Origin of the sequence: Dyadobacter frigoris, from assembly GCF_005280585.1 — a bacterium.
GTDB lineage: Bacteria > Bacteroidota > Bacteroidia > Cytophagales > Spirosomataceae > Dyadobacter > Dyadobacter frigoris.
In genome coordinates this window covers 115344-173014 of record NZ_SZVO01000014.1, presented here as the reverse complement: position 1 = coordinate 173014, position 57671 = coordinate 115344, and the positions used below count along the sequence as shown (strand labels likewise).

The following is a 57671-nucleotide window of genomic DNA, read 5'->3' as shown; positions in this document are numbered from 1 at the left end:
GCGTAGAAATTCAATCAGAAAATGACCTGACCGTATAAGTTATGCCTATTATCGTAAATCCGGATGTAATGATGGCCAAGCGAAAAATGTCATTAAATGAGCTTTCCGAGAAAGTTGGATTAACGCTTGCAAATCTTTCTGTACTTAAAACGGGTAAGGCAAAAGCGATTCGGTTTACTACGCTGGATGCTATTTGTAAAGTCCTGCACTGCCGCCCGGGAATATATTGGAATATGTTGAAAGTGATGTGGAAGTGGGAGTTGGAGAAGGTTAAGTAGCTGTCAAAGTGTGGTCAGGAATTGTCATTTATTGTCAGGGCGTGGTCAGGTTTTGTCAAGTGTGATTATTGGTTGAAAAAAGAAATGGTTGCAAGTGCTCTAACCAAGCACTTGCAACCATTTCTTTTTTAATACTATCTTGGAAATAAATCTGCTAAATAACTTTTAGCATTTTATTACCTCCATCCACCTCCCAACGCGCGGTAGATACTTACCGTGGCATTCATCTGGTTCATTTTTGTTTCAACAAGATCGAATCTGGATTCCAGCGCGTCACGTTGTGTCAAAAGTACTTCCATATAATCCGCTCTTGCCGAGGCAAAAAGACGATTTGAAATATTGATTGACTCTGTAAGTGCTTCCACTTCGCTCTTTTTCAAGTCGTAACTTTTTTCAAGGTTACCGATTCTCGAAATCTGATTGGCAACTTCAATGTAAGCATTCAAAACTGTACGTTCGTAATTGTAAACGGCTTGTATTTGCTTGGAATTAGCACTGTAATAAGTCGCCTTAATCAAATTCTTATTAATTAAAGGACCTGCCATATCGGCTGCCAAAGAAGTAATGATCGACTTAGGCATTTTTGCCAGATAAAGTGGATTGAATGACTGTAAACCAAGCACCGCCGAAAGACCCAGGCGAGGATAAAAATTCGCTTTTGCAACCTGAACATCAAGTTTTGCAGCCGCAAGATCATTCTCAGCTTGTTTTACATCCGGACGGTTTTCCAATAACTGTGTTGGAATACCTGCCTGAATGATCGTGGGCATCAGCGTTTCGAAATTCTGATGACTTCTGTTAACAGGCTGCGGGTACCGGCCTACAAGGAAGTTGATCCGGTTCTCAGCTTCTACAATCTTTTGTTTGATATCATATTGCAGATTTTGGGTATTAAGCACCTGTGCCTGAAACCGGCGCACAGCCAGTTCAGTAACCCGTGTCGCTTCTTTTTCCATTCTTACGATTCTCAACGCATTGCTCTGAATTTCAATATTTCTTTGCAAAATGTCCAGCTGAGCATCAAGGGCCAGTAATTCGTAATAATTACTTGCTATTTCTGATACCAGATTCGTCATCATGAAATTTTTACCTTCCACAGAAGACAGATACCTTGAAACGGCAGCCTTCTTTGCATTGCGTAATTTATGCCAGATATCTATTTCCCAGGTAGCAGTTGCACCGAAACCGAAATTGGACAAAGGATCCGGAGTTTTCTTGCCCGGTTTTATTTCCGTAATTTCCTCCGTTGCACCAGGAAGCGTATACCTGGATGCTTTTTCCACACCAGCTGCGCCGCCAAGATTCACGAATGGCATATACTCCCCTTTTCTTGCCATGATCTCGTTATTGGCAATCTGGATCTCCTGCATCGTAATATTCAACTCCTGATTGTTCTGTAACCCCAGATCAATCAGGGCTGTCAGCGAGCTATCCGTAAAATAGGTCTTCCAGGAAAGCTTTCCAGCGTTCGTTGAATCCTGTGAGCCGGTATAGCTCACAGGTACTCCTTTATTTTCAGTTTTCGTTACCAAAGTCGGCACCTTACAACCGGTGTAGGCGAGGGACATAAGTGCTATCCCAACCCAACTTACTATTCTTTTATTGTGCATCGCTATGAGGTTCATTAGTTTGGGGAAAAGCGTCGATTGCGTGAACAAATTGCTCAGACAACGAGCCGTCCTCTTCATCTTTGATCATTTTTCTACCGTCGGCCAAAGTGCCAAATATAAAGTACAATCCAGGAATGATGATTACCCCGAAAATCGTTCCGAATAACATACCACCCATTGCCGAAGCACCGATCGTACGGTTACCAATGGCTCCTGCACCCGTCGCACTGATCAACGGTATCAACCCGGCAACAAAAGCGAACGATGTCATTAAGATAGGACGGAAACGAACCTTGGCTCCCTCAATGGCTGCGTTCAGGATCGTATCTCCCTGGTGCCGCTTCTGGACAGCAAACTCAACGATCAGTACGGCATTTTTACCTAACAAACCTACCAACATGATCAGACCGATCTGGGCATAAATGTTGTTTTCCAGACCCATCATTTTAAGAAGCAGGAACGAGCCAAATACCCCAACCGGAAGCGATAACACTACTGCAAAAGGAATAATGAAACTTTCATACTGCGCTGCCAATACAAAATATACGAACGCTAATACGATCATGAACACGACAAGTGACTCGTTCCCCCGGATCGATTCATCATAAGAAAGACCTTCAAAAGCGATATCGTATCCTTTTGGTAATGTCTTGGCTGCCACTTCACGAATCGCCTGGATCGCATCAGCCGTCGTGTAACCCTTGGCCGGAAGACCCTGGATCGCTGCTGAATTGTATAAGTTGAAACGTGTAATCTCATTAGGGCCCTGGCCTTTTTTAAGCGTCATGAATGACGAGTAAGGTACCATTTCGCCTGTATCGTTTTTAACAAAAAGCTTTAACAAATCGGATGGCAGTCTTCTGAAACTAGGATCAGACTGCACGTACACTTTAAAGAACTGGTTAAACCTTGTAAAACCTTGTTCGTATGTACTACCGATCATGATGTTCAGGTTATCCATCGCTTTTCCGATTGATACACCTTTTTGCATGGCTAGCTGATTGTCTATCTGCAATTCGTACTGAGGATAATTCGCGGCAAAGAAAGTAAACAAACCAGTAAGCTCAGGACGTTTTGCCAAATCTCCCATGAATTTTTTGTTGATAACATCAAACTCACGATAATCTGTATCAGTTGTTTTATCAAGTAAACGCATAGAGAAACCACCGGATGTACCAAAACCCGGAATTGCAGGTGGTTCAAAGAATTCAACCACGGCACCAAGACCTCTTGTCTTTGTTTCCAATTCTTCCATGATTTCCTTCACGTTTTTATCACGGTCATGCCAAGATTTCAAGTTGATCAAACAAGTACCGGCGTTAGAACCCCGTCCCTCAGTCATGATCTCGTAACCTGCAAGAGAAGATACCGATTCAATTCCACCAACTTCTTCGCAAATTTTTTGAAGGCGTCTGGAAACCTCGTTGGTTTTTTCAAGCGTAGAACCCGGAGGTGTCTGGATAATTGCATAAATCGTACTCTGATCTTCATTTGGAATAAAACCTGCTGGCAGCACTTTATTCACGTATACTATTCCAGCACAGAAAATCAATAATACTCCCCAGGTAACAACTCTCCGGCTAACGATCATTTTAAGCAAAGCAACGTATCTGCCGGTAAGTTTATCAAATACGCGGTTGAAGCTGTCAAGTACTTTGGTAAGTATGTTTTTCTTCCTCTCATGTCCATGATGATTTTGAAGCAGTATGGCGCACAATACCGGTGTAAGTGTCAAGGCGATCAAGGCCGAAATTACGATAGAACTAGCCATCGTAATCGAGAATTGCCGGTAAAACGTACCAACCGGACCAGACATAAACGAAATCGGAAGGAATACAGACACCATTACGGCTGTGATCGCGATAATAGCTCCACTGATCTCGGAAAGCACTTTTTTCACCGCATTGTAAGGTGTTATACCGGGCTCTTCTTCAAATTTCGCATGGACGGCCTCGACGACGACAATCGCATCATCAACCACAATACCAATCGCAAGTACAAGGGCAAAAAGCGTGATCAAGTTGATGGAAAGTCCAAAAGCCTGTATCACAAAGAACGCCCCGATGAGGGATACCGGAACCGCAAGGATCGGAATCAAAGTTGAACGCCAGTCGCCAAGGAATATAAATACAACCAGGGCAACCAGGATAAACGCATCCCGCAAAGTATCAATCACCTGCTCGATAGACGCATCCAAAAATTTAGAAACGTCATAACTGATTTTGTAATCCACCCCCGGAGGGAAAGATTCCTTCATCACTTCAAGCTTCTTTTTTACTTCCTCAATTACATCACTGGCATTACTACCATAGTTTTGTCTTAACACGATAGCCGCCGAAGGATGGCCATCAAGGTTGGAATAAATATCAAAGAATTCACTGCCTAACTCCACTTTGGCGATATCTCTAAGATGTATACTTTCCCCTTTTGAGTTCGCACGAATGATAATTCCTTCATATTCTTCCGGTTTATCATACCGTCCTTTATAAGTAAGTACGTATTCCAGCGACTGGGCAGCGATACCGGAACTTTGACCGATACGACCCGGGCGACCAACAATACTTTGTTCCCCTACCGCCTTCATTACTTCTTCTGTCGAGATATTATAAGCACGCATACGCGCAGGGTTTAACCAAAGACGCATCGCATATCTCCGACTACCTAATATTTGTGCTCTGGCAATCCCTTTGGTCCGTTGGATTTCAGGAATCATTTTAACCGTAGCGTAGTTGAACAGGAATTTTTCGTCAATGCTTTTTTCCTTGGAATAAAGGTTGACGTACATCAACATACTTGGCTGTACGGGTGAAATAATAACCCCTTCACGCTGAACAAGTTCTGGTAAAAGCGGCATAACCTGATCCACCCTTGTTTTTACCCGGATTACCGCGACATTGGGGTCCGTCCCGGGTTCAAAAATAATCCTTAAAGTAGCCTCACCAGCACTGGTTGCATCGGTTGCGATATAACGCATGTCCTGAACCCCGTTGATTGCCTGTTCCAGGGTAATCAGCGTGGATTTTACCAGCACGTCAGCACTCGCTCCCGGATAGGCTATAAAGATGTTTACTGTCGTTGGGGCAATGTCCGGGAACTGAGAAATGGGTAATTTCTCAATCGCCAGGATGCCTATAAAGACTATCATGATCGAGATCACAATAGCGAATACAGGTCTTCGTATGAATTGATTGAACATGTCTTTTACTTTTTTAAATACCTAACTATTCGGCATATAGACTTAAATGAGAGATAACAGAATCAGGCTTCACGAATTTTGTATGAATTTTCTCATTTTCGTGTACCTGGCGTAAACCTTCCAAAAGGATTTTGTCACTCTTATTCAAACCGGATTTAACGACAAAAATGTGCGGCAGTTCAGCTGCTATCGTTATCTCTCTTGATTTAATCACATTGTCTTTATCCAACACATAAACATATTTCTTTTCAAGAACCTCGAAAGTGGCTTTCTGAGGGATGATAAGCGCATCTTTAAAGGGTAGCTTAACCTGAATGTTACCCGTTTCGCCATGTCTCAACAAGCCTTTTGGATTAGGGAATGTAGCTCTAAAAGCAATATTTCCAGTTTCATTGTTAAAATCGGCTTCAATCGTTTCAACAAAACCCGGATAATCAAATAACTTATTGTTAGCCATTAACAATTCAACTTTCAAAGGACCTTCTTTGCTTATCTTCGTTTTGTAATCCAGATATTCAGCTTCCGGTACATTATAATAGACCCACATCTTACTGTTGTCTGATAATGTTGTAAGCAAATCCCCTTCATTAACAAGACTTCCAAGTCTTCCCTGGAAATGATCCATCATACCATTAAATGGAGCTCTGATCTCAGTAAATCCTAAATGAACGTTAGCTAATCCAAGTTCTGCTTTTGCCTTATCAAATTTGGCTTTACCTAAAGCAAGTTCATTTTTTGAAACGACATTGCTATCAGCAAGGGATTTTGTGTTTTTATATTCAATTTCAGCGAAATTGGCCTCTGCCTGAGCTTTTTGTGCTTCTGCCTGGTAGATCATCGGCATGATCTGAAACATAAGCTGGCCTTTCTTCACCGACTGTCCCTCGTCCACATAGATTTTCTGAAGATAACCCTTTTCCAAAGCTCTCAGCTCAATGTGGCTAATGGCATGAATTTGAGCGACATACTCTTTGGTAACCAATGTATCTTTTTGCAAAGGACTAGTAACCAGGTAATCCACTTCTTCTTCCTTTTCTTCCTTTTTTGATTCACAGCTTGTATGTAGCAACAACGCACACAAGCTCATGACCATGAGAATTCTCTTCATGATGATTTTGCTATTTAATACTATATGAGTTTTGGTAATTCTTGTTAAAAATATGTTTGTCTTAACATATTTGTATTCTCTTTCTGCTGTACGTTCTAGTAAACTATACGATAAAAAATAGCAGAATTGGCAATTTCAACTTGCCTGATTGGTTTCTAATATCAAATTCTGAAAACCTTTAACAAAAGATAGAGGGCTTTGTGAGATTGAAAATAAGAAAAATTCTTCGGGAAAAATAACCGATGTTTGACAAAATATCGAAAGCCTCCCGGCGTGTGCGTATATGAAGCAGTGTAAAGTTCGTTACTGAACGCTAAATATCTTTTGAAAGCAACCAGTTCTTCATCTTTTTCCTCAATAGCCGTGGCATGATTCTTAAAATTTCCACTTTCTGTATCAGACGGTAAAGACTGGATAAAAAAAACCTGATTGGTTTGCAGGCTAACACAATTGTTAAATACCGATCCTTCAAAATCTTTTAATGCAGAAAGTAAAACAGACTCACTATTTCCATAACTGCCGTGTTGAATGTATCCACTCAACAAAACAATAAATAATGGTAAAATGAATCTAAGTTTCTTTATCATGCGCCGCAAAACTTTAAACTGATAAGAGGTGATCGTTCGATAATGGTTGTGTTCTGGTTACAAATAGCGTCAACATTGATTAGCGTGGTATTAAAGCCAAATTAAAATGAAATTAAAATATTCACACATATTAGCGTTCGTTGTAATAAAACAATATTTAATATAAACATAAAAACAATGTCAATCACTAGAACTGACGGTCATTATTTAAATCTAAAAACATCAGTTACTCCGGAAGCAATTTCTGATTTCTACAAAAAATCATATTCCACTTTTCTCCAAAATTATCCGGTACCGCTGACCTCATAACTAAGGATAATCAAATGCCTCTTATTTGTAAATATTGATTCAAAAAACAGATGATTTACAATGCAAAGTTTTAGATTAATCATATTGCTAAATGGTAATATACCTATCTAACGGTGTAAACCTACGCTATACAAGGATCATGTTCTTTTGCTCCATCCCGACCCGTTGTCAATGTTTCATTTCAATTTTTTTTACAAAATATCTTCTTCAAATTTGAAAAGTTATAAAACAAGATTAGCGGTTAAACAAAAGACCTTCAAAATCAATGATTCCGAAGGTCTTTTGTTTAACTATCCACGTCAATTCTAAACTGGCTTTCCCATGATTTTTATAACTTTTTCTATAGCTGCAAAGTATGTTAATTAAAAGATTGCCGGAATTCCAAAGGAGAGAAATTGGTTTTATTTTTGAATAATTTGCTGAACGACTGAGAATGTTCAAACCCCAAAGCAAATGCAATTTCACTTACCGATAAATCCGAGGTCGATAATTTTTCCTTTGCTTTTTCAATCAATTTATCATGAATATGATGCTGGGTACTCTGCCCCGTTAGCGTTTTGAGCAAACCGCTTAAATAATTTGGCGATGCGTTTAATGCACCCGCTACGTACTGAACAGTGGGCAATCCGTTTTTCTCCAAAGAATCGCTGTTAAAATACACTGTTAGGATTTCTTCCAGTCGATTTAGAATTTTATGATTAGTTATTTTTCGGGTTATAAACTGGCGGTTATAAAACCTGTCAGCGTAAGTCAGCAATAATTCCAGCTGGGCAATGATAACATCCTGGCTGAAATTATCAATATTGGAATGATACTCATGTTCAATATTCTGCATAATAGCCGCAATCATGGCCTCTTCTTTTTCAGCAAGATGAAGAGCTTCATGAACTGCATAGCTGAAATATTCGTATTTCTTTATTTTCTGAGCCAGGGAAGTATTCCAGAGAAAATCCGGGTGAACTAGTAATGACCACCCGGAATGTTTTATTTCCCTTGACGCTTCAATGGAAAAGACCTGGCCAGGAGAAATGAAAAACATGACACCTTCATCAAAGTCATATTCCTGCTGGCCATATTTCATCTTCGCTTTGAAACTCCTTTTGAGTGCAATCGTATAAAATTCGTTAATAATACTTTTGGGCTCTTCCTCACGAAGCCGCGTCACATTCCCGAAGTTAATCACACTGATCAAAGGATGCTCAGGTTTAGGTAAATACCTCAACTGATGCCACTCAGCAATCGTTTTAACTCTGAAAGGTTCCATATTTGCCATATTACAATGTAATCATTTATTAAATGCAGCAGCAAATTCTTTTGCAAAATCCGTCAGTTTCACATTGCCCATAGCTGCCGGTTTATTACGGTAATAGTCTTCCGCAAGTAAGCCACTATGCAGACTGCCGTACATTTCAACCATACCAGCGGCAATTTCCGGATTCATTCCAATTCCTTCAAGACTACTTTGTACCTGTTCGTCAGGAACGATAATCCATTTCAGGTCGGGTTTCCCAATCGCGGCACCCAAAATGGCGGCAGTTTCACTTCCCGTAAGCTCCTCACTCGCTATATACCGGGCTTTTCTGCCAGTTGAAGGTACCAATAATTCTTCAGCTACGACAACCGCAATATCAAATGGAGAAACCCAGGGAATCACATCATCAGCTCCATAATTTGCTGCGATCAGCCCTACCTCTTTTATCATATTCGTGTAAGCATACAGGTTGTAAAAGAAAGAAGTCGGACGAACGTGCGTAATAGCGATATCTTCTGGTAACTTATTCAAAATTTCTTCGACATCATGCGCACCGCGTAAAATACCATTGCCCTTTTCCAGATCACCACCAAAAGTACTGAGATTCACCAGTCTTTTTACGCCTGAATGACTAATAGCCTGCGCATAATTGTTACCAAGATTATGATAATACGCAAGCAGATCAAGGTTATGATCGAGGTAATTGGCAGGCGGAACCATACTATACACAGCGTCTGCGCCGTTAAAAATCTTAATCAGAAAGTCAACGTCTTCCAATGAGCCAATAGCCGCAGTGGCACCGAGCTCTTCAATTTCCTTTTCTTTTTCAGACTTACTGCTGATTACCGTAACCGCATGTCCCTTTTGTACCAATTCTTCCGTCAGTGGTTTGCTGATGTGTCCTAATGAACCTGTTATTATGATTTTCATTTTCTTCCGTTTGTTTGATGCAACAAAGTTCGGCAGCGATTAACGTTTGGATGTAGTTGAATCTACTTTTGTTGTAGCCGGAATTGAGGGGATTGGGAGTTAGCGTCAGTTCGGATTGCCAAAAAAGATTTATGCCACCACTTCGTGGTTAAAAAATCATGCGAGAATTTGAATCTTCTATAATACTGTCAGTCCTTCGGACTTGAAAGCAGGAGTTTTGGAATTATAATGCTGAAACAGTACCTGCTGATACAAGAGCTTTCAAATTTGAAAGATATCTGGCAGATCCAGTATATTTATAGAAATAATAACACACTGTGACAATGAGAACCATCAAAAACCTAAAAGCAACAGATGGATATTCTCTGGAATGTTATTTCGATGATGGCGGTAAACGAAATGCAGATATCAAGCCTTATTTGAAATCCGAGGCTTTTCAATGGTTGCAGGATATTAATAATTTTAAACAAGTTAGAAATAATCAATATTTTGTTTCCTGGAAAAACGAGGAAATAGATCTTAGTGCGGATACCTTATGGCATATTCGTAAGGTTGTAAATTGATATTTTCCAGATAGTTTGATAAAAAACGCAATCACAAACTCTCCCCAAAAGTCAACAAATTACTATCCGGATCAAGTATTGCAAATTCCTTTTGACGCCACGGCTTTATTTGCAGATGCCCTGCTGTTGGTATACTTACTTTTTGGTCAAGAGCCAACTGATACCACTTTTCTATATCATTCGTCCTGATATAAACCATCCCGTAGTTTTCTTTTGGGTCAATTTCTTTAAACTCGAAAAAGTGAATCTGAATATTATCTTTTTTTACCATTAAATAATCCTCGTAGATATCACTGCCAAATTGTTCGAAACCTAACTTATTTAAATAAAAGTCTTTGGTGACGGCTTTATCACGCATGGGCAATTTTGGATTGATGTCGGTAAGCACGGTGGTATTTGTTAAATGTGATGAATGTGACCTACTACAAAAATGTCATTTTTTCGTCGTTAAACCAACTTAATCAGAAAGCCAGATAAATAAGTTGTGATATCGGTTTTATTTGTACATTCGAAGATTCATTTTTATAAAAATAATCTACATGGCCAGCATAAAAAAATCTTCATCTACCGTCAAAATTCTATTTATTGGGCTTCTTGGAGTTTTCGTAACGGGAAGCTCTTTTGCACAAACCGGCACTGCTATCACATTGGGAGGAAATACGATCCATACGGTTGGAAAGCTTCCCGTTGTCGGAACCGAGATTAAAAATTTAACTTTAACAGGGGTTGATCTTAAAGACAAATCGTTATCAGAATACAAAGGGAAATATATTATCATGAACATTTTCCCGAGCGTCAATACAGGTGTTTGCTCCAAATCGGTAAGAAAATTTAACGAAGACGCTGCCAGCCTGAAAAACACAACTGTGCTTTGTATTTCCAAAGACCTGCCTTTTGCTCAAAAAGCTTTTTGCGGAGCCGAAGGAATCAACAATGTTGTGATGCTTTCTGATTTCAGAACTGATTTTGGAACTTCGTATGGTGTTCAAATCGCGGATGGACCAATGAAAGGTTTGCTAAGTCGTGCAGTGATTGTTGTTAATCCGGAAGGAAAAATCGTCTATGAACAGCAAGTGCCGGAAATTGGACAGGAGCCGGATTACTCAGCTGCCATTGCTGCAATCAAGTAATTCAGACCGGGCTAATTACGTTATTATAAACATTGCGCTGCTAGTGACTTTTTGGTCAAAACAGCGCAATGTTTTATTTTAAAAGCAGATTTTTTTTAAAACCTTTTATTATCAGGATTTAAAAAAATCCAAAAGATCTTTATTGATCGTAGCTGCTTCTGTTGCAGGCATACCGTGAGGAAAACCAGGGTATGAAATAAGCTTTCCGTTTTTTAAAAGTTTCACAGCCTTTGCTCCCGAAATCGGAAATGGAACGATCTGGTCATCTTCACCGTGCAAAACAAGAACAGGAAAGTCTACACTTTTAAGATCTTCTGTAAAATCTGTTTCTGAAAACGCTTTGATTCCGTCATAATGCGCCTTTATTCCGCCCATCATCGCCTGTCGCCACCAGTTATCCCGGATACCCTGGGATATTGTTGCTCCTTCACGGTTATATCCATAAAACGGGATTGTAAAATCCTGAAAATATTGTGCCCGTTTTGTGGCAGTTCCTTCCCGTATTTCATCAAATACAGATATTGGAATACCCTCGGGATTGTCAGCCGTTTGTACCATTAATGGCGTAACGGCACTGATAAGTACAACTTTCGCTACGCGGCCTTCTCCAAACTTTGCTGCATAGTGAATAGCTTCACCTCCACCCGTTGAGTGACCAACGTGAATTGCATCTTTCAAGTCAAGCGCTTTTGTAAGTTCTGCTACATCGGATGCATAGGTATCCATATTATGTCCCTCGGAAGTCTGCGAAGATCTTCCATGCCCTCTGCGATCATGTGCAATAACCCTATATCCCAGGTTCAGGAAAAACATCATTTGTCCATCCCAATCGTCGCCGGATAACGGCCAGCCGTGATGAAAAACTATCGGCTGCCCTGTTCCCCAATCTTTGTAATAAATCTCGGCACCGTCTTTTACAGTGATCTTAGCCATGTTTTTGGGTTTAATTATGGTTGATAATAAACTGTTTCAAGATAGGATTTTGTATTAAATGGAAAAAATTATCTGGGTTAAATCTGTGTAAATTGTGATAAAATACCAATTCTACGTAAGCCAAATGAAGTTGCTGCAATATTTAATTTAGGGAAAATGCGATGATCATGGGGCTTAGTGATTCGAAATTCCCTATTTATGAATCACTAATAATTTCAGTTATTTTTAGATCTATCTGACATTTAAATAATTCTTTTAGGTATCTACAAAATCGCTTTTTTTAACCATACTTGTATTTTCACATAATCTATCACAAAAATGGGATCTCTCAAACTTAATAATTAAACAGTTTAAACTTTTAATGCTAAGTCCGAAATAGTTTTCATTTACTGCGAATCTTCCCAAACCTCCCCCAAGCCACAAATCCCGCCAAAACAATACAAAACAATACAAAACAAATTCACCCCAATCACCGATTCCTCCCCTCTCGAAACATGAAAAACAATTGCACAAATCATCATCAAAATAATACCGATAGCAGCCCAGGGCGTTAATTTTGGTTTAATATGAAGCAACAACGGAAATATTAAACCAAGAGCGCCTAATAAATCGATCACTCCGAGAATTCTTACAACCAAGGCCGGGACCTGTCCTGTCCACGGCATCTTAGCGGATATTTTTTCAATTGGCATAAATTTCATTACTGCACCCATGATAAAAAAGGCTGCCAGCAGTACTTGTGCTATCCAAAGCATGATATTCATTGTTTTTGAGGATTTTTGCGGGTCTGTCATCTTTTGATAAGGTTTTTATTTGTGTTACAAACCTACTTATATTTGCTTTCCATTTGATAGCGCTTCCACTTTGGATAGCACTATCAAAAGTGATAGTATCGTGAAATTTAAAACCAGAAAATAAAATGCTCACCACAGGCGGATGTCCCAAAACTGCCCTTTCTATCAAAGACGCTTTGGAAGCTCTGGAAGGCAGATGGAAGCTCTTGATTTTGTTTGCTTTGTCGACGGGGCCTAAGCGATTTAAACAAATATCAAAAGAGGTTACCGGAATTACAGACAAAACGCTGTCCAAAGAACTAAAAAATCTGGAAGCAAATAAATTGCTTAAAAGAAATGTCTATGACACCTTTCCACCAACGGTCGAATACAGCATTACGGAGCACGGAAAGTCACTCGAAAAGGTAATGGAAGAACTGCATTTTTGGGGACTGGCACATCGCAAGGAAATCATTGGAAATTAATTTCTACGCAAACTTTGATCAGGTATTCAATGAAAACGAATTTCGAAAATCGTTCCAAATAATTCGATTGCAATGGAACGTAGTATGTTAAACGTTTTCATACAAACAATAAGGCAGGTAAACATAGAAGTCAATTTTGAATTTTTTCTAAATCTAAAATCTGACCTTAAATTGATTATAAAAAATTTGATAAAAAAAACTTCAAAAAACAAGGAGATTTTCACCCTGTTTTTTGAAGTCGTATATAATCGGATATCAAATTTTATTTCTTTTTATGAAATCTTGGGGGCTGAATATAAAAATCAACCGTTACAGCCAGGCCGGATGTTTTAATAGGAATCCCACCCTCAACCATTCTCGTACTTAAATTTTTTCTATAACCTGCCATGATATCAACACCACCAAAATTGCCGAGTTTTTTGTTATAGCTTATGCCCATATCAACATCCACACGGCGGTATACACCTGGCAAATCATTGTTTGCAGGATTCACATAATAGGTTCTGCTTACAGTTTCTGCCTTAAGATAAATGATATCATTGGGTGATAAATTTCTTCTCCAAGCTATTCTTTTGGGCAGCATCATTTCAATACCGGCATTCTCAGCGTAGTTGTAATTAAATACAAAAACGGGGAGCACCGTCAGTTTATAACTTTTATTGATCATCGCCCCAAATCCAATCTCCTTGTTGACAGATTTTTTGCGAAGAAAGGTTGCTGAAACCGTATAATTGATTGGTATTTGTTTTAAAGTTAAATCGGCCAGATTACCGCTTTTATTGATATTTGTAGTCGTAACAAGCCAGGAAGTACTGTCAAGTTTTATCAGCGCATTTACGTCCATCGCATACGAACGAAGGTTCCAGCCAGCCATTTTTGGGATTGGATTGTCTCCCGGAGTTTTCAATTCAAATTGCTCAGTCCGGTAATTTGGACCCATAAGAATGGTCACTTTTTTACTGTGAACAACGGGAAGCCAGGCTCTGAAATAATACTCTTCATGTGTAAATTTTTTGGCGCCTGCGTTTGGAAAATCATACACTTTTCCTGGCGAATGTGTATATCGCATCGTCAGCCATTTGGATGGCGCCATGCCAGTCAGGCCTGGTTTAAGGGTTTGAGAAAATGCATTTGCACCGATAGTACACAGAAAAACAAGCAAAGCTTTCCGGTTGCCTGACAGCATAGATTTATTAATGAAAATAGTATAAAAAAATATTCTATAAATGACGTTCTGAAAAACTCAGACTTAAATCAATACCTGATTTAAATTCAAACTGACTATGCGGCATCATCGGTTTGTAAAATTTCTGATATGTTTTGCTAACACCGACAGCGATTAAATAAGTTCCGGATTGTAAATAACTACAATTTAGAAAGTTGTAATTGATTAAATATAAAAATCCCCCGAATGCATTTATTTTTGATAAAACCTGCAACCGCCAACATTAATTTTAGGTTTATTTCGATTACAAAGTTGAGCTTCCCGGTTTTGGAAAAGCATTTACCTTTTCTGGCTTTGTCTCAAAAAGGACCGTTGCAATACAGGTTTCTTATGTAATGATTTTACAATTCCCTCGAAAGTTATCAACTTAACGGTCAGGTCACCACGAGCAGTGGAATTTTGGAAATACATCAGTAAAGAGTTAATTCAATGAAATTAAAGATTATAAGTGCTCTGTCATATTTCCTTTTAAATATCGCCCTCCAGCCTGTCTCGGCTCAGTTAACTGCAAGTTCCAAAATCAGTCTTCTCTCCATCGGTCCCGGAAAAGATGTTTATTCCGCCTTTGGACACAGCGCGATGCGGATTTCCGATACGGCAGCTGGAATTGATAACGTATACAATTATGGGACATTCACTTTTGATAACAATTTCTATATAAAATTCGCCAAAGGAGAAAATGACTATTGGCTCTCGATTGTGCCTTTTCAAAAGGAATATTATATCTGGGCAGTGTTGGAAAACCGGAATGTGATACAGCAAACGCTCAATCTGACTGTAAAGCAATATATTACCTCAGCAGCTTAATTTTGCTTATTTGCCTGTTTGTTTGGCGTTGGCTTTGAGGTGTTTTTCAAACTTATTACTGTCCAAAAAATATAAAAGGAATTTAGGTTACACGGAGGGCCACGGAGACAAAAAGAGGAGCACAGAGTTTTTTCTATGCTCCTCTTTTTATGTATTTATTTGGCTTCTTTCTTTCTCTTTTATGATAATTTTAAATAGTAATATGCTCAGTTTAAAAACATTTCGTCGATCAGTAGAAGTGCTTTTTTATCTTTATCGCGGTGCCATTTTGGCATTTTTTTTAACGGTTTGGCTACTATTTTTAAATACGTGACCGTTTCGGTTTTAAATTTCCCTTCTACCGATTTTAGTGATGGTTTATCCCATTTAGATGGAAGTGCGGCTGTGATTTTGGTGAGCAATTTCAATTGTTTTGGATTGGATCCACCCCAGATTTCAACAAGTTCAGGAGGGAAAATGCCAGTGTCTTCTTCGATCATATAATGCAAACCCACAGACGAAATCGGCACTGGTTTTTTAAATTCACAAACCAGCGTCATATCATTTTCTTTAACAGCTGCCCAGTTGTTGGCCCAGGCCGGGTTATTTGCACCGATAACGCCTAGTTTACTATTAAAAAATGTCTTGGCACCTTCTGCCTGATGTACACGGTCCAGCGGAAATAACAGATTGACGCTGTCGGGTTTGTAAGCGCTCCTGAAAAAATCAAAAGTAACAACGTCGCTTGACAGCCACCCGGTTTTAAAAGCTTTTGCTTTGATTGTTGTGTTTTGGCTCAATATGGTTTTGCCATCAAAAACAGGAGAATTTATACTGTCTGGTTCCAATCCGTTTGTTGTAAATCTGATATCCACACCTTTGATAGGATGTTTCAGTTGTAATGGTATGGTTTGCGAAAATATGGTTGAACTGTTTTTAATTTGCGGAATATTAAGTTTTAAGGGCTTCTTGCCATCGTCCTTAAAACCTCCGATAAAGTTTATTTTAGCATTTGCTTTTTGTAACTTTTCAAGTTCCGATGATGAAAGTCCGGTATCCCAAACTGATATTGTTTTCAGGTTTTTAAAAGCCGGAATCACGGCCTCTAGGTCTTTGAAATTTATTTTTGTTCCCGATAAAGCCAGGCTATAGAGATATTTTAAAGAGGTAAGTTCTTTCAAACCCTTGGCAGTAATATCAGTAAAATTCAGATCAAGTTTTCTTAGATTCTCAAATTTGCTAATGCGGTTAAGCTCTGAATCTTTTACCGGCATTTTGTTAAGATTGAGCGATACAATTTGTTTTTTGACTTCTTCAAGTTCATCCAGCTGACTGGCATTGAACGCACTTCTATTATAAATATTGACCGATAATGCAGGTGATTCCCGCGCCACCTCAGAAACCGTTCTGTAATCATTATTGAGTTTTTTTATCGTCTCTTCGTCAGCGGCGGCAAAATCAAAGACTTCTTCTTGTTTTATAACAGGTTTTAACCTGGCCACAGCGAATATCCTCAATGAATCCGTAGCAGGCAGCGCTATTACTTTCTTGCTAAAACCTGCATTTTCCTTTACCCATAAAGCCAGCAACGTAATTTCCTCAGCTGTTAACTGCGTTTTGCCAATCGGCGGCATATGTTTTTTATCATCTACTGATAAATGTATGCGCTTCAGCAAAAGGCTTAATGAGGGGTTTCCCGGCACAAATAATTTACCTGTTTTACCTCCTTTAAGAATTGATTTTGAATCCGTTAGCACCAATTCCCCTTTCATTTTATCAGGATTATGGCAACTCACACATTTCTGTTCAAAAATTGGTTTGATCACATCTTTGAATACCTCTGCTTTTTCAAGCGGCATTGCTGCCATTTCTTTCTGGCTGGAAACAGGTTCAAAAATGAAGTTTTCACCATGTGTTATAGCCGCACCATAATGTCCTGTGAGCACAAGTGCCACGACCGTCATTAGCGCCGCAGCTTTCGCCGTAGCAGCTTTATACCAGCTTTTATTTCTAAGAAGATATATCAAAGAAGCAATAAAAAACAGTGCTGCACCCGTCCATTTATGCCAGATCAAAGTCTCTCCTGAATAACCTTCTTCTCTTGAAAGAAAAAGCCCCATTGTTACGGTTACCGCTGCGAACAAAGAACCTACGAGAAGCAGGTTTTGCGAATAATTCCTGTAAAAAGTATTGCCCGAGTTTTCAGTTCTAAACCTGAAAAATTCCATGATCATCGCCAAAAGCAAAATTACAATTGGAAAATGCAGAATAAGCGGATGCATGCGACCGATCGTTTGCAGCCACGGCGGGATAACCAGTTTGTTTTCAAAAAGAAGCAAAAAAGCTATAAAAATATTGGACGCAAATAGTATCTGCTCGGCAAACCTTTTTAATCTTATATGTATCACAAAACCGGTTCGTTAATTAATTTTCAAGGTTTAGGAAACGGATATTTTCTGAAAAACTATCCGCCAAATGCTAATCGTCATTTTTAAAAATTGAATGCTGTCTGGCAAATAATTAACCGACAACATGATTTTTTCAACTGATAATATCATTCACAACTTTCCCAGAAACATCGGTAAGCCGGTATCTTCGACCAAGGTGTTTAAAAATAAGTTTTTCATGATTAAGCCCAAGCTGATGTAAAACCGTTGCCTGAAAATCGTGCACATGGACAGGGTTACTGGCAATATTGTATCCCAGTTCATCAGTTTCGCCATATACAATGCCGGGTTTGATACCACCACCAGCCATCCAGATCGTGAAACAGCGCGGATGGTGATCACGGCCGTAATTGTCGGTCGTTAGTTTTCCCTGCGTATAGCTGGTCCTGCCAAACTCTCCGCCCCAGATCACTAACGTTTCGTCCAGTAAACCTCTTTGTTTCAAATCCGTTATCAGAGCCGCGGAAGCCTGATCTACATCTTTTGCCTGTTTTGCAATTTCAAAAGGAAGATTTCCGTGCTGGTCCCAACCCTGATGATAAAGCTGAACAAAACGCACGCCGTTTTCCGATAATTTCCTTGCCAGAAGGCAGTTAGCCGCGAAAGTTCCGGGCACCAGGCAATCAGGCCCGTACAATTTTATGATATCATCTGATTCCTTTGACAAATCCATTACTTCCGGAACAGCCGTTTGCATCCGGTAAGCCATTTCATATTGTTTTACTTTGGCTGTGATTTCCGGATCGCCAAATTCCTGATATGATAAATCATTTAACTGAGAAATATTGTCCAGCATATCCCTGCGGTCCGTTCTGTTCATTCCTTCGGGGTCACGCAGATAAAGTACCGGATCTTCGCCCTTACTAAACTGTACACCCTGATGGACAGAATCAAGAAATCCGTTGGACCACAATTTTGAATATACACCTTGTCCGTTTCCTACGCCTCTGGAAAGTAAAACCGTAAAACTCGGAAGGTTTTTATTTTCATTTCCTAATCCGTAACTAAGCCATGAACCCATACTCGGACGGTTTCCCTGCTGCGAACCGGTTTGCAAAAATGTCAGTGCCGGATCATGATTAATCGCCTCCGTATACATGGATTTGATGATGCAAATATCATCCACAATTTTGGAAGTGTAGGGCATCAGATCGCTGATCCACGCCCGGGATTCTCCGTATTGTTTGAAATCAACAAACGAACCTACCAATGGAAAAGAAGCCTGATTTGCAGTCATGCCTGTTAATCTTTGAGTTCCCCTGACAGAAGGCGGTATTTCCTGGCCAAATAAATCTCTCAGTTTCGGTTTGTAATCAAACAATTCCTGTTGTGAAGGTGCTCCGTTTTGAAATAAATAGATAACCCGTTTCGCCTTTGGAGCAAAATGCGGGATGCCAGGTGCAAGTCCTTCCTCCGCTCCTGTTCCGTCAAAAAGATTTGGCATCAGAAGCGAACCCAGCGCCACGCCGCCTATTCCCAAACTCATTGAAGACAAAAAACGTCTCCTGTTAAAATTCAGGCCATGTTCCAGGATTTCCTTTTCCATAATTAAAAATCTTTATTGCGCTTGATTATTAGCGATTAATAATTCCCCCCACCCATTAACAATTAACCCTCAACAATTAATCATTATCAGGTTTTTGTTATCGTTTCTTCCAGATTATAAATGGCCGACACCACGCGCATTAAAGCGGCGAGCGATTTTCTATCCACATTTTTAGTAATCGGATATTCTCCAACGGATATCATTTTTTCAGCCACGTCCGGTTTCATAATTTTCAGCTCTTTGCTATAATATGCTGTCAAAACTTCAATTTCTTTTTCACTTGGTTTACGACAAACAATCAGTCGGAACGCTTTGATGATCTTATCCTGCGATGCTGTTTTTTCTTGTAAAAGTTTCGCTGCTAAAACACGGGAAGCTTCCAGAACGGCGGGATCATTCATCATCACCAGTGCCTGCAAAGGCGTGTTTGTTTTCAGTCTTTTCACTTCACACAAATCCCGGTTACTCGCATCAAATATGCCCATCGTTGGAGGCGGAACGGTTCGCTTGATCAGCGTATACATCCCTCTTCGGTACAAGCTCCCTCCATGATCCTGATTATAAACCGACAATAATCCCCGGCCCGATGTAGCGCCTTCCCATAATCCAGCCGGCTGGTACGGTTTTACACTTGGCCCTCCTATCGTTTTGTTTAACAAACCGCTACTTGACAAAACCAGGTCTTTGATGAATTCTGCATGAATACGATAGCGGGAACCTCTGGCCAGATAAACATTATCAGGATCCATCGCTAACTTTTCTTTTGTAAAAACAGCTGATTGACAGTAAGTAGCAGAAGTTACCATTTGTTTTACAAGTCTTTTTATATCCCAATCGTGCTCCATAAAGTCGGACGCAAGCCAATCAAGTAAGGCAGGATGCGAAGGAAGTTCCCCCTGCATACCGAAGTCTCCGGAAGTTTTGACAATACCTCTCCCAAAAAATTCCTGCCATAAGATGTTTACATAAACCCTTGCAGTCAATGGATTTTTCTTATCAAAAAGCCACTGGGATAACCCCAACCTGTTTTTGGGATATTTATCGTTAAATGGCAGAATAGATTTTGGCGTACCTGGCTGCACTTCATCTCCCGGAGCATCATACACGCCCCGTTTCAGGATATATGTTTTTCTTGTAGTATCGAGGTCGCCCATAACTGAAACGATCAGCCTGCTGGTATCCTGTTTATTTACAAATTTCAAAATACTTTTTGCATCATCATTACTGATTTCCATCAATGGCTTTTTCGCATACGTCTCCGGTCCGCCGATAACTGACTCAATACCAACCTCCTTCACATTATTAAAAAACGCGAACATCTGGTAATATTCCTTCTGGGAAAAAGGATCATATTTATGATCGTGACAATGTGCACATTCCAGCGTAACACCCAGTAGGCCCTTTCCAAACATATCGTTACGATCTGTAACATACATCATCCGGTACTCTTCCGGAATCACACCTCCTTCTTCCGTAATTTTATGGTTTCTATTAAATCCGGTTGCCAAAAGTTGTTCTTTTGTTGATTTTGGCATAAGATCTCCTGCCAGCTGCCAGGTCACAAAATCATCATAATGCATGTTTTCATTGAAGGCGTGAATTACCCAGTCGCGCCAGGGCCATTGCGTACGATACCCGTCATCCTGATAGCCGTGGGAATCTGCATAACGTGCGAGATCAAGCCAGTGAAGTGCCATTTTTTCACCATATGCAGGATTTTGCATTAGTTTATCAACCATTTTATCATAAGCCCCGGCGCTATTGTCGGCCAGGAAACTATCCATCATTTGCAGTGTCGGCGGCAAACCGGTAATGTCCAGACTTAACCTTTTTAATAATCTTTCCTTATCCGCTTCCGGATTTGGCGCAAGTCCTTTTTGTTCCTGTTTTTGCAAAATAAAATAGTCAATTTCATTTCTTGGCCATTCTTTCATAGCTACCTTCGGAATTGCAGGTTTTACAGGCGCCACAAAAGCCCAGTGTTTTTCATATTTCCCCCCCTGCTTAATCCATTTTTCGATCAGGCTGATCTCATGGTTGGAAAGTTTCAGGTTTGAAGACGGCGGAGGCATTAATAAGGCCGTATCTTTGGAAGTAATCCTCAGATATGCTTGTGAAAATTCTGGTTTCCCAGCAACCAGCGCATGTGCTGTCGGATTTTCTTTCAGTGCCCGAAAAGCACTTTCTTCCACATCCATCCTTAAACCTGCCGCTCTTTTGTTGGCATCAGGACCATGGCAGGCCAGACATTTATCGGACAGAATTGGTCTTATATCAAAATTATAACTGATTTTCTCCGGTATTTTTTCTTCTTTTGCCTCATTTGAGGAACCCTGGTTACAGCATTGCAGCGTTAATACAAGGCTAACGATAAGGGGCAGAAATATTGAAATTCTAAGCATACAGGAAATTACAAATAATCGCAACTAAATATAACTAATTATCTAAAAAATGAAAATTTACCATGTAGTGGCAATTAGTAAATTTTCCCCAAACTAACTATCCTGTTCTGTCCGTGTACTCGTTTGGGCTAAGTATTTTTAAGGCTGCCAATCATTTCAAAAACAAAACCACTTGTTATGTATTAAGGAAAAATAATTTATAAGTTACTGATTATTAATCTATAAAAATTATAGATCAGAAACGAAAAATAATCTCCCGGCATTATTTTCTGTTTTGTATTTTAATAAAAAATTAACTTCAAAAGATAAAAACGCCGGTCATGACAAACAGCCGGCGTTTTTGGTTTCAGATTGTTTTACCAATAACTATTTATCCCACCAGACTCTTATTTTATAATTATCAGCACCCTGGCGTGCCACTGCCTCATTATAGCTGTCTGCGTTAAGTACAGGCTCATCATCCGGGTAGCGCAAACGGCGGGGAATTGTTCCTCCCGTTTCATTATCAGGATAATTTACCGGAATTAATTTAGGGTATCCAGAGCGACGGAAATTCGCAAATGCCTCATAACCGTTCATGAAAGTGGCTGCCCAGTATTGCGTATTAATCTGTTCAAAAGCTTTCTCCTGATCAGCTATTCCCACAAAAGGATTTGCAGTTAAATACGTAGCAATTTCTGCGTCCGAAATGGTAGCAGAAGCATCATATTTTGCCAGATTTTTCATCGCCCCCGAAACTCCGTTTTTATAAAATTGCTGCGCATCCCCTGTAATCCAGCCACGAACGGCAGCCTCAGACAACATAAACTGCACTTCTCCATACGTAAGAAACATTCTCGGGCCATCCAGTTTGGCATAAACGTCACGGTTAACTCCGGAATATTGATGTTCCTGGCCCGATGCATTGGGATCATAACTTGGATCTTTTACCAAAGTAATCCGGTCAAGCCCGTTTGGAAGACCTTTTTGCACTGCAGGATCCGTATTTTTAGTAGCCACGTTGGTTGGATCGGTATAGACTGCAACCGTATATTTCAGTCGTGGATCATTATGGCTTTTTAGAAAATCGAAAAACGTTTTGGCAATTTTCCCCGGACTTCTGGATGTTACACTCAGCGTGTAGCTCATACCATTAGTCAAAGCTTCCAGCGTTCCAAGTTTGTCTGTTCCTTTGATAAATAAATTATCATCAACCGATGTAAAAACGCCACCGGCGTACGCTTTTTTAACCCAGGCCTGAGCGGACGCCGGATCTACTTTTGACAAACGCATACCCAGTCGAAGCATCATCGAATAACCGAATTTTTTCCATTTGGTTATGTCTCCATTGTAAGCAATATCAGCCGAAGCAAAAAGGGTTTGACTGGCATCCAGTTTGCTTGTTGCATCTTCAAGTTCGGTTAGCATATTGGTATAAACATCCTGCTGCTTATCGTATTTGGGTTTATAGATCTGCTGATAATAGCCCAAACTGGCTTCTGAATAGGGAATATCACCATACATATCAGTAAGGCGATGGTAAATTACCGTTTTCCAAATCCTCGCCATATGATAAAGATTGGCATACTGAGCTTTATCCTTTGACAACTGAATTACATCCTGAATCAATTTGGAAGGTCCTGCCGTGGCGTTAAAAGTAGATTTCCAAAGCAATTCATTATTAGGTTTATAGTATACATATTTGTCGCCGTGAAAATCAAAAATCCCCACATTACTAAGCGATGCAAATTGCTGGATGAACGGCTGGGCATAATACAGATCGGTATTTTCGTCTCCCTTAGCCGTACCAAGTTGTGTTGTTGTAAAAAGAAAAGCAGGATTAAATCGGTCCGCCGTAACGGTGTTCGGATCCTTATTTAGTGCCTCAAAGCCATTATCACAAGCTGTCGCCAAAAACAGACTGCATCCAAATATCAGAGTATTTATTTTTTTAATATCCATTTGATTAAATCTGTTTTCGGTTAGAATTTAAGGTTCACGTTGAAGCCATAACTCCTTGTCGGTGGCAAAGCGGTTGTTTCAATTCCCTGATCATTACCTGCGGAAATATTCGTCTCAGGATCAATACCCGGCGTATGTTTCATCAGGATTTGAAGATTTCTGCCAACAAGCGATACACTTGCTCCCTGTATAAATCCTGCCTTTTGAAATAGATATTTTGGTAAATTGTAGGTCAGTGATACGTTGCGAAGTTTGATAAAACTCGCGTCATAAATGTAATCATCCAACGCATCGCGTCTTCTTACAATAATGGCGCGGTTGTTAACCCGATCAGCCGTTACTAGCACTTTATTCACTTCTCCACTTTCATTTACGCCGGGCAGAACTGCTCCGTCTTTTCTTCCAAGCAATGAATGGATAGACATACCGCGGTGATCCAGATTGTAGCCCGTTTCAGAATAAATTTTTCCACCGAATTTCCCGTCAACCAGAACCGACAATGTGAAAGCCTTATAACTAAAATTGTTGGTGATCCCGCTGGTGAATTTATGAATTCCAGAACCAAACGAAACGACACCAGCCGGAACAATCGGCAAACCTGTTGCATCAATAACATCTTGTCCCTGTGCATTTTTCAATATAGTCCGGCCGACAATCTGGGAATATTCTTTTCCTTGAATATGTTTGATGAAAGCCTTGGTTGATGTTGCCAATATCAGCTCCGTAGAACGATCCGATATTTTGATCACCTTGCTTTTGTTGTAAGCCGTGTTCAAAGAAATATCCCAGTTGAAGTTTTTACTTGAAAATGGTTTTGCAGTGATCAGCAACTCAACTCCCCGGTTTCGGATAGAACCCACGTTCACAGAAACGCCGGAATAACCGCTGGTACTTGAAATACTTTCGACGGCTATATCATTGGTAGTCATTTTATTATAAGCAGCGATATCAAATCCTAACTTATTTTTAAACAACCGCAGATCCAGACCAACCTCAAATTCATTCACGCTAAGCGGGCGTAAACTGCTGTTGGGAACGGTTGTCTGGTTTATATTTCCTAGCGATCTTCCATCATAATTATATGGAAGCAAGCCGTAAGTCAGATTAAGAAGATAAGGGTTTGTATCACCTCCAACAGAAGCGTAAGCAACCCTGAATTTACCAAAACTAATAGCCTCAGGCATATTCCACGCCTGCGAAAACACATAACTGATCCCGGCAGACGGATAAAAGAAATTATTTGATTTAGGATTTAAGGTTGAAAACCAGTCATTTCGCCCTGTTACGTTAAAGAACAGATAGTTTTTATAACTAAGCTCTGCGGTAGCAAAAACAGAGTTTATTTTTTTATCATAAATACCCGTAGAAACCGTTCGGGTGGAAGTATTATTGATCACTTCAAGACGCGGAATTACGATACCCGAACCAGATAGTGCAGTAGTATATCGGTGTTGCGACATCAGGTTACCACCCAGATTGATCGAAAGTGCAAAATCCTTGTTGAGATCTTTATTAAAACCGATCAAGCCCTCAAAATTTCTTTCCCAAAAATTCATTCCCGACAAATCAATCTGCCCGTTTGGCCTGTACCCGGTACCTTCCGGGACGATTTTGCTGGTATTGAACGTGTAAAAATCCTGACCTGCTTTTCCTTGAATAAACAGCCAATCGAATAAATTCCAACGTAAGTTAACGGTGGAAATAAACCTGTCTTTGGTAGAATTATTCTTAATTTGGTTTACAACGTAATATGGATTGGTGGCATTAAGATCCGTACCAAGCACTTTTTCTTTAAAAGTATTGACATCATAACCCGGCGACAACGCGCTGGTTGGCATATTGCTGTTCACATACAAAATAGTTGCCGCGCTATTGCTGTTACTTCCCCCGAAAACATAACGGTTATCGACGCGTTCGTTAATATAATCGACATTTCCTGTGACCACAAGATTTTTGGCAATGTTCTGGCTTAAACCCAAATGAATATTATCTCTTCTCATCGTGGCATTCGGGATTATCCCCTGGTTTCTCATGTCGGTAACTCCTACCCGAAAAGAACCTTTTTCACCGCCTCCGGAAAATGAAATATTATTTGAACGGGTATGACCTGTCGCATAAAAATCTTTCAGTACCTGATCTTTTACGTAAGAATAAGGTCGCTTAACACCGTCAAACTGAACTGTTTCTGAACCGTCGTAAAGTTGTCCCCAGTGATTTTGCGAATGATTGGCCGCGTCCTGCTGACTTGCGGGTTTTACTCCTCCGTATCCCTGTCCATATTCCTTTTGCAGCTGCCATAAATAATACGGTACCTCAAAAGTATTGTTGCTATTGACTTCAACACCGATTCCTTTTTTACCCTTACCCGATTTGGTTGTGATAACAATGGCACCATTTTTTGCACGTGAACCGTAAAGTGCCGCGGCGGTAGCTCCTTTTAATACTGTAATTTCCTCAACATCGTCCGGGTTGATACTTGAAATGTTATCACCATAATCCGGGCTATCGCCGCTAACACCTCCAAATCGCGTGTTGTCCATCGGTAAACCGTTGATGATGTACAATGGCGAATTATCACCTGAAATTGACGTATTCCCACGAATAGTTACCCGGCTCGCTCCGGCTGGCCCCGTAGCAACTCCGCTAACATTTACACCGGCAACCCGTCCGGCAAGTGCGTTTCCAAAGTTGGTTTCCCTTGTTTTGGTAAAAACTTCTCCATTTACTTTCGTAACAGAATAACCAAGTGACTTGGCCTCTTTCTTGATACCAAGTGCTGTAACGACCACTTCATCGAGCGCTTTGCTATCGGATTCCAGGGTAACGCTGAGATTTGTAAGATTTCCCACTTTCATTTCCTGGGCTTTATACCCGACAAACGAAAAGACCAACACGGCGCCGGATTCCGGAATATTAACCGAAAAACCTCCGCTGCCGTCGGTTATTGTTCCTTGCTGCGTCCCTTTTACCAAAACGCTGACACCCGGTAATGCCTCACCTTTTTCGTCGGTTACTTTCCCTTTAATCTCAGCAGGCAGATCGGGCTGACCAGTCAGAACCAGGCTGCTTTTTACCATTCCACTATCCCTAAATTCTTTGTTAATGGTCTCAGCTGCATGACCGGGAACCGTCAAAACGGCAGCTGCAACCAGTAGGTAACATCTCTTGCAAAAAAATGCCAAGAATGTACCATAATACGGTAAAATTTTCTGTTTCATGCAATATACCTGGGTTTTATGGTTGGAATATTTCTTTCTCACCCCCGTTTTGATATCAATCTGAAAAGTGAAAAATGAATAATTATATATACGCGGCAGACTATGTGTTAGGCCTTCGATTAGTTCTATTTTTTTTTCAAAAAAGACTAAATATTAGAAAATCATCTTGACAAGAGTATATTAAATATCCGAATACAACTATTTACAACCAGCTGATTGCAAGTGTATCCGGAACGGGATAAGAAGTGCCCTCTTAAAAAAATAATTTCAATGAAGCATGACCAGAAGTAACGTTTTTGAGTACTTGTTTTAGAATGGGTACTAATTCAATCTTCATGTGAAATGGAAATAACCAGCAACTTATCCCGCAGAGAATTTTTAGAAAAAATGGCACCGGCAGCTTTGGGAATTACTTTGGCACCCGGAATAATTCAGGCTTTACAAGCCCAAGGCACACCCTTTTTCTTACAAAAGCCCACTGAAAGCACTGTTAAGGATATTCGGAAATTTGTTCCGGTTATGATCACTCCTTATGATGACTATTCAAAAATTGACTTTAACAAGGTTTCAAGATTGATAGACTTTTATTTAGCCGCGGGAGCAAAAGGATTTTTTGCCAATTGTTTGAGTAGTGAAATGTTTTATATGACTGACGAAGAACGCATCGCCCTGACGAAACATGTGGTCAAATATGTAAATGGAAAAGTCCCGGTAGTTTCTACGGGGTCATTTGGAGAAACGGTTAAGAAAAAGGCTGCTTTTGCTGCAAAAATCCATGATACGGGTGTAGATGCGGTGATCCTTATTTCCGGTCATCTGGCAAGAAAAGATCAGAGTGATGATGTTTTGATCGAAAATTTCGAAAAAATGTTTGAGCGTACCGGCAGCATGAGACTGGGTACCTACGAATGTCCGCTACCGTATAAACGCATCATTTCACCAAAGGTTTTCAGTTTTTTGGTTTCCAATAAGCGCATGATCTATCACAAAGATACCTCCGAAGATATAACACAAATAAAAGCCAAACTTGAAATATGCCGCGGCACGCAGATGGAATTTTATGACGCACACTCGGCTACTGCACTGGAAGCCTTACAAAACGGAGCAAAGGGTTTGTCTCCAATATCCGGAAATTTCTATCCTGAAATTCACAGCTGGCTTTGTGAAAATGCGAATAACCTGTCAAGATCTGCGGAAGCATCCTGGATACAGGATGAAATTGCAAAAATGGAACCGGTCATTTCAAAATTCTATCCGATCGGCTCCAAATATTTTTTACAAAAACGAGGCTTGCCAATCCCACTTACCTGCCGTTCCAATAGCGCACAGCTTCCTGCCGAACAGCGGAAAATTCTGGACGGAGCCTATACAATCTTTCTGGGCTGGTGTGAGCGGCTTGAGATAAGGGCAGTTTCAGTTTAATTTATTACAGGACAAAACTTTACCGTTTTATTGGTGCTGGCTTTCGTGTAAAGATTCGTCCATGATTTTCTTCATGGACGAATGTATTAATGCAATATTTTACCAAAAGCAGAAAACCCTACCAGCCAATTCCGTAATCTTCACCATGGTTACTCGAACCTCCCCACATACTTCCATGAATCCAGTCAAAATAAATGGCATTGATAGGACCACTTGTGCGTGGCTGATATGAATTTTTGTATCCCATCCGCGACAATTCTTTTCTTGTCCAATCCGGCATCCCTTCATTCAAAATTAATCCACCCGGATCTTTTTCATGTTCCCCAAAACTGGCATACATCTGCAAGGTTTTAAAGCTTGGCGCTTCGGTTGCTTCCTGAACCGTCATGCCAAATTCTACGATATTCAGGAAAAATTGAAGCAGTAACTGATCCTGCTCATCGCCTGCCTGTTTGGCAAAAGAAAGAAATGGTTTTCCATCTTTCAAAGCCAGACTTGGCGTCAGCGTCACCCGTGGACGTTTACCGGGCTCAACAACGTTAAACGGATTTTCTTTTGCATCAAGCACGAAGCTCTGCATACGCTGACTTAGTCCTACGCCTGTCGTTCCAGCGATGGTAGCCGGAACCCAACCGCCACTTGGCGTGATCGAAACCACCCACCCTTCCTCATCTGCCGCTTCCACAGAAGTAGTTCCGGCAGTGAATTCTTCCATAAACTTTTCATCCAATCCATGATCATTTCTCATGGAAAGCTGTTTTGTTCCCCAGGTTTTTATCTGGTCGGTGTAAGGATTTGTCTTGCCTTCAAAAGGATAAGGGTCACCTGGCAATATTTTAGGATCATTCTTTTCCCAGTTAATTTGCTTGATTCTCTCTTTGGCATATTCCTTTGACAGTAAACCTTTGATAGGCCCGGCCGGTGCAAATGCCGGATCACCATAATAAAAATCACGGTCGGCGAATGCAAGGTTCATCGTTTGATACAACGTATGTACATAACGTGAGGAATTGTAACCCATACTTTTCAGGTCAAAATTTTCGAGCATGTTCAAAGCCTGCAGCATCACCGGGCCTTGTGTCCATTGCTGCATTTTGTAAACATCAATTCCCTTATAATTCGTCATCAAAGGTTCTTCAATTTTTACTTTCCAGTTGGCAAGATCCTGCTCAGTGATCAGTCCGCCTTGTTCCTGGCAGCTTCTTGCGATTTCTTTGGCAATGTCACCTTTGTAAAAACGATCGTAAGCAGCATAAATAGCCTCTTTTCTTGTCTTGCCCTTTTTTAAAGCCAACTCTTCGGTATCAACAAGTTTTTGCAATGTCGCCAGAAGATCTTTTTGAACAAAAATTTCACCTGCATCCGGTGCCTCTCTTTTTTCACCCAAATGGGTCAGGAAAACCTTTTTTGAATAAGGCCATTCTTTGATTTTAGCTTTTCCTCTTTCAATTGAATTTGCCGTTTGGGCTTCAATCGGATAACCTGCTGCCAATTGCATGGCCGGAGCTAAAACCTGTTTCAGGCTCATCGTTCCATATTCTGCAAGCATTGTCATTAACCCGCCGGCTGTTCCTGGTGTTGTGGCAGCAAGCGGCCCATATTCCGGAGGATATTTCATTCCTTTTCCCTTAAAGAAATCGGCGGTAGCACCTGTTGGCGCAACGCCCATCGCATTAAGTGCAATTACTTTTTTGGTTTTGGGATTATAAATCAAAGCCTGCGTTTCACCTCCCCAGCTTAGTACATCCCACATTGTGCAGGTCGAAGCGAGCATAGCGCAGGAAGCGTCAATTGCATTTCCACCTTTACTGAAAATCATGGCACCGGCCGTAGCAGCCAATGGTTTTCCGGTAATGCCCATCCAGTGTTTGGCATGAAGCGGAGGTTTTTGTGTGGTAACCGGAAAATTATTAAATGCCTGACTAAATGACTCAGCGTGAATACCGACAAATGCTAATGAATAAACGAGCAGTTTTAATTTCATAATGTTGCTATATTTTGACAATATTTTAAGAATAGAAGTGAATACAATTTAAACTTTGGCAAGAGTAATTTTAATCCTAATAAAAGTAATCAAAAATAGAGAAATGCAGAGGTCAGATTGGGAATAAGTAAATACCAATACTTTTAGATTTATTTTGGGATCGACAGGTAGCCATTTTTCTTCAAATCAGCTTCTGACATATTAATTACATTAACGTCCAGTGTTATCGGTGTGAGCGGTGTATTCATTGTATCTGTTTTCACGTTTACAATTTTATCGGCAAGGTCCATTCCTTTGAAAACCTGCCCGAAAATGGTGTATTTATCATCCAGTCTTGCTAAACCTTTTTTGTTTTGAACAATATAAAACTGACATCCGGCCGAAAGCATTTCAGGATTATTGTCTCGCCCGGACGCCACGGCCCCATAAATATGACGGATATTTTTATTAAATTCAGGTTTCAGCAAATATGGAGAATCTGAGAATCCGGCCGGCGTATCAGGACAGCCACCTTGTGCCACGAAATCCTTGATCACCCGGTTAAAAGTTAAAGAATCCCAATAACCTTCATTCGCCAATTTTACAAAACTCGCTTTGTGGTTCGGGGTTTCATCATACAACCAGAAAAGAATTTCGCCAAAACTGGTTTTGATCTGCCCAACCTGGTATGTTTTCCTTTTTTGGGCTGAAACAGAAAAACAAGTGAAAAAAAGTAAGAATAATAGAAGTTTGGCTCTCATATTTGGATCAGTTTTGGTTTAAGAATTGAATATAAACAAGCTTTGACCTACAATCAGATATTAAACCAAAAAATTCGGTAAAAGACTATTTTTATTCTTTAACATCACCTGAATTGATTAGTACAAAGCAGAAAAAGGCGACTAAATAACTTAATTATTTTGACAATAAATTACTCAGTCGTCCTTCACATTTATTCTATCAAATCTTCTAAAAAATGTACGATTCTCTCCTTATCAAATCCGCCCTTCAAAGTTTTCACGAAAGCTGAACCCACAATAGCTCCATCAGCAAACTGGTTTGCAAACTTAATATCAGCCTTTGTTTTGATATTAAAACCAAGAACAACCGGATTGATAAATTTATGATTTAATAACTTTTTCAGATAGTCTGAGCTTTTCCCGATTTCACTTGAACCTCCCGTAGTGGAGTTGCCCGAAAGTGCATATAGAAAACCTTCTCCCAGCATATCAATCCGCTTTATCCGTTCGTCATTCGTCTGAGGTGAAATCATAAAAATTGGCGCAAGATCGTTTTGTTGATACCAAACACGGTAATAATTTTCATAATCATCCAACGGCAGATCGGGCAATAGCAATCCGTTCACTCCCACCTCATTACAACGCCGACAGAATTTCTCAAAACCATATTGATAAACCGGATTCATAGAACCCATTAAGACAATAGGGATGGAAACTTGCTCACGTATTTTTTCTAGCTGATCAAATAAAATCTCAATCGTCATCCCATTTTCCAATGCCACTTTATGACTATCCAGAATCACTTCCCCATCCATAACAGAATCAGAAAACGGAATACCAATTTCTACAAAATCAACTTTTGACTCAGCTAACAATTTCAATATCTGTACCGTATCAATTAAGGCCGGATAACCTGCGGTAAAATAAATACTAACTTTTTTTTCCGGGCTGTGAAAAATCGTTTTTAGCCTATTTTCTTCAAATATTTTCATGAGAAGTTTTCTTAAAATTTGAATATTGAATATATGTTTCCAGATCTTTATCACCTCTGCCGGAAAGACAAACCACAACAACATCGTCAGGTTTAAAATCCAAATGTGAAAGTGCAGCCAACGCATGGGCAGATTCAATAGCCGGAATTATTCCTTCCATTTCACTTAGCGCAAGTCCTGCATCCAAAGCTTCATCGTCCGTTACAGCTATGAATTGTGCCCGGCCGGTATCATGCAGCCAGGCATGCAAAGGCCCTATTCCGGGATAATCCAGACCAGCTGAAATTGAATGCGCTTCCAGAACCTGGCCTTCCTTTGTCTGCATAAATTTCGTTTTGCTTCCGTGCAAGATCCCTTCTTTTCCCCGGAAAGTCGCGGCGGCCGTAAAACCTGAATCCAGACCTTTTCCGGCGGCTTCCGCAGCAATTAGCTTCACCTCGGGACTATTCAAAAAATGATAAAATGAACCCGCTGCATTACTTCCGCCACCAACACAGGCGACGACATGGTCAGGCATTACCTTGCCGGTAAGATCCGGGACCTGACGTAATATTTCTCTGCTAATTACCGATTGAAGCTGAGCCACCATATCCGGATAAGGATGCGGACCAACGACCGAACCAATGACGTAAAATGTATCAACCGGATTATTGATCCAATCCCGAAAGGCCTCGTTGGTTGCATCCTTAAGCGTTTTACTACCTGAAAGAGCCGGGACAACCGTTGCTCCAAGTAATCGCATCCGCTCAACATTTGGAAATTGTCTCTTTATATCAACTTCTCCCATGTAAATAAAACAAGGCAATTTCAGAAGCGCACAGGCCATAGCTGTAGCAACGCCGTGTGATCCGGCACCGGTTTCAGCAACGATCCGTGTTTTCCCCAACCTTTTTGCAATTAAAACCTGCCCGAGTGTATTGTTAATTTTATGCGAACCTGAATGACACAGATCTTCTCTTTTAAGAAATACATTGGTCTGATACAATCCGGACAAATACGGAGAAGGATAAAGCGGCGTTTCCCGGCCAACATAAAGCTTCAACAAACGCGATAACTCTTTCTGAAACCCCGGATCGTTAAGAACCGCCTGATAACTTTCGCCGAGATTTTCAATATTGGAAAACAAAACTTCGGGCACGTAGGCTCCTCCATAAGGACCGTAAAACCCGTTTTCATCAATTTGATAGTTCATTGTAATTTGGTTTAAAATAAAAAAAGACTCTCTGTGAACAGAGAGTCTCGCGTATAAATCAGAAGAATTTTCTAACAGGCAAGCCAGCGTTCACAATACCGAAGTTGGGTATTGCGCCACCAGAAGTTTAAAGAAAGAGCAGATTGATATTTCATGCTGCAAATATAAGTTGAAAGGTATTTAAGAAGCAAGAAAATCGATCAAAAATAATCAACAAAAATCCAATTAGATCAAATATCAATTTAATCTAACGGCATGTGCATTTAAAAAAAATAATTTGGATCGAAGTATTCCTCCTAATTGCAAATCTTCAACCAGTTACAATTTTGCGAAATTTCATTTCCCACAACTAACGGTTGTGGGAAATATCTTCATTGTAAAAACGAAAACTTCATTAAATATGCCTCAGAATATCTTCAACGCTGATTCTAAAAAAAGTTAAATAAATTATATCTCAAATTACATCTAAACAATAATCTTACTCGTATGTCTGATCAGGTTAGTTTCTTGTTTTATCAGACGGTATTTTAATTAAAATCCAGAACCCCCGATGTGTCGCTTGTATCATGTGAGATATGAAGCTCTAACGTTTTTAAAAGTTGTTCCATCCGTTAATTCTAAATCAATTTTTCATATCTAAAAATTCTACTTTATGCATGTTTCTTCGTTGCAACGGCAGCTCAGGATTGGATTCCTCGGCTGCGCGGCACTACTGCTATCGGTCAGCAGTTTCGCATCAAGCCACAGGGAGGCTCCGTTAATTTCTAACGACCCGCTGGCAGACAATACCGACGTATACGCATTCAAAAGTCCTGACGATCCTAACAGTATCACGATCATCGCGAACTACATTCCCTTCGAATCTCCCGAAGGAGGACCAAATTACTACAACTTTGGCACGAACGTTCGTTACGAAATTCACATCAAAAACAAAACTTCATCGGCTGGCGACGACATTACTTATCGGTTCACTTTTTCAAGCACAAATGAAGATCCCACTACTTTCTTCAATATCCGTTTAGGAAAGCAAAATCTGAAAACGACTTACATATGTGAAAAAAGTACGAATGGCGGACAATCTTTTACAACCATCGTAATGGGTGGAATTGTACCTCCGGCTAATATCGGCCCACGTTCGATTGAAGGAAAAACAGTAGGATTGGAAACAGATTATAATACTCTTGTTGAAGGCGCTATTTCAACGGCTAACAGCGGAGAAAAAATATTCTGCGGGCCGGTAGACGATCCTTTCTTTGTGGATTTGGCAGGTGCTTTTGACGTTGGCAATTTCCGTCCTGAAGGAAATACAACCAATGCGCCAAAAGACGGACTGAACCGCTTCAACGTTCATACCATAGCAATCAAGGTTCCTGTAAACCTGCTTCAAAAAGATGGTAAGGGAATTTCGCAGGCTGCCAATATCCTTGATCCCGATTTTGTGATCGGTGTCTGGGCATCGGCCAGCCGTAAAATGATTAAAACATTGTATGGTGGCGGTGACGTAGGATACGATGGAAAATTTGTTCAGGTTTCGCGTCTTGGAATGCCTTTGACAAACGAAGCGATTATTCCAATCGGAATGAAGGATAAATGGAATTCAGAAACTCCTTACGCCGGAAATGATCTGCAATTTGCAAAATATTTCACTAACCCGGAACTCGCATTGTATATGGATGATTCGCAGTTTGGTACTGCCGTCCCTTCCCTGAATGCATTGCGTATCCAAACAAAATCACTTGGCTCATATGATTTCCGTAATGGAAAATCAGGATTGTACGGCCTAAAAGGAAATCCTGCACTTGATGGGACAGCGCTTGCAGAAGCCGCTTTTGGAGGCATTTTACTTCCGGATAATGCAAGCCCTCGCGCGGTGGATCTTCTGCCAATTTTCTACACCGGTGTTCCGAATCTTTCGCCATACCAATTGGCAACAGGAAAAAACAACAATCCGCTTGCAAAAGGAAAACCTTTCATCCATAACTTCCTGCCAACTTTGGGAGATATGTTAAGATTAAATATGGCTGTACCTGCAACACCACGCAACGATCCAAGATTCAGCTCGTTAGGCTTGATAAAGGCTGCGGTTTTGGGTATTACAGACCCTGAATTTAATGGTTCTACTGCCCTGCAATTTATCCCGAACATGGATGGTTTTCCAAATGGAAGACGATTGGAAGACGATGTAACGACTATCGAATTACAGGCCGTTTCAGGTGTTGTATTAGCAGCCGTGGGTCTGTTTTATGACGACGCTACTAAGGAAGCTCCGGTTTCTCCTGCCCTTTTGAGTGTTCTTGGTTTCAATTCGGGACCTACAAAAAATGACACGGAACTAAAAAGCAAATTCCCGTACGTACAAAATCCGTGGAGAGGATTCGACTATCCGGAAAAAGCCAGATTCTGATCCATCAACAATATAAAAAAGATTCAAATGAAAAATATTCTATATCTGATCGGGTTCATGGCGGCTTTGTGCCTCCAGCCCTACCAATCGGAAGCATCTTCTCACCGCGAAGCTCCGCTTATTTCCACCGATCCACTGGCCGACAATACGGACGTTTATGCTTTCAAAAGTCCGGTTGACAAGGAAAATATTGTACTTGTAGCCAATTACATTCCTTTTGAACATCCTGCGGGTGGGCCAAACTGGTATTCATTCGGTGAAAACATCCGCTATGAAGTCCATGTTGATAACAACGCGTCCACACCTGGTGCCGATATCGTTTACCGTTTTACGTTTTCAAAAAAGAATGAAGATCCTACAACGTTCTTTTTGATCCGTCTTGGAAAAGAAAACCTGAAAACCACGTACATGTGCGAACGCAGTATGGATGGAGGAAAATCTTTTGAAACAATTATTTCGGAAGGAACGGTACCTCCGCCACATATCGGCCCACGTTCTATTGATAACAAGACTGTTGGACTTGGTGCCGGATATGACGCTTTGGTAAAAAAATCGATCATGACGGCAAGTACAGGTGAAAAAATATTCTGCGGGCCTGTTGATGATCCATTTTTCGTAGATCTGGGCGGAATTTTTGACCTTGGAAATATTCGTGCAGGAAGTGGAAAAGATGCAGTGGCTAAATTTAACTGTCATTCTATTGTTATTGAAGTTCCGGTTGCGACGCTTCAAAAAAGCCATAAAGCCGTTGCGATGGCTTCCAACATTCTTGATCCTGATTATGTTATCGGCGTTTACGCTTCATCAAGCCGCAAAAAAATCACAACACTTTACGGTGGAAGTGACGTGGGATATGATGGAAGCTGGGTACAAGTTTCGCGCCTTGGAATGCCGCTTACTAATGAAGCTGTAATTCCTGTTGGGATGAAAGACAAATGGAATGCAACTACGCCGGATAATGATTTACAATTTGCCAAATATTTCACAAATCCGGAATTGGCTCTTTATATGGATGATTCTGCGTTTGGTACTGCGGTTCCCGGCCTGGCTCCTTTGCGTATTCAAACCAAATCACTGGGCGCTTTCGATTTCCGTAATGGAAAAGCTGGTTTGTATAGTTTGAAAGGAACGGCTGCACTGGATGGCACTGCATTGGCAGAAGCTGCTTTTGGAGGCGTTTTACTTCCAGATGCAACCAGTCCGCGTGCCGTTGATATCCTGCCAATTTTCTACACCGGGGTTCCTAATTTACCCCCATATCAATTGGCAACAGGAAAAAACGGAAATCCACTTGCTCCCGGAAAACCATTTATCAACAACTTTCTTCCTACTTTGGGCGACTGGCTTCGCCTGAACATGGCTGTGCCTGCAACGCCTCGCAACGATCCTAAATTCAGTTCATTGGGACTTGTTCAGGCAGCTGCGCTGGGATTAACTGATGCGACATATAACAAAACGACTGACTTGCAATTCATTCCAAATATGGATGGTTTCCCAAATGGCCGCCGTTTGGAAGATGATGTAACTACGATTGAATTACAGGCTGTTGGCGGTGTTGTTCTTGCAGCAATCGGACTTTGGTATGATGATTACACACCAAATGTTACGGCAAGTCCTGTTACACCTAACCTTGCAAGTGTTTTAGGTTTCAATGCTGGTGTTACAAAAAATGACACTACGCTGAAAACAACTTTCCCTTACCTGCAAAACCCATGGCCAGGTTTCCGTGGCAACAGCTACGAAGGACAGGATGCCGAAATGCCTGCACCGCTTGCTCTGACGATTTCGAATCTGAACTGTCTGACCGGTGGTTTTACCTTCGGACGCACAGGTGGAGATAATTCTAAAACTGTCGAATATACTGCTGCAGGCGTTATAAATGGCGGATGGGGAACTTCGGTTGACAGAGTGATTGAAGCTGAGCTTTTCAAAGACGCTAACAGCAGAAGCAAACTTTATGCGAAAGCACGTTATGTGAACGAGCCAGCCTCAGAGGTTTCGCTGGAATTTGAATTCCGCGCTCCATGTAAAGCTGCCCGTATGGGAGTTCCTGAAAACGGCGAGAAAGTTGTTCCATTATCTGCCGTGATTATGGGTAATCCAACCACAAACGAAGAAGTAGTTATTGAAGTGAAAGGCGCTCTCGGAAAAAGAGTACAACTGGATCTTGCAAATAATTCAGGTGTGGTTGTTGGTCAGCAGGTGATTGGAAAAGCTAATACGACGGAACGTCGTACAGTAAAACTGGGCAACCAACCCGGTATTTATTACCTGCGTGTATCCACACCAGATGATAAATACACGATTAAAATATTACGTAAGTAAAATGTATTCATAGTAAATTATTGGCCGGGGATTAAAAAGATAATCGATTTGTCCCATGATCTCCGGCCATTAAAATCCCACAACAATCCTTCAACATTCATAACCTTACCTAATATCATGAAAGCTCTTTTTACATTATTCTTATCCGCATTTTTACTGGTTCAGCTTGGCTGCACAGAAAAAAAGAAAGCTGAAAGCACCGAAAGCAATCAGGTCAGTATGGAAATCCCTCCTTTGTACGAACGTCATGGCGAACTATCCAACGCCGTTGAATGGCCAAAGACAAAAGAAAAAGTAGATGAATTGAAGAAAAAAATAAAGGACAATCCAAGCGACATCAAATCACGTTTGCAGATTGTTGTTATATATCTGGCAGAAGCCAGAATTACCGGCGAACATCCTTATTACTACCCGGCTGTTCTTAAAATATTAGACGGCGTACTTTCCATGGATCCGAAAAACTTTGAAGCACTTACCTTCAAATCTTCTGTAAAAATGTCGCAGCATCAGTTTTCCGAAGCAAGAGAATTGGCAGAAAAAGCACGTCAGATCAATCCTAGCAATGCCTACGTTTACGGTGTTCTGGTAGATGCGAACGTTGAACTTGGAAATTATAAAGAAGCAGTCGTGATGTCTGATAAAATGCAGGAATTGAAACCTTCTCTGGAATCCTACTCCCGTGCTTCTTATTTGCGTGAAATTTATGGCAACTATCCGGGCTCAATCGCTGCCATGCAGTTGGCCGTACAAGCAGGCTTGCCGGGATCTGAGCCACAATGCTGGAGTAAAAATACACTTGGACATTTGTATGAAACAACTGGTCAATTAAAAGAAGCCGAAATTCAGTATCAGCAAATTCTGGCTATGCGCCCTAGTTATGCTTTTGCGTTGCGCGGACAAGCTCAGATCTATAAAGCCAGAAAGGAATACGACAAGGCCTTAACAGAACTTGAAAAAGCTGCCAAAATAATGCCGGAATTCTCCTTCCATGAAGAAATGGCCGATATTTATGCAGTTCAGGGAAATGCTGATAAAGCAAAACAAAAATACGCTGACGTTGTGAAAATGCTGGATGAAGATGCACGCTCAGGACACGCTGTGGACCTTGAACTTTGTAAACTTTATACCAAAACAGCTCAGCTTGATTCAGCACTTGTTTACGGTTTAAAAGAATATTCACGACGTCCGCAAAATATTGATGTAAACCACGCATTGGCCCAGGTCTATTTCCTTGAAAAAAATACTCCCAAAGCAAAGCAACACATTGACATTGCGATGAGTACTGGTAGCAAAGATCCTGAAATACTACAAATAGCAAGCAATATTGAACTGGCTATGGGAAATAAAGAATCAGGCAATAAACTGATTGCTCAGGCAAAGAAAGTCAATCCAAAGTTTGTTTTCTAAGTCTGGATTAAAGAATATTTGTCCCTCGCCCGGAATTGCGCTGACTCAAAATTTATGAAAAAATATCTACTTTCTTTACTCTTTTTGCTGGTTAGTCTAAGTGTTTTCGCGCACCTTGGAAATATTTCCGGGGTCGTGTATGACCAGTCGACCAACCTTCCTTTGAAAGGAGTAAATGTTCAGCTTACAAATCAAGGTAAGGCTACGGTTAGTAATGATCTGGGTCAATACAGGTTTGAAGATCTGGTTGCATCAAAATACAAAATCGAACTTTCTCACGTAAGTTTCAGTGCGGAAATTATTGAGATTACGGTAGTTGATAACCAAACCTCTTTCGTCAAAACTTCGCTGTCAAATGCAAATATTGAATTAAGTGAAGTTGTCATTTCTTCCGGGCGTGCGCATGATCAGCAACTGATAAGCAGCATGGATATTAAACTGAGACCGATCACAAATTCACAGGAAATCCTGCGAATGGTACCGGGGCTTTTTATCGGTCAACATGCGGGTGGCGGGAAAGCGGAACAAATTTTCCTGCGCGGTTTTGATCTGGATCATGGCACGGATATTCGTTTGACTGTGGACGGAATGCCCGTGAACATGGTTTCTCATGCACACGGACAAGGTTATGCGGATCTGCATTTTGTGATACCGGAACTGGTTAAAGGCGTAGATTTCAAAAAAGGACCTTACAACGCCGAAAAAGGAAATTTCACAACCGCCGGCTGGGTGGATTTCAGAACGAAGGACGCTTTGGATCATTCATTTGTTAAACTGGAAGCAGGACAATATGATTCTTACCGGGCAGTTGCCGGTATTGATTTATTGGGACAAAGAGGAAGAGATAAAAACCAGTCAGCTTACATCGCTTCTGAATATTCGTTTACCAATTCCTATTTCGATAATCCCCAGCACTTTAACCGTCTGAATATTGTCGGGAAATATCATGGACATATCGGAGCAAATACAAATCTGACGCTGACCGGCTCCACTTTTTATAGCAAATGGAATCATTCCGGCCAAATTCCTGATCGCGCCTATGAGTCAGGTCAAATTGGATTTTTTGGTTCAATTGATCCATCGGAAGGCGGGGAAACCAGCCGTACCAATTTTAATGCCCAGTTCGTTACGGTGACTTCCAACAATTTCGTCATCAAAAATCAGGCTTTTTACAGCAATTATAATTTTGAACTGTATTCCAACTTTACATTTTTCTTAAAGGATTCTATCAACGGTGACCAGATCCGTCAGAAAGAAAAACGCAACTTATATGGCTACAACGGTAGTATTTCCAAAGAAACATATCTTGGAAAAACACGCTGGACTACAACATTAGGGGCACAATTTCGCCACGATCTGACAAATGGAACGGAATTATCCCATACAAAAGACAGATCCCTAACGCTTGAAAGATATCAGCTTGGCGATGTTAATGAATTAAACGCAGGCCTTTATGCTGATGAATTAGTTCAGGTGACAGATCAATTTACGGTCAATGCCGGCGTAAGAATCGATTATTTTCACAATCAATATAAAGACTTACTGGCACAGCCTGTCAATACAAAACATGCCAGCGATGCTATTGTTTCTCCAAAACTGAATTTCTATTATACCTTCAATCCACGTCTGCAATTATATCTCAATTCCGGAAAGGGATTTCACTCAAATGATACACGTGTGGTTGTTCCCCAAGGCGGAAAACAGATTTTGCCCGGTGCATATGGCTCTGATCTGGGGATAATTTTAAAGCCATTTCCAAAAATGCTGATCAACGCTGCCGCCTGGTATTTATGGCTTCAACAGGAGTTTGTATACGTTGGTGACGCAGGCGTGATTGAACCCAGCGGAAAATCCAAAAGACAAGGAATTGATGTATCCGTAAGATATCAGCTGACGAATATTCTGTACGCCGACGTTGATATCAGCTCCGCAAAACCTCGGGCAATTGGTGAGGCAGCGGGAATGAATTATTTGCCACTTGCCCCTCTTTTCTCTTCAACCGGAGGATTGTCATTACAAATGAAAAATGGAATTAACGGTTCTTTAAGATACCGTTATATGGCAAACCGACCCGCTAATGAAGATAATTCCATCGTAGCCAAAGGATATGTTGTGAACGACTTGCAGTTGAATTATACCAAAACAAAATATAACCTGGGACTATCCGTTCAGAATATTTTAAATACAAAATGGAAAGAAACGCAATTTGCAACGGAAAGCAGATTGAAAAATGAAACGGCGCCTGTTGAAGAAATACATTTTACACCCGGCACTCCATTTTTCGCCAGACTTAGCTGGACTTTGTTTTTCTAGATTCTGGTAGTGTTTGTGTAATCTTTTAGCAGAAAAAATTGATGAGATTTTGTTTGTTCAGGAATTCTGTCGAAACCCCATCCCGTAAAGCCAATTGAGATTATAAGCCAAAATTATAATTCTACTTCTTAGTTTCTGGATACCGGCAAAACAATGTGAAACCTGGTGCCCTTGCCCGGTTCAGATTGTGAAGTGATTATTCCGTTGTGATTCCGAATTATTTTACGACAATAAGACAAACCAATTCCTCTGCCTTTTGGTGTTTTGTCATAGGGCAATTGTGAAAACATATCAAAAATATTTTCCAACTGCGATTTCTCTATTCCTATACCATTATCTTCCATCGAAATTTCCACAAACTCAATGCCTTTGGCTGTTGGAATTATTTTCACCACTTCTTCGCGAGAAAGCATTTTCGCTTGTATGTTTATAACGGGGGTATCATCTTTTTTGGAAAATTTGATACCATTATGAATCAAATGATAAAAAAGCTGCTCCATCTGAAAAGGAACAGCCTGAATAAGTGGAATCTCTGAAACACTTACAACTGCACTCTTGGCTTCCATTTCAGGGTTCAGTTGAGAACAAACGTCATTTATAATGCTACTCAGATCAATGGATTCAAAAGAAGTATCATTCAATTCAGAGAAATCGGAAAGATCCTTGATCATCATCGAAAATTTTTGCGCGCTGGCATTTATTTTCAAAGCAAGATTTTTTGCTTTCTCTGTATCTTTTATCTCGGCGGCGTCTATCAGCATACTACTGAACATCCGTATTTTTCGCAGCGGTTCCTGCAAATTATGACTTGAAATATGCTGATACTGGCGGTTTTCATCCATTGACTCGGTCAATTGCCGGTTCATGTCCAATACCGCAGCGTTACTTTTTTCTAACACATCAATACTGTGAAGATGAAAAGAAATCAGATCAGTAAATAACTTAAACATACCAATTGTTTTGGCATTGTTAAGATCTGCCGGTTTGGGATCAATTGCGCAAAGTGTTCCAAAAAATTCCCCGTTTCTCAAAAAAATAGGGACAGAAATGTAACTTTTAAAACCGTATATCTGGGGAGTGTGATGATTTGCATATGTTAAATCGGTCCCAACATCATCTATTATTACAGCTTTCCGGGAATCACGGATTTCGTTGCAAATTGTTGTTTCAATAGGTAATTCTCCTCCCGGTTCCAATCCAAACAAAATTTCATCTCTTACAGAACAGGCAATCCATTTGTCCTGTGTAACGCGTGCGATCGCAGCAAAACCCATTCCGGTAGTGCGGCAAACCACTTCCAGCATTGTAGAGACAATGGGAATTTGTTTTACATTTTCAATATCTCTTGACAAACTTTTGTCAGAATACATCATGTCGGGTATTGGTTTTTCAAAAAACGGTATTTAATCAAATACAAATACATACTAAATAATCATACCTGATCAATCACAAGTTTAACATCCATTTTTTTAAAGTAATTCAATAATCTTAAATCCCGGTTATTAAGCCTTTCTCTTATTTGAATTTACTTTAATTTCACACTGCCTTTCGCCTCGTCCTAATACCTTCCGGATATCATTCTCCAAGAATTATTAATGAAATAAAATGTAAAATTTGGATACATTAATTTCTATGCAAAACCTTAAAACAATTTATCTCGCCGATAACGACGCTGATGACAGGTTTTTCTTATCAACGAAGCGATCAGAGAAGTGCATCCGGAAATTACAGTGATTGAAGCCGAAAACCTCTTCCGACTCTTCCTTTGCGAAGCTTACCTATGAAGCAGGAATCAGCATTTATTTAACAAAACCGGATTCTGTTGAGGCATTTATTGATTTGATCCAACAGCTTACAAATCAGTTTTTGTGATAGTCTCGCGTGGCTACAATAATTTCAGCAGAAAGGTTTCACTCAATTATTACATTTTCGTAGTATAAAATGACTAAAATTAGGAAATTTAACAAAATGTAAAAATAGTATTTTTCTTACCTTTGGGAAATGCAAGAAACCATATAGCATATATCACTTGCAGAAAACAAGAGTTAGAATAACCATAGATTTCAATTTAATGAAACATTCCAAAATAATTTACGTAGCAGACGATGATGAAGACGACCGCTTGTTTATATCCGATGCTATCCGTGACCTCAATCCTGAAATTAAAATAATTGAAGTTGCCGACGGAATGGATTTATTAAACCTGATTCAATCTGAAAGTATTTCAGACTCGTCAATTCTTGTAATTCTGGATATGAATATGCCAAAAGTTACTGGTTTGGAAGCTCTGGAAGCCATCCGTGCCAACGATCTGATCAAACATATTCCTACGGTGATGATCTCCACTTCCTCGGACTCTGAATTAATTCAGAGAGCGTACCAGGCGGGTATTAATGCTTTTATCAAAAAACCGAACACCATGGACGGTTTCATTAAAATTGCAGAAGCATTACAGACTTGTTTTTTTGATCATCAGCGTTTTTAACGCAAATTGATCTCGTTGGCAGGAACTATATTTACGTACAATTTCTTTTTTAATGACTAATGGAATGGGCCGAAGCTCATTCCCGTTTAACTGAGATGTTGTCATGAAAATAAAAGAATTACACCTGCTTACCAATAATCTTAATAAAACCGAAGCATTTTATAACGAGCTTTTAGGTATTCCAATCAGTAAGAAAACGGAAACAGAACTCCAATTTCAAATAGGTAACACTGCGCTCAATTTTATACTTTCCCAAGTTACCGAACCTGTTTATCACATAGCTTTCGAAATTCCAAACAATAAACTTCCCGAAGCTTTTGACTGGCTTTCAGAAAAAGTTTCGATCCTTCCGGTCACTCCGGAAAGCAAAATTGCTGATATAAAATTGTGGAACGCAAAATCGATCTATTTTTATGACAATAATGAAAATCTGCTCGAATTAATTTGCCGTTATGACCTTGAAAACCAGTCTGAAAAAACATTCGACGCTTCATCCATTATTGCAGTTAGTGAAATTGGTTTAGTCACAAATGACGTAGTGGCCCTTACAAAAACAATCACGGAAAAATACCAGCTTGCTGTATTTCAGAAACAACCCGCTCAGGAAAATTTTACGGCAATTGGTGATGAAGAAGGATTGCTTGTCATTGTAAATGAAAACAGAAACTGGTTTCCAACCAATGTGAAAGCGAATAGTTTTTGGTCGAAAGTAATCATTGAGACTACGGATAATTCTTTACACGAAATTTTTACGGGCAAATTATTATTAGCACCCAATGTAAATTAACCACAGCAATAAAATTGTAACGAAACTGCAAAGCCGTACTTTGCGGTAAAATCAGGAAGAATAATGACAAACGACAACGCTTACAACGACGCATACGACTACGAAACATTTATCCGCCGGGCTTTTAAAAATGTGACATCGGAAGGAAAAAATGGCGAACATGGCGTTCAGATGACCAATTTAATCGATATTGAAGAGGGAAAAGATTTGAGCAAACTGGTTTCTTCCAACGTAAAACAACTGGATAAGGTAAAGGGCTTTATTGCAAAAGCTATAAGCAAATTTCTTAAAATGAGTCTGGACAAAAAAGAGAAGTTTGAATTTTTATCCATGAAATCCGATTTGGAAAAAGCAACTTCTTCAACAGATCTGATCGCTATTGTGGCAAGAGGCTTAATTATAACGGATCGCTTCTAAAATCAAATACTAACAGGAATCGTCGACGTTGCGTGCGTTCCTGTTAGCGTTTTAATTTTCTAAACGTAGAATAATTCTTTATTTAATGCCGTAACAATGGTGTTAAAATCTTCTGGCTTCGAGGCAAAATCCATATTGTTTACATCAATAGTAAGCAACCGTCCGTGGTCATAATTCAGGCTAAAATCTTCATAATAACGGTTCAGGTTGCTCAAATATTCTTCTGAAATATCGGCTTCAAATTCACGTCCTCTTTTCTTGATCTGGGAAACCAGCTTTGGAATATCAGCTTTGAGATAAATTAAAAGATCCGGCTGGGAAACTGTCTTCATGATCGACTCAAATAATAATAAATAACTTTTGTAATCACGTTCGGTCATAATTTTAGAGTCGTGTAAATTACGTGCGAAAACAAAAGCATCTTCATAAATCGTCCGGTCCTGAATGATCGTGGCATAGGTCGTAGACCGGATCGTCTGAACCTGGGCAAAGCGGTTGTTCAGGAAGTATATTTGCAGATTAAACGCCCATCTTTCCATATCTTCATAGAAATCAGCCAGATACGGATTTCCTTCAACGGCTTCATACATGACTTCCCAGCCATAATGTTCACCTAACATCTGTGTCAGCGTTGTTTTTCCCGCGCCGATATTTCCGATTATCGCGATGTGCATTGAATTAAAATTTTAGTAAGTAAATGAATATGTGATGCAACAAGTGGCACAAAAATATGGATTTGAACGTTAAATGAAAGACTGACGAAAGTTAGTTTTTTCCATTTCGGATAAAGTTTGGATATTCGTATATTTGCAGTCGATTTTAAGGGTTAGCGTTTTTATCAATCGCTGCTACCCCATTCAGTCCTTGAAAATTAGATTAATGAAGCCTTTTCGTGTAATACTCTATTATTTTTATGCTCACATCGAAAATACGGAAACGTATCGCGATGAGCACCATTTGTTTTGTGTGGAAAACAATCTTCTGGGAAGAATTATCATAGCTCCGGAAGGCCTTAACGGAACCGTTTCCGGAACGCCTGAAAATTGTGAAGCATACATGAATTACATCCGCTCGGACGAAAGATTTAAAGATGTTCAGTTTAAAGTGGATGATCATGATGAAATTGCTTTCCAAAAATTACATGTACGTGTAAAAGATGAGATCGTTAATTCCGATCTTCATGTTAATCCGCTTGTACGTACCGGAAAACATCTGGAACCTTCCGAATTGAAATCCATGATGCAGGATCCCGACGTGGTTCTTGTAGATATGCGTTCTGACTACGAACATGAAGTTGGAAAATTCAAAGGTGCTATCACTTTTGATATGCACAATCTACGTGAATTACCTGATCATATTCACGAAATTGAGCATTTGAAAGATAAGAAAATTGTAACTTATTGCACAGGTGGCATCAAATGTGAAAAAGCAAGTGCCTATCTTTTGGAAAAAGGATTCACTGATGTTTACCAGCTTCACGGTGGAATAATACGTTATGGGCTCGAAGAAGGAGGTGAAGATTTTGATGGGAAATGTTATGTTTTTGACAACCGCATAACCGTTGATGTAAATCAGGTAAATCCGACCGTTATTTCAAGATGTTACATTTGCAACGATCCATGTGACAGGATGATCAACTGCGCCAACGCTGAATGTAACACGCACGTACCAGTTTGCCGCAAATGCGGTGAAGACATGGAAGGTACCTGTTCAGCCGGGTGCAAGGAGCATCCAAATAAAAGAGTTTATGACGGAACTGGTTATTATGTCAGCAATAGCAACCACTACAATCCGCTGCAAGGCATGAAGAGTCTGAAAAAAACACTCAAAAAATTGAAGCTTGCAGCGAAAGAGCAGGCCTGATCGTTATTGTTCCAATTGTTTCTCCATGATGAAATCATTCATCCAGTAAGGACCAATTGGAACATCAACTTCTTTTGTAACATTGAAATCCATTCGCTCGTAAAATGACCTGGCTTTATTATACCGGTTCACATTCAGCGCAAGTTTTTTTCCACCCAGCGATCTGACATAATTTTCTACCTCGGTCAGTAAAAATTTTCCGGCTCCCGTTCCCTGTGTTGTTGGAAGTACATAAATCTTGTGTAACTTGAAATATCCGGGTTCTTCCTCCGATATTGCAGCGAAACCTTCGGGATCTTCTGCATTGAATAAAAGCATAAATTGTTGTCCACCCTGTGTCATTTGATTTTCCAGCGCATTTTTAGAATATATTTTTTCGAACATATAATCTATTTGCTCTTTGGTAAGGATTTCACGGTAAGTCGGTTCCCACGTTTTTTCCTGAATTTGGATCACGACGGGTATGTCGGCAAGAGTAGCATGCTTTATTGAGAATGAAGGCATATTCCTTAAATTTGATTTTTTAAAGTAAAATTGAATCCTGTTGACCACAAAAATAATTAATTTTCATCGACAAAGTTCCTTGAATTTCTGTGGATATAAAGCTGAGTAAAATTTTGAATTAATATATGAAACCACTTATTTTAGTTACAAATGATGACGGAATAACATCGTTAGGAATTCGCACATTGGTTAACGTCATGAAAACCATTGGCGATGTCATCGTTGTAGCGCCGAATAGTCCGCAATCCGGAATGGGCCACGCCATCACAATTGGTGAACCATTGCGATTATATGAAACGCATATCTTTGAAGATGTTGTAGAATACGAATGCTCAGGAACACCGGCAGACTGTGTTAAACTGGCGAAAAACTATGTATTACAAGACAGAAAACCTGATTTAATTGTAAGCGGAATAAATCACGGAAGTAACAGTTCTATCAGTGTACTTTACTCCGGAACCATGTCCGCAGCCATTGAAGGCGCTATTGAAGGAATTCCGGCGATTGGTTTTTCATTGTGTGATTACAGAGAGGATGCTGATTTTAGTCATGGCATACCCTTTATAAAATCCATCACTGAATCTGCGTTAAAACATGGTATACCAAAGGGCATAGCACTGAACGTTAATATTCCTGTAAAGTCTGATGATGCGATAAAAGGTGTGAAAGTTTGCCGCCAGGCACATGCAAAATGGCAGGAAAAATTTGATCACCGCGTTGATCCAAACGGTCGTGGTTATCTTTGGATGGCAGGCAAGTTTGTCAACTTTGATACAGAAAAAGAAGATACAGATGTTTGGGCATTGGACAATAATTACATTTCCGTTGTACCTTGTCAATATGATTTAACCGGGTATAAAGCTTTGAAAGAGCTTGAAACCTGGAATTTATAACCCACGTTAGAAAATCAGCTATGGCCATTGTAGGAAGTTTGCTAAAAAGAGGAATCCGGTTGAGTAACATCGTTGCTAACAGGAAGAAGGCAACCATTCATCAGCAGCAGAAAAAGACATTAGCAAAACTTTTGGCGAAGGCCAGGTATACCGAGTTTGGTGAAAAATACAATTTTGATGAATTGTTATCGTCCATCTTGTTTGGCAACAAAGGTGCCTTTTATGAACAGTACAAAAAATCAGTTCCGGTTTATGATTATAACGCCATTTTTAAAGAATGGTGGCACCGTTCACTGGACGGAGAAAAAGACATTTGCTGGCCCGGAAGCATTAAATATTATGCACTAAGTTCTGGGACTTCGGAAGCTGCTACCAAGCATATTCCGGTAACAAAGGCAATGTCAAAAGCCATTCAGAAAACCAGTATCCGACAAATATTATCGCTCGGGAGTTATAAAGACCTGCCGGACGATTTATATGAAAAAGGATTTTTGATGTTGGGCGGAAGTACAAACCTTAACAATCAGGACTCTCATTACGAAGGTGATTTGAGTGGAATAACAGCCAGCCAGATCCCTGCCTGGTTTCGTCCCTATTACAAACCGGGCGAAAAAATTGCTTCTGAAAAAGACTGGGGATTAAAACTTGAAGAAATAACACTCAAAGCGCATGAATGGGATATCGGTTTTATTGTAGGCGTACCGGCCTGGATTCAGCTTTTGATGGAAAAGATCATTGCCCATTACAAAGTAAAAACAATCCACGATATCTGGCCAAATCTTCAGGTGTTTGCCCATGGCGGAGTTTCTTTTGAACCTTATCGTAAAGGCTTTGAAAAATTGCTTGCCAGGCCGTTAATTTATATTAATACTTATTTGGCGTCGGAAGGCTTTATCGCCTACCAAAATCGTCCGGGTGCCGCCGGAATGGCACTGGTTTTGGACAATGGAATTTTCTTCGAATTTGTTCCTTTCAATGAAAAGAATTTTGATTCGGAGGGTACCATAGTCGCTTCACCAGAAACACTGATGGTCGACCAGGTTGAAGAAGGAAAGGAATATGCACTCTTAATCTCAACTTGCTCAGGTGCATGGCGTTACCTGATTGGCGATACTGTAAAATTTGTTGATAAAGTCAAGGCAGAAATTGTCATCACAGGCCGCACGAAGCATTATTTAAGCTTATGCGGAGAGCATCTTTCAGTTGATAATATGAATAAAGCGGTTGATTTAATTTCTGATGAATTAGGTCTGACTGTTAAGGAATTTACTGTTTGCGGTGTTGAACACGATTCGTTATTTGCACATCACTGGTATATAGGCGTGGATGAAAATAATGTTGATCCTGAGATTTTGAAAACCAAAATCGATGCAAAACTTGCTGAATTAAATGACGATTATGCTGTGGAACGCAAGCACGCTCTGAAAGATATTTTCGTTACTGTACTTCCCAATAAGGCTTTTTATGGCTGGATGGAATCAAAAGGAAAGATGGGCGGGCAAAACAAATTCCCACGCGTTTTGAAAAACTTTTTGGTTGAAGATTGGAAAGAATATTTGAAGAATAATGGGTATGTTGTTGATGAGGTTTTTTCGAAATAGTGATTTATTTCATTCAAATTGTTAATTTTAAATTGAAATTAATTCTGAAACACTATGACAACACTTACTATTGAAACTGAGGATCCACAAATCATTAAAGCCGTTAAGGCATTATTGAAGGGATTTGAAGTAAATTACAAGGAGGATTCAGACAGTCCTTATGATCCGAAATTTGTAGAAAAAATAAGAAAAAGTGAGCAACAAATAAAGGAGGGAAAGACCGTAAAATTTGAATCAGGAACAAATTTATGGGATCTGGCCACTACCAAATAGAATTTTCAGATATCGCTATTGAAGATCTTCGCTATTGGAAGAAATCAGGTCAGAAAAATCTGTTAAAGAAAATAGAGCAGTTAATTCAAGCAATTAGTGATGATCCGTTAACTGGAATTGGAAAACCTGAACCTCTCAAACATGCTCTGTCGGGGAAATATTCGAGGCGCATAAATCAGGAACATCGAATTATTTACAGGTTGGATGATGATATTGTTTATATCCTTTCACTTAAAGGTCATTATTGATTTAAACATAAAAAACGGTCAGGATTCAAATTCTGACCGTTTTTTTGCGTTTAAAAAGTAACTCCCCTCCTACTTCAAAAAATTACTATAACCAATCTGGCAGGCAATCAAAATAAAAACAACGCCTGTAACCTTATTAAAAATCAATACCACTTTCGGTGTGAAAACCCTTTTCAACTTATCTGCAAAAATCGCGATCGAACTTTCCACAAGGAAAACAGCAATTACACTCGCCGAAAAGAATAACAAAACCTGATGGAAATTGTAATGTAAAGTCGAGCGGATGTAGGAAGCTATTGTCACCCAGCTGATAAAATTCACGGGATTCAATGCATTTAACAAAAAACCGGTTGTAAAATAATACAATAAATTACCGAATCTTGTTTTTGGATAAGCAACCTTCGGCTGGCCTTTCACGAGATTTGAAATACCTAAAATCAACAAGAAAAGAACGCCGGCACCGGCCATGTACTTTTGAAAATTGTGGATATCAGGCAATAATCCGGTTCCGAAAATCGCAAAAAAAACAAAAATGGCATCAGAAATAAAAACACCAAAAGCGATTTTGATTCCGGTCCGGTAGCCATTATCGACACTATTTTGAATCAAGGAAAAAAACACGGTACCAAAAGTCAGGCACAATCCTATACCCGTCAGGATACCGTAAAATAAAGCTCCAATCATATTAAATACCTTTCAGCCGCGCGGCCATTAAAATTCCGGCGATTGAAATGGAATCGGTAATTTCCGAACGCATCACCATTTCCACGGCTTCCGACAAGTGAATCTTTTTCACCTGTAACTCTTCTGTTTCCTCAGGCTCTGCTTCACTCTGGCTTAACCCTTCGGCTAAAAAAAGATAACCTTCTTCATCCGTAGCAGAATTCGACGTATGAATCCGTGACAATTTTGTCCAGTTACTGGCCAGCAAACCGGTTTCCTCTTTTAGTTCTCTTTTGGCCGCATCCAGAACGTCTTCATCAAACGGTCCGCCACCTTCCGGAATCTCCCAGGAATATTCATTTAAAGTATACCGAAACTGACCAACAAGGTAAATATTTCCGTTTTCGTCAATAGGAATGATGCCCAGTGCTTTATTTTTAAATTTTACGACACCATAAATTCCATCTTTTCCGGCAGGGTTAATCACTTCACGGTGACTGATTTCCAGCCACGCATTCTCATACACCGTCTTGGAAGAAAGCGTCTTCCAATTATTTTCTGTGGTTATTCCCCGCATTTTCTTAGTATTTTTGGTCTCTGAAATATTAATCTCTGATGCAAATAAACCAAAATAAGCGTAAACAACGTCTCATCCTGCTCTCTTTTGTAGCAAGTATTATCCTGACGGGGTTAAAGTTTTTTGCATATTACCTCACAGATTCCAATGCAATCCTGAGCGACGCCCTTGAATCCATCATCAACGTTATCGCAAGTGGTTTCGCTTTTTACAGTATATATCTTTCCGCACAGCCAAAGGATAGAAACCATCCTTATGGCCATGGGAAAATCGAATTTTTTTCCGCCGGTTTTGAAGGCGCATTAATCGTTATCGCTTCGCTGTTTATCATTATTGAAGCCGTAAAAAGAATAATGGAACCCGCTCCCATCCAGAATTTGGCGCAGGGAGCCATTTTTATAATCATTACGATCATCGTCAATATGTTGATCGGCTATAAACTTGTTGAAGAAGGAAAAAAATCAAATTCCCTAGCACTAACCGCAGATGGACAACATTTGTTGTCTGATAGTGTGAGCAGTGTTGTTCTTATTATCAGTGTAGGGTTAATCATGCTGACGGGGCAAATCTGGATTGACAGTGCGGCTTCTTTATTATTCGGATTATTTTTAGCTTACAACGGATTTCAGCTGGTAAGTAAATCCGTAGCTGGGTTAATGGATGCAACCGATGAAAGTTTGCTTGAAAAGATTGTGCAATCTATTTCAGAAAATAAAAAAGATCATTGGGTTGATGTGCATAATTTACGCGTTCAGCAATATGGTTCAGATCTGCATATTGACTGTCATCTTACTTTGCCTTACTATTGGGAGTTACAAAAAGCACACGAAGCAATTCATGAATTTGAAAATATTCTAAAAGAAAACCATACCGGAGAAACCGAGATTTTTGTTCACGCAGATCCATGTCTTCCGAAGTGCTGTTATTTCTGCAAAATGAACAACTGCCCTGTAAGACAATACGATTTTGTGCAAGATATTGACTGGGATGCTGCGAATCTTGTCAAAAATCAGAAACTTTATGAAGATGCGAGCCTTAAATTGAATGTATAATTTTTCTATATCTTAAATCTAAATTCTAACCAGGAAATGACTTTTTCAAGACGCGATTTCTTAAAGAAAGCAGGCGCAACTGCGCTGATGGCTACTACCCTGACAGACCTTTTGGCGGAATCCGCTGCTAAAAAAATGTTCTTTGATATTTCCCTGGCTGAATGGTCACTTCACAAGGAATTGTTTGCCAAGACAATTACCAATATGGATTTCCCTGAACTGGCAAAAAAAGAATTCGGGATTTCAATTGTTGAGTACGTAAACCAGTTTTTCAAGGACAAAGCAGAAGACAAAACGTATTTGAACGAGCTTTTACAAAGATGTAAAGATAATGGCGTTACCAATAACCTGATCATGATCGACGGTGAAGGCGGACTTGGAGAATTGGATGCTGCTGTAAGAAATAAAGCAGTTGAAAACCATTACAAATGGGTTGAATGCGCAAAATATCTGGGTTGCAAAACCATTCGTGTGAATGCGTTTGGAAAAGGAAGCAATGAAGAAATTGCGAAAGCTGCTGTGGAAGGACTTGGTAAATTGGGTGAATTCGCTAAGAAAACCGGAATCAATGTAATCGTTGAAAACCATGGTGGTTCGTCTTCGAATGGTCAGTGGTTATCTGGTGTGATGAAACAGGTTAACATGAAAAATGTTGGAACGCTACCCGATTTTGGTAATTTCTGTATCAAAAGAAAAGCGGGAAGTTTCGAATGCGAAGAATCGTATGACCGTTATCAGGGAACAAAAGAATTGATGCCCTTCGCAAAAGGCGTAAGTGCAAAAACTTATGATTTTGACGAAAAAGGAAATTGTATCGAAACTGATTATATCAAAATCCTTAAAATCGTAAAAGATAGCGGTTTCAGAGGAATTGCGGGTATTGAATACGAAGGAAGCAAACTTTCTGAACGTGAAGGAATTAAAGCGACAAAGGCTCTTTTGGAAAGAGTTGGACCGACTATTTAATTGTTAATGGTTAAGTGTTAATGGTAAATGATTGTGATTGCCTAAAATAGGTTGCCCTGAAAGGGCAACTAAACATGAGCAATTCAAAATCAAAATCTGTAAAAAGTATAAAACTAAATATTCGTCAGAGACGAGTGTTTAGTGAACAGTTCAAACGCGAAAAGGTAGCGCAAATTTCAGCCGGTGAAATTAGTATTCTGTCTTTATCTAAATTGTGGAATGTTAGCATGAATAGTATTTATAAATGGGTTTATAAGTATTCTCCAGACCACAAAAAAGGAACAACGATGGTTGTACAGAAAGACAGCGAAGCTACTAAACTTTACGAATTGCAACAGAAAATAGCCGAATTAGAGCGTGCAATTGGCCAGAAACAGATGGTTATCGACTACCAGGATAAACTCATCGAGATAGCTTCACGAGAGCTAGAAATCGACATTAAAAAAAATTTCAATCCTGGACTTTAGAGAACTTTCGGATGAACTTAGGCGCACATACATACCAAATGAATGCTTTATACCGGCATTGCCGAATCAGCAAACAGGGACATTACAAGTCGGTGCAACATGAAATCCAGTGGCTGCGCCTGGAAGAGCTTGTTGTTGGCTTGATCATGCAGGTAAGGGAAGTACATCCGGCCATGGGCATTAAGACTATATATGAACTTTGCCAGCCCGAAGGTTTAGGCCGGGATGCCTTTATCAACATTGGAATGTATTATGGTTTGAGAGTAAAAGTGTTCCGAAATAAGACCAGAACGACCTTTTCCAGCCCATACAGCCGTTATCAGAACCTGCTGGCAGACAAAAAACTTGATAATATCAACCAGTTATGGACCAGCGACCTGACTTATTTTAAAGTTGCCGATAAGGACTTTTACATAGTATTTATCATGGACGTTTATTCTAGATTGATCGTGGGTTATTCCGTCGCAGACAACATGAGGGCAGAAAACAATGTCACTGCTCTTAAAATGGCCTTGAAAACAAGGGGCATAAAAAACTATAAAGACAAACTTATCCACCATTCCGACAGAGGCGGGCAATACATCAGCGATGATTATACTAAACTGTTAAAAGAATATAAAATCAGCATCAGTATGTGCAACGTTGTTTATGAGAATGCGCACATTGAAAGGGTAAACGGGACTATTAAAAACCAGTATCTGATTCATTGGAATATTACAAGCTTTCAGCAACTTCAAACTGAAGTGAAAAGGGCTGTTGAAACTTACAACAAACAAAGGCCACATTCGGCTCTTGACGGACGAACACCTGTCGCGTTTGAACAAAATATCAAAGAACTTAAAGACTCTGAAAGGTCTAAACTAACAATATGGACTGCGTCAGAATCTAAAAACCACAATCCAGATCAATGTATAATACAATTTTAAACTTTATTCATAAATTTAAACTGAAGGCAACCTATTTTAGGCAATCACAGATAATAGCCTGATTCATCTCAATAGATGGATCAGGCTATTATTTTAGAGCGAATAAATCAAGGAGCCCCATTAATAATTAACCATTAATTACATTCCCAAATAAGCCAGAAATTCCTTTCTCGTAGCTTCCTGTTCAAATTTCCCTCCGTAGTATGCCGTAACTGTTGAGCTGCCCGCGTCACGAACGCCTCTTGATTGTACGCACATGTGTTTTGCATCAATCACTACTGCTACATCCTCCGTTTGCAAAGCCTGTTTTAATTCATTTGCAATCTGAACTGTTAATCTTTCCTGGACTTGCGGACGTTTTGAGAAATATTCTACGATCCTATTCAGTTTTGATAAACCAATCACTTTTCCGCTGGAAATATATGCGATATGCGCTTTTCCGTAAATAGGAACAAAGTGATGTTCACAATTTGAAAAAACGGAAATATCTTTTTCTACAAGCATTTGATCATACTTGTATTTATTGTCAAATAAGGCAACTTTCGGCTTGTTTTTAGGATCCAGGCCGCTAAAAACTTCCTTAATATACATTTTTGCAACACGTTTTGGAGTTCCCTTCAAACTATCGTCTGTAAGGTCCAAGCCCATGATTTCCATGATATGGCGAAAATGTTTTTCAATCAGTTCAATCTTCACATCATCCTCCAAGGCAAAAGCATCGGGACGCATAGGCGTTTCAATAGAAGAAAAAAGATGCTCATCGCCAATTTCCTCAACATCAAAATTGTCAATCGACCGGGTATTCAACAAAGTTTCGTTCTGTTTCATATAATCTAATTTTCAGAGCAAGCTCTGCATCAATTTTTGGTCTGAGAATATCGTAAATAACGACCGCAATATTCTCGGCGGATGGATTTAAATTTCTGAATTCTTCAATATCAAGGTTCAGGTTTTTATGGTCGAAACGATCAAGTACGTTATCCTTTATAATAGAACTCAGCACTTTCATATCAATCACAAAACCAGTCTCCTTATTCAATTCGCCTATTACCTGAATGATAAGTTCGTAATTATGACCATGAAAATTCGGATTATTACACTTGCCAAAAACCTCCTCATTCTTCTCTTCCGACCATGCAGGATTATGAAGACGATGAGCCGCATTGAAGTGTTCTTTACGAAACACAGCCACTTTATGAGCCATATTATAAGATAATGTTAAACAAAAAATGCCTTAAATGTCGTAACAAAGTATGTGTCCAACACACTTAAAGCCGTAGGGCCGGATCGTCTCTGCCCATCGGAGTATAACTATCATTGTGAACACGATATTAATTTAAATTGTTCACATTTGATCACTATTATTGAGAAAGATTCTGAACATTGCCACCATTCTAATAATTTTTAATTAATAAAAAAATTTAAAATATATTGTAATTGGTCGTATCTTGCGCGGTTACAGTACTAATACCTGAACCTTATAAAATTTTCCTTAAGCTTTCTTATGGATAGACGAAATTTTCTTCAAAAAGCAACATTAGCCGGTTCCGCAACCGGAATTTTACCATCCATACTTCTGAACAAAGAAACGGAACCAGCGAGGGATAAAGTTAGAATTGGTTTTATTGGCGTAGGTCTTCGCGGTCGCAATCATTTGCAGCAGGCATTGTTCCGTCCGGATGTGGAAGTGAATGCGATTTGTGACATTGATTCCAATTCGGTAAAAGGGGCGCTTGATCTTGTTAAGAAAGCGGGCAAAAAAGAGCCTGCGGTTTATTCCAAGGGAGATGAAGATTTCCTCAATATGGTTAAACGGGATGATCTTGATGCCATCTTAATCGCTACGCCCTGGCAGTGGCACGTTCCGATGGCAATTGCCGCTATGAAAGCTGGTAAATATGCAGCTGTGGAAGTTTCCGCTACTGTGACTTTGCAGGAATCGTGGGATCTGGTTGATACTTTTGAAAAAACAGGTTCTCATTGCATGATCCTGGAAAATGTTTGCTACCGTCGTGATGTAATGGCGATTCTAAAAATGATCCGTGAAGGAATGTTTGGTGAAATGACCTACGCACATTGCGGCTATCAGCATGATTTACGAGGGATCAAATTCAACAACGGAACCAGCAATGAAGGTACTGGTGTAGAATTTGGAGAAAAAGGATTTTCAGAAGCGAAGTGGCGTACACAGCATTCCGTTGACCGCAATGGTGATATTTATCCAACACATGGATTAGGTCCGGTGGCGCACTGGATGAATATTAATCGTGGAAATAAATTTAATTACCTGACTTCTACGGCAACGAAACCGCTGGGGCTGCACAAATATGTGGTTGATCACGGTGGAAAAGATCATCCGAATGCGAAAGTAAATTTCAAACTTGGTGATGTCGTAACTACTGTGATTCAGTGTCATAATGGAGAAAATATTGTCATCATTCACGATACAAACTCCCCACGCCCCTATTCACT

Annotated in this window: 48 protein-coding genes and 1 pseudogene (1 of these 49 only partly in view); 23 read left to right on the top strand and 26 right to left on the bottom strand. The window is 39.9% G+C overall.

Translation table 11 applies throughout. The features are described 5' to 3' along the window. Window positions 1-41: 41 nt before the first annotated feature. Window positions 42-274, top strand: a pseudogene (locus FDK13_RS26130) (helix-turn-helix domain-containing protein). Window positions 275-454: 180 nt separating this feature from the next. Here FDK13_RS26130 and FDK13_RS26125 read toward each other — a convergent pair. From FDK13_RS26125 to FDK13_RS26100, 6 genes are all read right to left on the bottom strand, one after another. Further along, window positions 455-1888, bottom strand: coding sequence for a TolC family protein (locus tag FDK13_RS26125; RefSeq protein WP_137342997.1), 1434 nt, complete (start codon window positions 1886-1888; stop codon window positions 455-457). After that, window positions 1878-5084 carry an efflux RND transporter permease subunit gene (locus FDK13_RS26120; protein WP_137342960.1) on the bottom strand — a complete coding sequence of 1069 codons (3207 nt, stop codon included), beginning with the start codon at window positions 5082-5084 and terminating at the stop codon, window positions 1878-1880. The genes FDK13_RS26125 and FDK13_RS26120 overlap by 11 nt, the downstream gene beginning before the upstream one ends. A gap of 25 nt (window positions 5085-5109) precedes the next feature. Then, on the bottom strand, window positions 5110-6192 hold the full coding sequence (locus FDK13_RS26115; protein ID WP_137342959.1) for an efflux RND transporter periplasmic adaptor subunit: 1083 nt from the start codon (window positions 6190-6192) through the stop codon (window positions 5110-5112). Window positions 6193-6353: 161 nt separating this feature from the next. Then, on the bottom strand, window positions 6354-6779 hold the full coding sequence (locus tag FDK13_RS26110; protein WP_137342958.1) for a hypothetical protein: 426 nt from the start codon (window positions 6777-6779) through the stop codon (window positions 6354-6356). 667 nt (window positions 6780-7446) lie between these two features. Continuing rightward, a complete protein-coding gene (locus FDK13_RS26105; RefSeq protein WP_137342957.1) occupies window positions 7447-8361 on the bottom strand; it encodes a helix-turn-helix domain-containing protein in 915 nt (304 codons plus the stop codon). A gap of 12 nt (window positions 8362-8373) precedes the next feature. Continuing rightward, complete coding sequence (locus tag FDK13_RS26100; protein WP_137342956.1) at window positions 8374-9270, bottom strand: NmrA family NAD(P)-binding protein; 897 nt, start codon at window positions 9268-9270, stop codon at window positions 8374-8376. A gap of 323 nt (window positions 9271-9593) precedes the next feature. Between FDK13_RS26100 and FDK13_RS26095 the strand changes: the two genes are divergently transcribed. Next, complete coding sequence (locus FDK13_RS26095) at window positions 9594-9833, top strand: DUF2442 domain-containing protein (protein WP_137342955.1); 240 nt, start codon at window positions 9594-9596, stop codon at window positions 9831-9833. Window positions 9834-9864: 31 nt separating this feature from the next. Here the strand turns inward: FDK13_RS26095 and FDK13_RS26090 are convergent, their stop codons facing one another. Beyond that, window positions 9865-10221, bottom strand: coding sequence for a bleomycin resistance protein (locus FDK13_RS26090; RefSeq protein ID WP_137342954.1), 357 nt, complete (start codon window positions 10219-10221; stop codon window positions 9865-9867). 151 nt (window positions 10222-10372) lie between these two features. On the opposite strand from FDK13_RS26090, the gene tpx reads away from it, so the two are divergent. Next, window positions 10373-10963 carry a thiol peroxidase gene (gene tpx / locus FDK13_RS26085; RefSeq protein WP_137342953.1) on the top strand — a complete coding sequence of 197 codons (591 nt, stop codon included), beginning with the start codon at window positions 10373-10375 and terminating at the stop codon, window positions 10961-10963. 111 nt (window positions 10964-11074) lie between these two features. Here the strand turns inward: tpx and FDK13_RS26080 are convergent, their stop codons facing one another. Together FDK13_RS26080 and FDK13_RS26075 are read right to left on the bottom strand one after the other, a co-directional pair. Further along, window positions 11075-11896, bottom strand: coding sequence for an alpha/beta fold hydrolase (locus FDK13_RS26080; protein WP_137342952.1), 822 nt, complete (start codon window positions 11894-11896; stop codon window positions 11075-11077). Window positions 11897-12282: 386 nt separating this feature from the next. Then, window positions 12283-12690 (bottom strand): DoxX family protein, encoded by a 408-nt coding sequence (locus FDK13_RS26075; protein ID WP_229216221.1) that lies wholly within the window; start codon window positions 12688-12690, stop codon window positions 12283-12285. Between the two features lie 125 nt (window positions 12691-12815). Here FDK13_RS26075 and FDK13_RS26070 point away from each other — a divergent pair, with 125 nt between their 5' ends. Then, window positions 12816-13154, top strand: coding sequence for a winged helix-turn-helix transcriptional regulator (locus FDK13_RS26070; protein WP_137342951.1), 339 nt, complete (start codon window positions 12816-12818; stop codon window positions 13152-13154). A gap of 262 nt (window positions 13155-13416) precedes the next feature. Here FDK13_RS26070 and FDK13_RS26065 read toward each other — a convergent pair whose 3' ends face one another. After that, on the bottom strand, window positions 13417-14340 hold the full coding sequence (locus FDK13_RS26065; protein ID WP_220417429.1) for a DUF6268 family outer membrane beta-barrel protein: 924 nt from the start codon (window positions 14338-14340) through the stop codon (window positions 13417-13419). A 468-nt stretch (window positions 14341-14808) separates the two neighbouring features. On the opposite strand from FDK13_RS26065, the gene FDK13_RS26060 reads away from it, so the two are divergent. Beyond that, a complete protein-coding gene (locus tag FDK13_RS26060) occupies window positions 14809-15186 on the top strand; it encodes a lipoprotein N-acyltransferase Lnb domain-containing protein (RefSeq protein WP_137342950.1) in 378 nt (125 codons plus the stop codon). 206 nt (window positions 15187-15392) lie between these two features. Here the strand turns inward: FDK13_RS26060 and FDK13_RS26055 are convergent, their stop codons facing one another. The 5 genes from FDK13_RS26055 to FDK13_RS26035 form a co-directional block, all read right to left on the bottom strand. Further along, window positions 15393-17573, bottom strand: coding sequence for a c-type cytochrome domain-containing protein (locus tag FDK13_RS26055; RefSeq protein WP_310589952.1), 2181 nt, complete (start codon window positions 17571-17573; stop codon window positions 15393-15395). 133 nt (window positions 17574-17706) lie between these two features. Continuing rightward, the gene (locus FDK13_RS26050; protein ID WP_137342949.1) at window positions 17707-19158 is read right to left on the bottom strand and encodes a DUF1501 domain-containing protein; all 1452 of its coding nucleotides are present in this window, start codon (window positions 19156-19158) and stop codon (window positions 17707-17709) included. Window positions 19159-19244: 86 nt separating this feature from the next. Beyond that, the gene (locus tag FDK13_RS26045) at window positions 19245-21560 is read right to left on the bottom strand and encodes a PSD1 and planctomycete cytochrome C domain-containing protein (protein WP_137342948.1); all 2316 of its coding nucleotides are present in this window, start codon (window positions 21558-21560) and stop codon (window positions 19245-19247) included. Between the two features lie 366 nt (window positions 21561-21926). Beyond that, a complete protein-coding gene (locus FDK13_RS26040) occupies window positions 21927-23501 on the bottom strand; it encodes a SusD/RagB family nutrient-binding outer membrane lipoprotein (RefSeq protein WP_137342947.1) in 1575 nt (524 codons plus the stop codon). A gap of 20 nt (window positions 23502-23521) precedes the next feature. Next, a complete protein-coding gene (locus tag FDK13_RS26035; RefSeq protein ID WP_137342946.1) occupies window positions 23522-26719 on the bottom strand; it encodes a SusC/RagA family TonB-linked outer membrane protein in 3198 nt (1065 codons plus the stop codon). 342 nt (window positions 26720-27061) lie between these two features. On the opposite strand from FDK13_RS26035, the gene FDK13_RS26030 reads away from it, so the two are divergent. Next, window positions 27062-28141, top strand: a complete 1080-nt coding sequence (locus FDK13_RS26030; RefSeq protein WP_137342945.1) for a dihydrodipicolinate synthase family protein — start codon at window positions 27062-27064, stop codon at window positions 28139-28141. 118 nt (window positions 28142-28259) lie between these two features. Here the strand turns inward: FDK13_RS26030 and FDK13_RS26025 are convergent, their stop codons facing one another. The 4 genes from FDK13_RS26025 to trpB all read right to left on the bottom strand — a co-directional run bounded on the left by FDK13_RS26025 (window position 28260) and on the right by trpB (window position 33028). Further along, window positions 28260-30125: a gamma-glutamyltransferase family protein gene (locus FDK13_RS26025; protein WP_137342944.1), complete on the bottom strand. Its 1866-nt coding sequence runs from the start codon at window positions 30123-30125 to the stop codon at window positions 28260-28262. A gap of 149 nt (window positions 30126-30274) precedes the next feature. After that, window positions 30275-30865: a peptidylprolyl isomerase gene (locus FDK13_RS26020; protein WP_137342943.1), complete on the bottom strand. Its 591-nt coding sequence runs from the start codon at window positions 30863-30865 to the stop codon at window positions 30275-30277. 191 nt (window positions 30866-31056) lie between these two features. Continuing rightward, window positions 31057-31836, bottom strand: coding sequence for a tryptophan synthase subunit alpha (trpA, locus tag FDK13_RS26015; RefSeq protein WP_137342942.1), 780 nt, complete (start codon window positions 31834-31836; stop codon window positions 31057-31059). Then, window positions 31823-33028, bottom strand: a complete 1206-nt coding sequence (gene trpB, locus FDK13_RS26010; RefSeq protein WP_137342941.1) for a tryptophan synthase subunit beta — start codon at window positions 33026-33028, stop codon at window positions 31823-31825. The genes trpA and trpB overlap by 14 nt, the downstream gene beginning before the upstream one ends. A gap of 652 nt (window positions 33029-33680) precedes the next feature. Here trpB and FDK13_RS26005 point away from each other — a divergent pair. The 4 genes from FDK13_RS26005 to FDK13_RS25990 all read left to right on the top strand — a co-directional run bounded on the left by FDK13_RS26005 (window position 33681) and on the right by FDK13_RS25990 (window position 41477). Further along, window positions 33681-35432 carry a DUF4331 domain-containing protein gene (locus FDK13_RS26005; RefSeq protein WP_137342940.1) on the top strand — a complete coding sequence of 584 codons (1752 nt, stop codon included), beginning with the start codon at window positions 33681-33683 and terminating at the stop codon, window positions 35430-35432. Window positions 35433-35459: 27 nt separating this feature from the next. Then, window positions 35460-37757, top strand: coding sequence for a DUF4331 family protein (locus FDK13_RS26000; protein ID WP_137342939.1), 2298 nt, complete (start codon window positions 35460-35462; stop codon window positions 37755-37757). Window positions 37758-37874: 117 nt separating this feature from the next. Beyond that, window positions 37875-39164, top strand: coding sequence for a tetratricopeptide repeat protein (locus FDK13_RS25995; protein WP_137342938.1), 1290 nt, complete (start codon window positions 37875-37877; stop codon window positions 39162-39164). Between the two features lie 54 nt (window positions 39165-39218). Then, window positions 39219-41477: a TonB-dependent receptor gene (locus FDK13_RS25990; protein WP_137342937.1), complete on the top strand. Its 2259-nt coding sequence runs from the start codon at window positions 39219-39221 to the stop codon at window positions 41475-41477. A gap of 128 nt (window positions 41478-41605) precedes the next feature. On the opposite strand, the gene FDK13_RS25985 is transcribed toward FDK13_RS25990, so the two are convergent. After that, the gene (locus tag FDK13_RS25985) at window positions 41606-42850 is read right to left on the bottom strand and encodes a GAF domain-containing sensor histidine kinase (protein WP_229216220.1); all 1245 of its coding nucleotides are present in this window, start codon (window positions 42848-42850) and stop codon (window positions 41606-41608) included. A 698-nt stretch (window positions 42851-43548) separates the two neighbouring features. Here FDK13_RS25985 and FDK13_RS25980 point away from each other — a divergent pair. The 3 genes from FDK13_RS25980 (at window position 43549) to FDK13_RS25970 (ending at window position 45166) form a co-directional block, all read left to right on the top strand. Continuing rightward, window positions 43549-43962 (top strand): response regulator, encoded by a 414-nt coding sequence (locus FDK13_RS25980; protein ID WP_137342936.1) that lies wholly within the window; start codon window positions 43549-43551, stop codon window positions 43960-43962. A gap of 103 nt (window positions 43963-44065) precedes the next feature. Continuing rightward, complete coding sequence (locus FDK13_RS25975; RefSeq protein WP_137342935.1) at window positions 44066-44749, top strand: VOC family protein; 684 nt, start codon at window positions 44066-44068, stop codon at window positions 44747-44749. Between the two features lie 63 nt (window positions 44750-44812). Next, complete coding sequence (locus tag FDK13_RS25970) at window positions 44813-45166, top strand: hypothetical protein (protein ID WP_137342934.1); 354 nt, start codon at window positions 44813-44815, stop codon at window positions 45164-45166. Between the two features lie 59 nt (window positions 45167-45225). Here FDK13_RS25970 and FDK13_RS25965 read toward each other — a convergent pair whose 3' ends face one another. Further along, window positions 45226-45840 (bottom strand): deoxynucleoside kinase, encoded by a 615-nt coding sequence (locus tag FDK13_RS25965; protein WP_137342933.1) that lies wholly within the window; start codon window positions 45838-45840, stop codon window positions 45226-45228. A 205-nt stretch (window positions 45841-46045) separates the two neighbouring features. On the opposite strand from FDK13_RS25965, the gene trhO reads away from it, so the two are divergent. Beyond that, window positions 46046-47029 (top strand): oxygen-dependent tRNA uridine(34) hydroxylase TrhO, encoded by a 984-nt coding sequence (gene trhO, locus FDK13_RS25960; RefSeq protein WP_137342932.1) that lies wholly within the window; start codon window positions 46046-46048, stop codon window positions 47027-47029. 3 nt (window positions 47030-47032) lie between these two features. Here trhO and FDK13_RS25955 read toward each other — a convergent pair whose 3' ends face one another. Further along, the gene (locus FDK13_RS25955; protein ID WP_137342931.1) at window positions 47033-47533 is read right to left on the bottom strand and encodes a GNAT family N-acetyltransferase; all 501 of its coding nucleotides are present in this window, start codon (window positions 47531-47533) and stop codon (window positions 47033-47035) included. A 125-nt stretch (window positions 47534-47658) separates the two neighbouring features. Here FDK13_RS25955 and surE point away from each other — a divergent pair, with 125 nt between their 5' ends. Genes surE through FDK13_RS25935 form a run of 4 tightly spaced genes read left to right on the top strand, consistent with a single transcriptional unit; the run spans window position 47659 to window position 50548 of the window. Continuing rightward, a complete protein-coding gene (surE, locus tag FDK13_RS25950) occupies window positions 47659-48426 on the top strand; it encodes a 5'/3'-nucleotidase SurE (protein WP_137342930.1) in 768 nt (255 codons plus the stop codon). 20 nt (window positions 48427-48446) lie between these two features. Further along, complete coding sequence (locus FDK13_RS25945; protein ID WP_137342929.1) at window positions 48447-50027, top strand: GH3 family acyl-acid amido synthetase; 1581 nt, start codon at window positions 48447-48449, stop codon at window positions 50025-50027. A 54-nt stretch (window positions 50028-50081) separates the two neighbouring features. Continuing rightward, a complete protein-coding gene (locus tag FDK13_RS25940) occupies window positions 50082-50300 on the top strand; it encodes a DUF2683 family protein (RefSeq protein WP_137342928.1) in 219 nt (72 codons plus the stop codon). Further along, window positions 50276-50548 carry a Txe/YoeB family addiction module toxin gene (locus FDK13_RS25935; protein WP_137342927.1) on the top strand — a complete coding sequence of 91 codons (273 nt, stop codon included), beginning with the start codon at window positions 50276-50278 and terminating at the stop codon, window positions 50546-50548. The genes FDK13_RS25940 and FDK13_RS25935 overlap by 25 nt, the downstream gene beginning before the upstream one ends. A gap of 69 nt (window positions 50549-50617) precedes the next feature. Here FDK13_RS25935 and FDK13_RS25930 read toward each other — a convergent pair whose 3' ends face one another. Together FDK13_RS25930 and FDK13_RS25925 are read right to left on the bottom strand one after the other, a co-directional pair. Continuing rightward, the gene (locus tag FDK13_RS25930; protein WP_137342926.1) at window positions 50618-51232 is read right to left on the bottom strand and encodes a LysE family translocator; all 615 of its coding nucleotides are present in this window, start codon (window positions 51230-51232) and stop codon (window positions 50618-50620) included. 1 nt (window position 51233) lies between these two features. Then, a complete protein-coding gene (locus FDK13_RS25925) occupies window positions 51234-51788 on the bottom strand; it encodes an NUDIX domain-containing protein (RefSeq protein ID WP_137342925.1) in 555 nt (184 codons plus the stop codon). A gap of 38 nt (window positions 51789-51826) precedes the next feature. Here FDK13_RS25925 and FDK13_RS25920 point away from each other — a divergent pair, with 38 nt between their 5' ends. From FDK13_RS25920 to FDK13_RS25905, 4 genes are all read left to right on the top strand, one after another. Continuing rightward, window positions 51827-52840 (top strand): cation diffusion facilitator family transporter, encoded by a 1014-nt coding sequence (locus FDK13_RS25920; RefSeq protein ID WP_137342924.1) that lies wholly within the window; start codon window positions 51827-51829, stop codon window positions 52838-52840. A gap of 36 nt (window positions 52841-52876) precedes the next feature. Further along, window positions 52877-53806 carry a TIM barrel protein gene (locus tag FDK13_RS25915; protein ID WP_137342923.1) on the top strand — a complete coding sequence of 310 codons (930 nt, stop codon included), beginning with the start codon at window positions 52877-52879 and terminating at the stop codon, window positions 53804-53806. Between the two features lie 74 nt (window positions 53807-53880). After that, on the top strand, window positions 53881-54273 hold the full coding sequence (locus tag FDK13_RS25910) for a transposase (RefSeq protein WP_220417428.1): 393 nt from the start codon (window positions 53881-53883) through the stop codon (window positions 54271-54273). An 11-nt stretch (window positions 54274-54284) separates the two neighbouring features. Continuing rightward, a complete protein-coding gene (locus FDK13_RS25905; RefSeq protein ID WP_137342922.1) occupies window positions 54285-55199 on the top strand; it encodes an IS3 family transposase in 915 nt (304 codons plus the stop codon). A gap of 138 nt (window positions 55200-55337) precedes the next feature. On the opposite strand, the gene folE is transcribed toward FDK13_RS25905, so the two are convergent. Together folE and FDK13_RS25895 are read right to left on the bottom strand one after the other, a co-directional pair. Beyond that, entirely contained in the window at window positions 55338-56027 is a 690-nt protein-coding gene (gene folE / locus FDK13_RS25900) for a GTP cyclohydrolase I FolE (RefSeq protein ID WP_137342921.1), read from the bottom strand. Next, entirely contained in the window at window positions 55987-56403 is a 417-nt protein-coding gene (locus FDK13_RS25895) for a 6-pyruvoyl trahydropterin synthase family protein (RefSeq protein ID WP_137342920.1), read from the bottom strand. Before FDK13_RS25895 ends, folE begins: the two co-directional genes overlap by 41 nt. Before the next feature lie 300 nt (window positions 56404-56703). On the opposite strand from FDK13_RS25895, the gene FDK13_RS25890 reads away from it, so the two are divergent. Further along, window positions 56704-57671, top strand: the 5' portion of a protein-coding gene (locus FDK13_RS25890) for a Gfo/Idh/MocA family protein (RefSeq protein ID WP_137342919.1). The gene runs 391 nt beyond the window's last position; 968 of the gene's 1359 nt are visible here — the first part of the coding sequence; the start codon lies at window positions 56704-56706; its stop codon lies beyond the right edge, outside the window.

Coding starts and splice junctions, on each gene's coding strand:
- FDK13_RS26125 (WP_137342997.1), bottom strand. CDS start 1,888: ATGCACAATAAAAGAATAGTAAGTTGGGTTGGGATAGCACTTATGTCC.
- FDK13_RS26120 (WP_137342960.1), bottom strand. CDS start 5,084: ATGTTCAATCAATTCATACGAAGACCTGTATTCGCTATTGTGATCTCG.
- FDK13_RS26115 (WP_137342959.1), bottom strand. CDS start 6,192: ATGAAGAGAATTCTCATGGTCATGAGCTTGTGTGCGTTGTTGCTACAT.
- FDK13_RS26110 (WP_137342958.1), bottom strand. CDS start 6,779: ATGATAAAGAAACTTAGATTCATTTTACCATTATTTATTGTTTTGTTG.
- FDK13_RS26105 (WP_137342957.1), bottom strand. CDS start 8,361: ATGGCAAATATGGAACCTTTCAGAGTTAAAACGATTGCTGAGTGGCAT.
- FDK13_RS26100 (WP_137342956.1), bottom strand. CDS start 9,270: ATGAAAATCATAATAACAGGTTCATTAGGACACATCAGCAAACCACTG.
- FDK13_RS26095 (WP_137342955.1), top strand. CDS start 9,594: ATGAGAACCATCAAAAACCTAAAAGCAACAGATGGATATTCTCTGGAA.
- tpx (WP_137342953.1), top strand. CDS start 10,373: ATGGCCAGCATAAAAAAATCTTCATCTACCGTCAAAATTCTATTTATT.
- FDK13_RS26080 (WP_137342952.1), bottom strand. CDS start 11,896: ATGGCTAAGATCACTGTAAAAGACGGTGCCGAGATTTATTACAAAGAT.
- FDK13_RS26075 (WP_229216221.1), bottom strand. CDS start 12,690: ATGACAGACCCGCAAAAATCCTCAAAAACAATGAATATCATGCTTTGG.
- FDK13_RS26070 (WP_137342951.1), top strand. CDS start 12,816: ATGCTCACCACAGGCGGATGTCCCAAAACTGCCCTTTCTATCAAAGAC.
- FDK13_RS26065 (WP_220417429.1), bottom strand. CDS start 14,340: ATGCTGTCAGGCAACCGGAAAGCTTTGCTTGTTTTTCTGTGTACTATC.
- FDK13_RS26060 (WP_137342950.1), top strand. CDS start 14,809: ATGAAATTAAAGATTATAAGTGCTCTGTCATATTTCCTTTTAAATATC.
- FDK13_RS26050 (WP_137342949.1), bottom strand. CDS start 19,158: ATGGAAAAGGAAATCCTGGAACATGGCCTGAATTTTAACAGGAGACGT.
- FDK13_RS26045 (WP_137342948.1), bottom strand. CDS start 21,560: ATGCTTAGAATTTCAATATTTCTGCCCCTTATCGTTAGCCTTGTATTA.
- FDK13_RS26040 (WP_137342947.1), bottom strand. CDS start 23,501: ATGGATATTAAAAAAATAAATACTCTGATATTTGGATGCAGTCTGTTT.
- FDK13_RS26035 (WP_137342946.1), bottom strand. CDS start 26,719: ATGAAACAGAAAATTTTACCGTATTATGGTACATTCTTGGCATTTTTT.
- FDK13_RS26030 (WP_137342945.1), top strand. CDS start 27,062: ATGGAAATAACCAGCAACTTATCCCGCAGAGAATTTTTAGAAAAAATG.
- FDK13_RS26025 (WP_137342944.1), bottom strand. CDS start 30,125: ATGAAATTAAAACTGCTCGTTTATTCATTAGCATTTGTCGGTATTCAC.
- FDK13_RS26020 (WP_137342943.1), bottom strand. CDS start 30,865: ATGAGAGCCAAACTTCTATTATTCTTACTTTTTTTCACTTGTTTTTCT.
- trpA (WP_137342942.1), bottom strand. CDS start 31,836: ATGAAAATATTTGAAGAAAATAGGCTAAAAACGATTTTTCACAGCCCG.
- trpB (WP_137342941.1), bottom strand. CDS start 33,028: ATGAACTATCAAATTGATGAAAACGGGTTTTACGGTCCTTATGGAGGA.
- FDK13_RS26005 (WP_137342940.1), top strand. CDS start 33,681: ATGCATGTTTCTTCGTTGCAACGGCAGCTCAGGATTGGATTCCTCGGC.
- FDK13_RS26000 (WP_137342939.1), top strand. CDS start 35,460: ATGAAAAATATTCTATATCTGATCGGGTTCATGGCGGCTTTGTGCCTC.
- FDK13_RS25995 (WP_137342938.1), top strand. CDS start 37,875: ATGAAAGCTCTTTTTACATTATTCTTATCCGCATTTTTACTGGTTCAG.
- FDK13_RS25990 (WP_137342937.1), top strand. CDS start 39,219: ATGAAAAAATATCTACTTTCTTTACTCTTTTTGCTGGTTAGTCTAAGT.
- FDK13_RS25985 (WP_229216220.1), bottom strand. CDS start 42,850: ATGATGTATTCTGACAAAAGTTTGTCAAGAGATATTGAAAATGTAAAA.
- FDK13_RS25980 (WP_137342936.1), top strand. CDS start 43,549: ATGAAACATTCCAAAATAATTTACGTAGCAGACGATGATGAAGACGAC.
- FDK13_RS25975 (WP_137342935.1), top strand. CDS start 44,066: ATGAAAATAAAAGAATTACACCTGCTTACCAATAATCTTAATAAAACC.
- FDK13_RS25970 (WP_137342934.1), top strand. CDS start 44,813: ATGACAAACGACAACGCTTACAACGACGCATACGACTACGAAACATTT.
- FDK13_RS25965 (WP_137342933.1), bottom strand. CDS start 45,840: ATGCACATCGCGATAATCGGAAATATCGGCGCGGGAAAAACAACGCTG.
- trhO (WP_137342932.1), top strand. CDS start 46,046: ATGAAGCCTTTTCGTGTAATACTCTATTATTTTTATGCTCACATCGAA.
- FDK13_RS25955 (WP_137342931.1), bottom strand. CDS start 47,533: ATGCCTTCATTCTCAATAAAGCATGCTACTCTTGCCGACATACCCGTC.
- surE (WP_137342930.1), top strand. CDS start 47,659: ATGAAACCACTTATTTTAGTTACAAATGATGACGGAATAACATCGTTA.
- FDK13_RS25945 (WP_137342929.1), top strand. CDS start 48,447: ATGGCCATTGTAGGAAGTTTGCTAAAAAGAGGAATCCGGTTGAGTAAC.
- FDK13_RS25940 (WP_137342928.1), top strand. CDS start 50,082: ATGACAACACTTACTATTGAAACTGAGGATCCACAAATCATTAAAGCC.
- FDK13_RS25935 (WP_137342927.1), top strand. CDS start 50,276: ATGGGATCTGGCCACTACCAAATAGAATTTTCAGATATCGCTATTGAA.
- FDK13_RS25930 (WP_137342926.1), bottom strand. CDS start 51,232: ATGATTGGAGCTTTATTTTACGGTATCCTGACGGGTATAGGATTGTGC.
- FDK13_RS25925 (WP_137342925.1), bottom strand. CDS start 51,788: ATGCGGGGAATAACCACAGAAAATAATTGGAAGACGCTTTCTTCCAAG.
- FDK13_RS25920 (WP_137342924.1), top strand. CDS start 51,827: ATGCAAATAAACCAAAATAAGCGTAAACAACGTCTCATCCTGCTCTCT.
- FDK13_RS25915 (WP_137342923.1), top strand. CDS start 52,877: ATGACTTTTTCAAGACGCGATTTCTTAAAGAAAGCAGGCGCAACTGCG.
- FDK13_RS25910 (WP_220417428.1), top strand. CDS start 53,881: ATGAGCAATTCAAAATCAAAATCTGTAAAAAGTATAAAACTAAATATT.
- FDK13_RS25905 (WP_137342922.1), top strand. CDS start 54,285: ATGAACTTAGGCGCACATACATACCAAATGAATGCTTTATACCGGCAT.
- folE (WP_137342921.1), bottom strand. CDS start 56,027: ATGAAACAGAACGAAACTTTGTTGAATACCCGGTCGATTGACAATTTT.
- FDK13_RS25895 (WP_137342920.1), bottom strand. CDS start 56,403: ATGGCTCATAAAGTGGCTGTGTTTCGTAAAGAACACTTCAATGCGGCT.